Annotated in this window: 54 protein-coding genes and 1 pseudogene (2 of these 55 running past the window's edge); 44 read left to right on the forward strand and 11 right to left on the reverse strand. The window is 53.8% G+C overall.

Annotation, left to right across the window (positions count from 1 at the left end):
- Positions 1-738, reverse strand: the beginning of a protein-coding gene (aspS, locus tag ABD931_RS15020) for an aspartate--tRNA ligase (protein ID WP_345268487.1). Its footprint begins 1,044 nt before the window's first position; only the first 738 of its 1,782 coding nucleotides appear in the window; the start codon lies at positions 736-738; the stop codon falls past the left edge of the window.
- 475 nt (positions 739-1,213) lie between these two features.
- On the opposite strand from aspS, the gene ABD931_RS15025 reads away from it, so the two are divergent.
- The 7 genes from ABD931_RS15025 (at position 1,214) to ABD931_RS15055 (ending at position 10,698) form a co-directional block, all read left to right on the forward strand.
- Complete coding sequence (locus ABD931_RS15025; protein ID WP_345268489.1) at positions 1,214-4,375, forward strand: helicase-related protein; 3,162 nt, start codon at positions 1,214-1,216, stop codon at positions 4,373-4,375.
- Positions 4,376-4,397: 22 nt separating this feature from the next.
- Entirely contained in the window at positions 4,398-7,706 is a 3,309-nt protein-coding gene (locus tag ABD931_RS15030) for an Eco57I restriction-modification methylase domain-containing protein (RefSeq protein WP_345268491.1), read from the forward strand.
- A gap of 53 nt (positions 7,707-7,759) precedes the next feature.
- Positions 7,760-8,728 (forward strand): restriction endonuclease, encoded by a 969-nt coding sequence (locus ABD931_RS15035; protein ID WP_345268493.1) that lies wholly within the window; start codon positions 7,760-7,762, stop codon positions 8,726-8,728.
- A gap of 80 nt (positions 8,729-8,808) precedes the next feature.
- Complete coding sequence (locus ABD931_RS15040) at positions 8,809-9,261, forward strand: hypothetical protein (RefSeq protein WP_345268495.1); 453 nt, start codon at positions 8,809-8,811, stop codon at positions 9,259-9,261.
- Complete coding sequence (locus tag ABD931_RS15045) at positions 9,242-9,676, forward strand: hypothetical protein (protein ID WP_345268497.1); 435 nt, start codon at positions 9,242-9,244, stop codon at positions 9,674-9,676. The genes ABD931_RS15040 and ABD931_RS15045 overlap by 20 nt, the downstream gene beginning before the upstream one ends.
- Before the next feature lie 12 nt (positions 9,677-9,688).
- Positions 9,689-10,123 (forward strand): protein-export chaperone SecB, encoded by a 435-nt coding sequence (locus ABD931_RS15050; protein WP_345268499.1) that lies wholly within the window; start codon positions 9,689-9,691, stop codon positions 10,121-10,123.
- Between the two features lie 347 nt (positions 10,124-10,470).
- Positions 10,471-10,698, forward strand: a complete 228-nt coding sequence (locus ABD931_RS15055; protein ID WP_345268501.1) for a hypothetical protein — start codon at positions 10,471-10,473, stop codon at positions 10,696-10,698.
- Positions 10,699-10,812: 114 nt separating this feature from the next.
- Here ABD931_RS15055 and ABD931_RS15060 read toward each other — a convergent pair whose 3' ends face one another.
- Positions 10,813-13,320, reverse strand: coding sequence for a S9 family peptidase (locus ABD931_RS15060; RefSeq protein ID WP_345268503.1), 2,508 nt, complete (start codon positions 13,318-13,320; stop codon positions 10,813-10,815).
- Between the two features lie 168 nt (positions 13,321-13,488).
- Here ABD931_RS15060 and ABD931_RS15065 point away from each other — a divergent pair, with 168 nt between their 5' ends.
- The 3 genes from ABD931_RS15065 (at position 13,489) to ABD931_RS15075 (ending at position 17,227) form a co-directional block, all read left to right on the forward strand.
- A complete protein-coding gene (locus ABD931_RS15065; RefSeq protein WP_345268505.1) occupies positions 13,489-14,364 on the forward strand; it encodes a PE-PGRS family protein in 876 nt (291 codons plus the stop codon).
- Positions 14,365-14,452: 88 nt separating this feature from the next.
- On the forward strand, positions 14,453-15,949 hold the full coding sequence (gene crtD / locus ABD931_RS15070; RefSeq protein WP_345268507.1) for a 1-hydroxycarotenoid 3,4-desaturase CrtD: 1,497 nt from the start codon (positions 14,453-14,455) through the stop codon (positions 15,947-15,949).
- A 93-nt stretch (positions 15,950-16,042) separates the two neighbouring features.
- Complete coding sequence (locus ABD931_RS15075) at positions 16,043-17,227, forward strand: cation:proton antiporter (RefSeq protein ID WP_345268509.1); 1,185 nt, start codon at positions 16,043-16,045, stop codon at positions 17,225-17,227.
- Here the strand turns inward: ABD931_RS15075 and ABD931_RS15080 are convergent.
- Positions 17,218-17,529, reverse strand: coding sequence for a hypothetical protein (locus tag ABD931_RS15080; protein WP_345268511.1), 312 nt, complete (start codon positions 17,527-17,529; stop codon positions 17,218-17,220). The genes ABD931_RS15075 and ABD931_RS15080 overlap by 10 nt on opposite strands.
- A 101-nt stretch (positions 17,530-17,630) precedes the next feature.
- Between ABD931_RS15080 and nhaD the strand changes: the two genes are divergently transcribed.
- The 5 genes from nhaD (at position 17,631) to ABD931_RS15105 (ending at position 24,976) form a co-directional block, all read left to right on the forward strand.
- The gene (nhaD, locus tag ABD931_RS15085; protein WP_345268513.1) at positions 17,631-18,932 is read left to right on the forward strand and encodes a sodium:proton antiporter NhaD; all 1,302 of its coding nucleotides are present in this window, start codon (positions 17,631-17,633) and stop codon (positions 18,930-18,932) included.
- Positions 18,933-19,062: 130 nt separating this feature from the next.
- The gene (locus ABD931_RS15090; RefSeq protein ID WP_345268515.1) at positions 19,063-20,472 is read left to right on the forward strand and encodes a M16 family metallopeptidase; all 1,410 of its coding nucleotides are present in this window, start codon (positions 19,063-19,065) and stop codon (positions 20,470-20,472) included.
- Positions 20,473-20,507: 35 nt separating this feature from the next.
- Positions 20,508-22,595 carry an insulinase family protein gene (locus tag ABD931_RS15095; RefSeq protein ID WP_345268517.1) on the forward strand — a complete coding sequence of 696 codons (2,088 nt, stop codon included), beginning with the start codon at positions 20,508-20,510 and terminating at the stop codon, positions 22,593-22,595.
- A gap of 153 nt (positions 22,596-22,748) precedes the next feature.
- Positions 22,749-23,801, forward strand: a complete 1,053-nt coding sequence (locus ABD931_RS15100; RefSeq protein ID WP_345268519.1) for a serine hydrolase domain-containing protein — start codon at positions 22,749-22,751, stop codon at positions 23,799-23,801.
- Positions 23,802-23,839: 38 nt separating this feature from the next.
- Positions 23,840-24,976 carry a 5-(carboxyamino)imidazole ribonucleotide synthase gene (locus ABD931_RS15105; protein ID WP_345268521.1) on the forward strand — a complete coding sequence of 379 codons (1,137 nt, stop codon included), beginning with the start codon at positions 23,840-23,842 and terminating at the stop codon, positions 24,974-24,976.
- Positions 24,977-25,015: 39 nt separating this feature from the next.
- Here ABD931_RS15105 and ABD931_RS15110 read toward each other — a convergent pair whose 3' ends face one another.
- Positions 25,016-25,852, reverse strand: coding sequence for a fumarylacetoacetate hydrolase family protein (locus ABD931_RS15110; protein ID WP_345268523.1), 837 nt, complete (start codon positions 25,850-25,852; stop codon positions 25,016-25,018).
- Positions 25,853-25,996: 144 nt separating this feature from the next.
- Between ABD931_RS15110 and ABD931_RS15115 the strand changes: the two genes are divergently transcribed.
- The 8 genes and pseudogenes from ABD931_RS15115 (at position 25,997) to recO (ending at position 30,303) form a co-directional block, all read left to right on the forward strand.
- Complete coding sequence (locus ABD931_RS15115) at positions 25,997-26,323, forward strand: ArsR/SmtB family transcription factor (protein WP_345268526.1); 327 nt, start codon at positions 25,997-25,999, stop codon at positions 26,321-26,323.
- 50 nt (positions 26,324-26,373) lie between these two features.
- Complete coding sequence (gene arsN2 / locus ABD931_RS15120) at positions 26,374-26,823, forward strand: arsenic resistance N-acetyltransferase ArsN2 (RefSeq protein ID WP_345268528.1); 450 nt, start codon at positions 26,374-26,376, stop codon at positions 26,821-26,823.
- Between the two features lie 32 nt (positions 26,824-26,855).
- Positions 26,856-27,701 (forward strand): arsenite methyltransferase, encoded by an 846-nt coding sequence (locus ABD931_RS15125; protein WP_345268530.1) that lies wholly within the window; start codon positions 26,856-26,858, stop codon positions 27,699-27,701.
- Positions 27,702-27,735: 34 nt separating this feature from the next.
- Positions 27,736-28,149 carry an arsenate reductase ArsC gene (locus ABD931_RS15130; RefSeq protein WP_345268532.1) on the forward strand — a complete coding sequence of 138 codons (414 nt, stop codon included), beginning with the start codon at positions 27,736-27,738 and terminating at the stop codon, positions 28,147-28,149.
- Positions 28,146-28,307, forward strand: a complete 162-nt coding sequence (locus ABD931_RS15135; protein WP_345268534.1) for a hypothetical protein — start codon at positions 28,146-28,148, stop codon at positions 28,305-28,307. Before ABD931_RS15130 ends, ABD931_RS15135 begins: the two co-directional genes overlap by 4 nt.
- Positions 28,297-28,451: pseudogene (locus ABD931_RS15140) on the forward strand (arsenical-resistance protein); the annotation flags it as partial. The gene ABD931_RS15135 and the pseudogene ABD931_RS15140, both read left to right, overlap by 11 nt.
- Positions 28,452-28,471: 20 nt before the next feature.
- Positions 28,472-29,548: an ArsO family NAD(P)H-dependent flavin-containing monooxygenase gene (locus ABD931_RS15145; protein WP_345268536.1), complete on the forward strand. Its 1,077-nt coding sequence runs from the start codon at positions 28,472-28,474 to the stop codon at positions 29,546-29,548.
- A gap of 62 nt (positions 29,549-29,610) precedes the next feature.
- Positions 29,611-30,303 (forward strand): DNA repair protein RecO, encoded by a 693-nt coding sequence (gene recO, locus ABD931_RS15150; RefSeq protein ID WP_345268538.1) that lies wholly within the window; start codon positions 29,611-29,613, stop codon positions 30,301-30,303.
- 172 nt (positions 30,304-30,475) lie between these two features.
- Here the strand turns inward: recO and ABD931_RS15155 are convergent, their stop codons facing one another.
- The 3 genes from ABD931_RS15155 to recJ all read right to left on the reverse strand — a co-directional run bounded on the left by ABD931_RS15155 (position 30,476) and on the right by recJ (position 33,505).
- A complete protein-coding gene (locus tag ABD931_RS15155; protein ID WP_345268540.1) occupies positions 30,476-30,838 on the reverse strand; it encodes a cupin domain-containing protein in 363 nt (120 codons plus the stop codon).
- An 81-nt stretch (positions 30,839-30,919) separates the two neighbouring features.
- Positions 30,920-31,651, reverse strand: coding sequence for an LPS export ABC transporter ATP-binding protein (gene lptB / locus ABD931_RS15160; RefSeq protein WP_345268542.1), 732 nt, complete (start codon positions 31,649-31,651; stop codon positions 30,920-30,922).
- A 99-nt stretch (positions 31,652-31,750) separates the two neighbouring features.
- Positions 31,751-33,505 (reverse strand): single-stranded-DNA-specific exonuclease RecJ, encoded by a 1,755-nt coding sequence (recJ, locus tag ABD931_RS15165; protein WP_345268544.1) that lies wholly within the window; start codon positions 33,503-33,505, stop codon positions 31,751-31,753.
- 42 nt (positions 33,506-33,547) lie between these two features.
- Here recJ and ABD931_RS15170 point away from each other — a divergent pair, with 42 nt between their 5' ends.
- Together ABD931_RS15170 and guaB are read left to right on the forward strand one after the other, a co-directional pair.
- A complete protein-coding gene (locus ABD931_RS15170; RefSeq protein WP_345268546.1) occupies positions 33,548-33,967 on the forward strand; it encodes a DUF2141 domain-containing protein in 420 nt (139 codons plus the stop codon).
- 117 nt (positions 33,968-34,084) lie between these two features.
- Positions 34,085-35,557, forward strand: coding sequence for an IMP dehydrogenase (gene guaB, locus ABD931_RS15175; RefSeq protein ID WP_345268548.1), 1,473 nt, complete (start codon positions 34,085-34,087; stop codon positions 35,555-35,557).
- On the opposite strand, the gene ABD931_RS15180 is transcribed toward guaB, so the two are convergent.
- Together ABD931_RS15180 and mazG are read right to left on the reverse strand one after the other, a co-directional pair.
- On the reverse strand, positions 35,542-36,348 hold the full coding sequence (locus ABD931_RS15180) for a metallophosphoesterase family protein (protein ID WP_345268550.1): 807 nt from the start codon (positions 36,346-36,348) through the stop codon (positions 35,542-35,544). The genes guaB and ABD931_RS15180 overlap by 16 nt on opposite strands.
- Positions 36,345-37,187: a nucleoside triphosphate pyrophosphohydrolase gene (gene mazG / locus ABD931_RS15185; protein WP_345268552.1), complete on the reverse strand. Its 843-nt coding sequence runs from the start codon at positions 37,185-37,187 to the stop codon at positions 36,345-36,347. The genes ABD931_RS15180 and mazG overlap by 4 nt, the downstream gene beginning before the upstream one ends.
- 130 nt (positions 37,188-37,317) lie before the next feature.
- Here mazG and ABD931_RS15190 point away from each other — a divergent pair, with 130 nt between their 5' ends.
- From ABD931_RS15190 to ABD931_RS15215, 6 genes are all read left to right on the forward strand, one after another.
- Positions 37,318-38,598, forward strand: a complete 1,281-nt coding sequence (locus tag ABD931_RS15190) for an MFS transporter (RefSeq protein WP_345268554.1) — start codon at positions 37,318-37,320, stop codon at positions 38,596-38,598.
- A 158-nt stretch (positions 38,599-38,756) separates the two neighbouring features.
- On the forward strand, positions 38,757-39,476 hold the full coding sequence (locus ABD931_RS15195) for a DUF1361 domain-containing protein (RefSeq protein WP_345268556.1): 720 nt from the start codon (positions 38,757-38,759) through the stop codon (positions 39,474-39,476).
- Positions 39,469-39,837: a diacylglycerol kinase family protein gene (locus tag ABD931_RS15200; RefSeq protein ID WP_345268558.1), complete on the forward strand. Its 369-nt coding sequence runs from the start codon at positions 39,469-39,471 to the stop codon at positions 39,835-39,837. The genes ABD931_RS15195 and ABD931_RS15200 overlap by 8 nt, the downstream gene beginning before the upstream one ends.
- 27 nt (positions 39,838-39,864) lie before the next feature.
- Entirely contained in the window at positions 39,865-40,512 is a 648-nt protein-coding gene (locus ABD931_RS15205) for a hypothetical protein (RefSeq protein ID WP_345268560.1), read from the forward strand.
- The gene (locus ABD931_RS15210; protein WP_345268562.1) at positions 40,509-40,805 is read left to right on the forward strand and encodes a winged helix-turn-helix domain-containing protein; all 297 of its coding nucleotides are present in this window, start codon (positions 40,509-40,511) and stop codon (positions 40,803-40,805) included. The genes ABD931_RS15205 and ABD931_RS15210 overlap by 4 nt, the downstream gene beginning before the upstream one ends.
- Complete coding sequence (locus tag ABD931_RS15215; protein ID WP_345268564.1) at positions 40,805-41,344, forward strand: hypothetical protein; 540 nt, start codon at positions 40,805-40,807, stop codon at positions 41,342-41,344. The genes ABD931_RS15210 and ABD931_RS15215 overlap by 1 nt, the downstream gene beginning before the upstream one ends.
- Positions 41,345-41,396: 52 nt before the next feature.
- Here the strand turns inward: ABD931_RS15215 and ABD931_RS15220 are convergent, their stop codons facing one another.
- Complete coding sequence (locus ABD931_RS15220) at positions 41,397-41,858, reverse strand: 3-oxoacyl-ACP synthase (RefSeq protein ID WP_345268566.1); 462 nt, start codon at positions 41,856-41,858, stop codon at positions 41,397-41,399.
- Between the two features lie 85 nt (positions 41,859-41,943).
- Entirely contained in the window at positions 41,944-42,612 is a 669-nt protein-coding gene (locus ABD931_RS15225; protein WP_345268568.1) for a MarR family winged helix-turn-helix transcriptional regulator, read from the reverse strand.
- A 121-nt stretch (positions 42,613-42,733) separates the two neighbouring features.
- Between ABD931_RS15225 and ABD931_RS15230 the strand changes: the two genes are divergently transcribed.
- The 13 genes from ABD931_RS15230 to ABD931_RS15290 all read left to right on the forward strand — a co-directional run.
- Entirely contained in the window at positions 42,734-43,429 is a 696-nt protein-coding gene (locus ABD931_RS15230) for an ABC transporter ATP-binding protein (RefSeq protein ID WP_345268570.1), read from the forward strand.
- Between the two features lie 20 nt (positions 43,430-43,449).
- Positions 43,450-44,430, forward strand: a complete 981-nt coding sequence (locus ABD931_RS15235) for an HlyD family secretion protein (RefSeq protein WP_345268571.1) — start codon at positions 43,450-43,452, stop codon at positions 44,428-44,430.
- A 4-nt stretch (positions 44,431-44,434) separates the two neighbouring features.
- Positions 44,435-45,553, forward strand: coding sequence for an ABC transporter permease (locus ABD931_RS15240; RefSeq protein ID WP_345268573.1), 1,119 nt, complete (start codon positions 44,435-44,437; stop codon positions 45,551-45,553).
- Positions 45,554-45,565: 12 nt separating this feature from the next.
- The gene (locus ABD931_RS15245; RefSeq protein ID WP_345268575.1) at positions 45,566-46,906 is read left to right on the forward strand and encodes a TolC family protein; all 1,341 of its coding nucleotides are present in this window, start codon (positions 45,566-45,568) and stop codon (positions 46,904-46,906) included.
- 60 nt (positions 46,907-46,966) lie between these two features.
- Positions 46,967-48,103 carry a cysteine desulfurase family protein gene (locus tag ABD931_RS15250; protein ID WP_345268577.1) on the forward strand — a complete coding sequence of 379 codons (1,137 nt, stop codon included), beginning with the start codon at positions 46,967-46,969 and terminating at the stop codon, positions 48,101-48,103.
- Positions 48,104-48,887: 784 nt separating this feature from the next.
- Positions 48,888-49,757 (forward strand): FAD binding domain-containing protein, encoded by an 870-nt coding sequence (locus ABD931_RS15255; RefSeq protein ID WP_345268579.1) that lies wholly within the window; start codon positions 48,888-48,890, stop codon positions 49,755-49,757.
- A 104-nt stretch (positions 49,758-49,861) separates the two neighbouring features.
- On the forward strand, positions 49,862-50,365 hold the full coding sequence (locus ABD931_RS15260) for a (2Fe-2S)-binding protein (protein WP_345268581.1): 504 nt from the start codon (positions 49,862-49,864) through the stop codon (positions 50,363-50,365).
- 24 nt (positions 50,366-50,389) lie between these two features.
- Positions 50,390-52,759 carry an aerobic carbon-monoxide dehydrogenase large subunit gene (locus ABD931_RS15265; RefSeq protein ID WP_345268583.1) on the forward strand — a complete coding sequence of 790 codons (2,370 nt, stop codon included), beginning with the start codon at positions 50,390-50,392 and terminating at the stop codon, positions 52,757-52,759.
- Between the two features lie 85 nt (positions 52,760-52,844).
- Positions 52,845-53,384: an SRPBCC family protein gene (locus ABD931_RS15270; protein WP_345268585.1), complete on the forward strand. Its 540-nt coding sequence runs from the start codon at positions 52,845-52,847 to the stop codon at positions 53,382-53,384.
- The gene (locus ABD931_RS15275; protein ID WP_345268587.1) at positions 53,359-54,234 is read left to right on the forward strand and encodes an AAA family ATPase; all 876 of its coding nucleotides are present in this window, start codon (positions 53,359-53,361) and stop codon (positions 54,232-54,234) included. The genes ABD931_RS15270 and ABD931_RS15275 overlap by 26 nt, the downstream gene beginning before the upstream one ends.
- Complete coding sequence (locus ABD931_RS15280) at positions 54,206-55,345, forward strand: vWA domain-containing protein (protein ID WP_345268589.1); 1,140 nt, start codon at positions 54,206-54,208, stop codon at positions 55,343-55,345. The genes ABD931_RS15275 and ABD931_RS15280 overlap by 29 nt, the downstream gene beginning before the upstream one ends.
- Positions 55,338-56,303 carry an XdhC family protein gene (locus ABD931_RS15285; protein WP_345268591.1) on the forward strand — a complete coding sequence of 322 codons (966 nt, stop codon included), beginning with the start codon at positions 55,338-55,340 and terminating at the stop codon, positions 56,301-56,303. The genes ABD931_RS15280 and ABD931_RS15285 overlap by 8 nt, the downstream gene beginning before the upstream one ends.
- Positions 56,300-57,319 carry the 5' portion of an XdhC family protein gene (locus ABD931_RS15290; RefSeq protein ID WP_345268593.1) on the forward strand. Its footprint extends 102 nt past the window's final position, so 1,020 of the gene's 1,122 nt are visible here — the first part of the coding sequence; the start codon lies at positions 56,300-56,302; its stop codon lies beyond the right edge, outside the window. Before ABD931_RS15285 ends, ABD931_RS15290 begins: the two co-directional genes overlap by 4 nt.

Genomic DNA, 57,319 nt, shown 5'->3' on the forward strand with positions numbered 1-57,319 from the left:
GTCTTCCTGCTCCACAAACGACATCTCGCAGTCGATTTGCGTAAACTCCGGCTGCCGGTCGGCCCGCAGGTCTTCGTCGCGGAAGCACTTCACAATCTGGTAGTACCGGTCAAAGCCGGATACCATCAGCAACTGCTTAAACGTCTGGGGCGACTGCGGCAGGGCGTAAAACTCGCCGGGGTTCATCCGGCTGGGTACCACAAAGTCCCGCGCCCCCTCCGGCGTCGACTTAATGAGCACCGGCGTTTCAACCTCAATAAACTCCTGGGCATCCATGTAAATACGCGTGTGCTGCGCCATGCGGTGCCGCAGTTCCAGGTTTTTGCGAACGCTGTTCCGGCGCAGGTCCAGGTAGCGGTACTTCATCCGCAGTTCGTCACCCCCGTCGGTATCATCTTCGATCAGGAAAGGCGGCAGTTTGGCGGGGTTCAGCACCGTTAGGCTTTGGGTCTGAATCTCAATATCACCGGTCGGCAGGTTAGGGTTCTTCGACTTGCGTTCAATGACCGTTCCGGTTACCTGCACCACAAACTCGCGACCCAGCGCACGGGCAGTTTCGATGACCTCAGGCGCGGTCTGGTTCTCTTCGAGCATCAATTGGGTGATGCCGTAGCGGTCGCGCAGGTCAATCCAGATCATTCCGCCTTTGTCGCGGATGCGCTGAACCCAACCGGTCAGCGACACTTCAGTACCTACATTCTCAAGGCGGAGTTCTCCGCAGGTGTGCGTTCGCAGCATATCGGTAAGCCGGCATTGCTGCCGGAAAAAGTCGTGGTGGTCCCGGCGAACTTGCCGGTTTTGGTGCCGCAAAGCTACACCAAAACCGGAAGTTCAGCAATGTAGAGCGTGGATTACGTAGGGAGATACCGTCTGTGATAAGCCAACTTCGTCTATACAGACAGCTACCCCTGTAACCTGAAAAGTATTTACAAAAGATAATATTTTGAGTTTTGTAGTACATGCTTTAGATTGTAACCACTTTTCTGTTCCACACTACAAATTACCAATGCCTACTATTTACGATAATATTGAAAATTGGTTAACCAAGGGCTTAAACGATGTACTGGACGTTTCTAAAAGGGCGGATTTCTGTGTCGGATATTTTAATCTCCGGGGTTGGAAAGAAGTCGTCGAGAAAGTAGAAAAGCTTCCTGGCGACACTGCAATAGAAAACAATAAGCCTGTTCTTCGCTATTGTCGGTTGCTGGTGGGTATGCAGAAGCTACCTATCGATGTCTTACGGGAACACTTCAACAAACACGAAGACGAGTTAGACCAGTCAGAGATTGTCAAAATTAAACGCAGCCTGGCCCGGGAGTTTAAAGACCAGTTAACTATTGGTCTGCCAACTGCCACCGACGAAAAGTATCTGCGTCTCCTCAGTCAGCAGTTGCGCGACAAAAAGGTAGTCGTCAAACTGTTTCTTAAACACCAGCTTCACGCCAAATTATATCTGGCTTTTCGCCATGATACGATCACACCCAAAATCGGCTATCTCGGCAGTAGTAATTTAACGCTGGCCGGTTTAGCTAAGCAAGGCGAACTGAATGTTGACATTACCGATCAGGATGCCTCCAAGAAACTGGAGAAGTGGTTTAACGACCGTTGGAAAGAACGCTGGTGCTTAGATATTACCGACGATTTAGCCGACATTATTGACGAGAGTTGGGCCAGTGCTAAACTCCTCCCCCCTTACTACATCTATCTGAAAATTGCTTACCACCTCTCACAGGATGCCCGCGCAGGCTTAAGTGCTTTCAGTATTCCACCCGTTTTTGAGAAAGAGCTGCTGCCCTTCCAACAGGTAGCCGTCAAAATGGCGACTAATACGCTCAAGAAGCGGGGCGGAGTTATGATTGGCGACGTAGTTGGCTTAGGGAAAACGATTACAGCCAGTGCGGTAGCCAAAATCATAGAGATGGAAGGCTACGCCAGCACCCTTATTATCTGCCCGAAAAACCTCGTGCCTATGTGGCAAAAGTACCGGGACAAGTATAGTCTGAAAGCTGAGATTTTGTCTGTCAGCAAGGTGTTAAACCAAATGCCTAAAGGACGTCATAAGCTGGTTATTATTGACGAGAGTCATAACCTGCGTAACCGTGAGGGACGGCGTTACCAGCAAATTCGTGAATACATCCGGCACAACGACAGTCAGATTTTGCTGCTTTCTGCTACCCCCTACAACAAAACATACCTCGATTTAGCCAATCAGTTTGGTCTGTTCATCAACGATGACTCCGACTTGGGTATTAGCCCAGAAAATTACATTCGGAGGCTTGGGGGGCCACAGCAGTTTGCCTTAAGTCACGCTGATATACCACTACGTAGTATTAAGGCTTTTGAGCAAAGCGATATTGCCGAAGACTGGCAGGAATTAATGCGCCTTTATACAGTCCGGCGGACCCGAAGCTTTATTAAAAATAAGTACGGCACTATTGACCCAACAAATGGCCGGTCGTACCTGACCTTCTCCGATGGCCGACGTTCGTACTTCCCGGACAGGATACCCAAAGCTGTCCAATTTCCGTTCGACCCGACAAGCGCAACAGACCAGTACGCCAGATTGTACTCAGCCGATGTGGTCAATGTTATCAATCAACTGAATTTACCCCGATACGGCTTAGATAACTATAAGGCTGCCATACTACCGTTTCCACTCAAACCAGATGAGGAACGGATTGTACGTAATCTATCCCGTGCCGGACGCCGGCTGATGGGCTTCAGTCGCACCAATTTGTTCAAACGGCTCGAAAGCAGCGGTCAGGCATTTCTGCTTTCGCTGGCCCGGCATATTCTGCGCAACGCCGTGTTTATTCACGCCATTGACAATAATCTGCCGTTGCCTATTGGTAAGTCTATAGTGAATCAGCTTGATGGCTACCTGGAGGACACAGATACGGATGATGCCGGTAACGAATATCCGGTTATTCTGTACAGAGAGGACGGCTATAAACAAAAAGCGGCAGAGGTTTATAACCTGTATGCGTCTCCCCAATTCATTAAAAAATTCAACTGGATTCGCCCCGGTGTTTTCAAATCCAATCTCAGAACCCACCTTGTTGAAGATGTCAGGGCCTTGCTGAGCATCCTAAACAGAAGCAGCGACTGGAAAGCGGAGAATGACCGTAAGCTAAACGCCCTCTGCGATTTGTGCATCAAAACACATCCCAACGAGAAAATCCTGGTTTTTACCCAATTTGCCGATACTGCTTTTTACGTAGCCGAAGAGCTAAAAAAGCGGGGTATTAAGAACCTGATGGATGTAACAGGCCAAAGCGATAACCCTACCGAACTGGCTCACCGTTTCAGCCCGCAGAGCAATGAGCGACCTGAGATTACCTGTACCAGCCACGAATTACGCATCCTGATTTCCAGTGATGTACTGAGTGAAGGGCAGAACCTTCAGGATGCCCATATCGTAGTTAATTTCGACCTGCCGTGGGCCATTATCCGGCTTATTCAACGGGCAGGCCGGGTAGACCGAATTGGTCAGAAGGCAGAGCAAATCCTGTGCTACTCGTTTCTGCCCGAAGACGGTATCGAACAAATTATTAACCTTCGGGGGCGGCTGCGGCAGCGCATTCAGGAGAACGCTGAGGTGGTCGGTTCCGATGAGGTGTTCTTCGACGGTGACCCGGTTGCGCTGCATGACCTCTATGCCGAACGGGCCGGTGTACTCGACGATAACGAAGACGATACCGAGATTGACCTGGCCTCGTATGCCTACCAGATTTGGAGAGATGCGCTTGAGGTTAACCCTAAGCTGAACCAGATTATTCCGGACCTGCCCAACGTGGTGCATTCTACCAAGCTTTTAAATAGTAACAGAATGGACCAAACCCGCTCCGGAGCCATTGTTTACACCCGCACCGCGCAGGAAAATGATGTGCTGACGTATATTGACCAGGAGGGTAACGTTCTCACTCAGTCGCAACACCGCATTTTGAGGCTGGCAGAGTGTGAACCAAACACCCCCGCTTTGCCCCGGCCCGACAATCACTACGAATTGGTTGAACGTAGTCTCGAACAGGCCCAGGCCGCTGATGCCAGCACGGCCGGTACACTTGGCAAGAAAACGGGGGTTCGGTACCGGACCTATATGCAGCTCGACCGCTACTGCCAGGAGTACGCAGGTACGCTGTTTATCAACGATGCCTTAAAACGGGCCGTTGACGATATTTACCAGTACCCACTTACCGAGTTTGCGCGGGAAACCATAAACCGGCAGCTTCGTAACGGCATCAGCGATATGGATTTGGTCAATCTGGTCGTGTCGCTCCGCGAAGAAGCGAAATTATGCCTGACGGACGACGATGGCCCCGTCCGGAAAGACCCTTATATTGTTTGCTCAATGGGCCTTACTCAACCTTCTTAATACCCGAATCCTAACCTTCCTTATGTCAATTACTAAACAGGAGTTTACCCAATATATTCAGGCGTTTCGGTTCAAAGAGCTGTTTATCGATATAGGCTGGAACCGCGACCGTACTAACCCTTCGTCTGTCGTCATCGGCAAAGAAACCTTTGTGATTACGCCCATTACCGAGAAACAGGGCTTTAAAATTCTGCTTTGCTCACCACAGGCCGATGGCCGTATTCCTGATTATGCTACCCGCAAGCAGATTCATACGCGAGTGGTTAAGCTTTATCAGGAGCATTTTATTATTTATACCGACGCTCGCCAGCATGAGCAGCTCTGGCAGGTACCGGTGCGCCGGGCCGGGCAGCCGCTCCGGCTGGTCGAAACACGCTGGAACAAAAACCAGGCTCCCGAACTGCTCTACCAGCGGGCGGCCGGCCTGTTTATCTCCCTCGATGAAGAAGGAAACATTACCATTGTCGACATCCGCCAGCGGGTGGCGGCTAACTTTGAACAGAATGCCGAGAAGGTTACCAAGAAGTTCTACGAAGGATTTAAACGCGAACACACCGCTTTCCTGAAATTTATAGAAGGCATTGAAGACCAGGTAAACCGGGAGTGGTATGCTTCGCTTATGCTCAACCGGCTGATGTTCTGTTATTTCATCCAGAAGAAAGGCTTTCTGGATAGTGACCTCAACTACCTCAGCAGCCGCCTGAAACGCTGCCAGGAAAAGCGCGGTAAAAATAAATTTTATACCTTCTACCGGGATTTTCTGCTGGTGCTGTTTCATCACGGACTCGGTGCGCCTGACCGTACTCCGGAATTATTCGAGGAAGTTGGTCTCGTTCCGTACCTGAATGGCGGCTTCTTCGATAAACACGAATTAGAAGAAGCTTACCCCACTATTCAGATTGACGATAAAGCGTTTGAAGGCCTATTCAGTTTCTTTGACCAATGGAACTGGCACCTCGATGACCGGCATACGGCCGATGGAAAACAAATAAACCCCGATGTAATCGGCTACATCTTTGAGCGGTACATCAACGACCGCGCCGGAATGGGTGCCTATTACACCAAAGAAGACATTACCGACTACATCGGTAAAAATTGCATTATCCCGTATCTGTTTGATGAAACTCAGCGCCGGTACGCCAATTCCTTTACCGATGCGTTTGCCGAGCTTCGCCTATCAGGTGATACGTATATCTACGAAGCGGTTAAACATGGGGTTGAGCATAACTTACCGGCAAACATAGAACAGGGGCTGAACCCCAACCAGCCTGACCTGCTGGAGAAACGCCGGGAGTGGAATAAGCCGGCTCCGGCTGAGGTGGCACTGCCGACTGAAATCTGGCGCGAGGTCATTGAACGGCGTAAGCGCTACGCCGAGGTGTCGGCTCGTATTGCCAACGGCGATGTTAATTCCATCAATGACTTCATTACGTATAACCTGAACATCCGGCAGTTTGCGCAAGATGTGCTCGAAAACACGGCCGACCCTAAGCTGATTCTTCATTTTTACCGGGCGCTGGAATCCGTAACCGTACTGGACCCTACCTGCGGCTCGGGAGCGTTTCTGTTTGCGGCCCTTAACATTCTGGAGCCGCTCTACGAAACCTGTCTGATGCGAATGCAGACGTTTGTGGAGGAGGAAGACCGCCTGAATGCCGCCGACCGCCAAACGTTCCGCAACAGCTTCGATGAGTTCCGAAAAATATTGAGCTACGTGCGCAATCCGCAGCATCCTAACCTGCGGTATTTTATTTACAAAAGCATTATCCTGCAAAATCTCTACGGGGTAGACATTATGCGGGAGGCCACCGAAATTGCCAAACTCCGGCTGTTTTTGAAACTGGTAGCTACCGTAGAGCCCGACTACGAAGCAGATAACCTTGGCCTCGAACCGCTACCCGACGTTGATTTTAACATCCGCACTGGAAACACCCTTATCGGTTTTGCCACTGAAAGTGAGCTGGACCGTGGCTTGCAGTACACCATTGATGGAGTCATAGCCAAGCCAGGCATTGAGGAGAAAATGGAACTGGTCTCTATGGCTTTTGACCGCTATAAAGACATTCAGCTAACCCACGGCCAGGACGATTATGAAGACCTGCGCTACGCGAAGCACGACCTGCGTGACCGGCTGAGAGAATTGAACGAATCGTTGAATCAATTGCTGCATAAGCAGTATGCCAGTATAAAGTTTACGGAATGGTGTGCCAGCCATAAACCCTTTCACTGGCTTGCTGAGTTTTACGAGATTGTAAAAAGCCGTGGAGGGTTTGATGTAATTATTGGAAATCCACCCTATGTGGAATACAAAGACATCAAATTGTACAAGCTGTTAAATTATCAGACTATTGAATGCGGAAATCTTTACGCCTTTTGCAGTGAACGTTCATTAGCGATATTGAAAATAGGTGGTAAAAAAGGATTTATCATACCTGTAGCTTCAGTCTGTACAGAACGTTATGAATCGTTGCAATCCCTCTGGACAAACAAAGGCGAGTTAATAATAAGCTGTTTTAACGACCGGCCAGGTAAGTTATTTGAGGGTTTGGAACACATACGTCTCACTATTGTTCTTGTGCAGAAAACAGGCAAAAAGCAGCAGACTGCTTATTCAACTAACTACTTGAAGTGGCATACCGAAGTAAGACAAAACTTGTTTCCGCTCATATCGTACGAACAAGTATCTGGGTTAAGTAGAGGAGGCATGATTCCCAAGATGGGCACATTGACTGCTGTTCGTATCTATACAAAAGTCCTCAGTAACAAGCCGAAGCTAGCAAATTATATAAGTGTCTCGGGTAGCCATAAAATATATTACACCCGCAAACTTAGTGGCTTTGTACAGATTTTGGATTTCATTCCAGAGATATATGACGGCACTGGGCAACTTAGAGAACCATCCGAACTAAAAGCTATTTGCTTAAATACCGCACAACAGAAAGCAGTTTTTTTATGCCTACTTAATTCATCACTGTTCTATTGGCTATTAACTGTATGGTCAGATTGTCGGAACTTGAATCATCGAGAAGTTCAAGGTATCAATTTTGATTTTGATAGGATAAAGCAATCCCTGACAAAAAAATTTGAAGAACTGTCAACAGACTTGATGGCGAACATTAGACAAAACTCTAAAATGCAGGCTATGTCTTACCGTAACATTGGTACGCTAAATATTCAATGCATTTACCCTAAATACTCCAAAACCATAATTGACGAGATTGACAAAGTACTGGCAGAACATTACGGCTTCACGCCGGAAGAGATGGATTTTATTATCAACTACGACATAAAGTACCGCATGGGTAGAGATGCCGAAGGTGACGAAGAGTAGCCTAACCACATCCATAATCTAACTAACGGCTTATCTCCGCTATACTCCCAAATATGCCTAAAATTTACTGTCTCCGCGCCAATAGCGGCCAATACACTAATCACTTTATCAATGGAGGGTATGCCGCTATCGGTTGGCTTACCACAGACCTGTCTGCCATCACCAGCCGCGAAGAGTTGTACCCTCTCTACCGGAAGGAAAACCCAGAAGACATCAGCAACCTGGTTGTGGGCCAGCAGGTCGGCCAGATTGCCCGCTTTCTATTCGACATACAACCTGGTGACTACATTATCACCCCGGCAGCCAACAGCGAGCTGCTGCACTACGGAACCATTGAGCCAAAGCCGTATTATCTGGGAGATGCAAGCGATGGCTGCCCCTTTGTGCAGCGCAAGAAAGTTCAGTGGGCACCGCAACCCATCCGGCGCAGCACGTTATCGGTTCCGCTGCAAAGCACCCTAAAGTCATCGTTGGCGGTATTTGAAGTAAGTCAGGCTACTGAGTTCTTTGAGGCAATAAACAAACCCCAGTTGGCCCCTCCGGCCGCTGTGGCCCAGACCCAAAGCCACGACGAAGCCATTCTAAAGCGGCTGGTAGAACTTGACTTTACCGAGTTCGAGTTATTGGTAACCGAACTACTTACCGCCATTGGCTTTGAGGCCCAGCACACGGGTAAGCCCCACGACGGTGGTGTTGACATCCGGGGAGAGCTTAATATTGCCAATTTAGCCAAGATTACGCTAGTTGTGCAGGTAAAGCGCCACCAAAATCTTGAGGACCGCATCAAAGCAAATGTTCTGAAAGCACTCAGGGCAAGTATCCCCACTGGGGCGCAGGGAGCTTTCGTAACCACCTGCAACTTCCACCCTGCGGCATTAGAAGCAGCTACAGAACCCGGTTTCCCGCGCATTGGTACCGTCAACGGCCGCCAACTGGTCGATTTGCTGATTGAGCACTGGGCCTCCCTACCGCAGGAGCTAAAAGACAAACTTCAACTGAAACCAAGCCTGGTGCTGGCTTGATGCTTACGCTATTCCAAATTCTACCATATAGGAACTGGTTCATAGATATTTAGAATAGTTGTAGTACATTCGTGACCTTTATGAGCATTTTACGCGCCAAATCAGACGAAAACATCCGGGCCGCCAGCGAGTTAATCAATCAACACAAATGTTACGCTGCAAGTGTTCACTGCGCTTACTATGCTTGTTTTCAACTGGTTATCTTCTTGTTAAAAGAAAAATTTGGCATAAATGACACTCGCAAATGGCGTGCTTTGGGTAGTACTAAAGGTAGCCATGAAGAAACAACTAACCAATTTGTTGAAAAACTTAGAGAGCTTGATCAGAAACAAAAGCCAAGCACAAAATTTGCTGGCAGACTAAACCGGCATATGGAGACCTTACGGAACCTACGTCACAAAGCTGACTATCAAGAAGAAGAGATAGACGAATGGACCAGCAAATTCGTTTATGATGAAGCTCTCAAGGCACGAAATTTGCTCACAGAAGTATATAACTTAACACCAACCAACTATGGAAGCAGCAAAAAGTAAAATAATTAACCTTTTACAAAACCTGGCCTCCAGATTTCCACATATGTCCTTCATATATGGTTATGATGCGTTGGTCGATCAGCATATCGTAGAGGTTGCTCCTGCTGAATTATATGAATCAGATGAGTATTTGGAAGCAGAAGGTGATACAGTAGTTGAATTTATTAAGGAGTTCCCAGGTGAAGGTCTTTTATTTACGTGTAATAATCCTTATATCCGGACACCAACTCCCATTTTCACAGCGGTAGCAGAAACCCACGAGTTGAGTACCCCTACAATGGGTGCGGGCGATATTTATGCGTGTTTGGAGCAAAGCCAATTAGTAAGTTACGGTTTAAAAGGCTTACAAACTGTATCTAACAAAAGTAAGGATCAACTTGAGGCAGGTGACTACAAGTATGCCATGGCAGCCTAATAGTGTAAAAAAATGAGCCCTACAAAATTTAGCTTAGAAAGCATCACTACTTTAGAGAGTCATTTTAGGCGTGATGAAGTTCTGCCAGAAGCTTACGATGAAAATGGCGCTGAAGTTGACATAAAACTGTCTACCTCTCGCGATAATGATTTGTGTAAAGTCTATCTAAATACAATATTCAAGCAATCAGTTGAAAGTTCAGCCTTTATAGAAGGTAAAGTATACTTAGTGGGTGATTTTCGGGTTACCGGCGAGATTGACGAAACAATTATTCGTGACTTTTGTGATATAAATGCACCAGCTATATTATTCCCTTTTGTGAGAGAGGCCTTTGCCTCAGCCTCAGTCAAAGCAGGCTTAAGACCCGTTTTGCTACAACCAGTTAACTTTGTTGCAATGGCTAAACAGTCTCGAAAAGAAGAGCAGGCAGCCACTCAACCGGAATGATGAAATTTCTCCCTAAAAGCTTCTAGTCGTCCGGAAGCTTTTCTGTTTTAATCAGTTCTTCTCTGATTCGTTAGCCAATTGGGAACGCGAAGGTGCTATTTTCAAATTCAATGATAAGTATCGTCTCCCAACTTGGCAATACAAACTTAATATCCTTGCCCAAAACCGCTTTTCTATGCTCCCAACGGTACCCGGCTAGTGTAGTCTTACGGTCTTACGATTGGGCTATAGCGCAACGGGAAGCAGGTCGTTGCATTATCTCTGGCTTTCATAGCCAAATAGAAAAGGACGTACTGCACTATTTGCTTAAAGGTACACAACCAATCATTCTGGTATTAGCCCGTGGAATGAAAAAGCAGCTTGATCCAGATTTTCAAATGGCTTTAAATCAGGGTCGCTTGTTAATAATTTCTCCTTTTAAAGAGACTGTTACCCGAGTTACAGAACAGACTGCTCTTATTCGCAACCAACTTATGATTGAATTGGCCGATGAAGTTCTGATTGCTCATGCTAGCCCTGGTGGTAAGTTGGAAAAGCTAATTCAGGATACAGGCAAAAGAATAATCCGGTTCTGAAGCCGCTGTCCTTACTGAGACTACATCCATTTTGCTTTTTTGATTAATTTTCAAAACAAAGCGGGAGAACTCTCGCCCTCCCGCCAAAACTGCCGACTGCAAACTGCCCACTGCCTACTTACTCCCCCCTACTGTACTCGTTTTAGTGGTCGTTGAGGCATCAGCGTTCTTCACGTACTTATCCAGCCAGCCGTTCATCTCCCACAGCATGTGCAGCAGAGATTCTTTGGCCGTGTAACCGTGGCTTTCGTACGGCAGGAACACCAGCCGGGTAGTAGCCCCGAAGCCTTTTAGCGCATTGTAATACCGCTCCGACTGAATGGGGTAGGTTCCCGTATTGTTATCGGCTTCGCCGTGCACCAACAGCAGGGGCGTTTTCATCTTGTCGGCGTTCATAAACGGCGACATTCGGTTGTAGACCTCCGGCGCCTGCCAGTAGGTCCGCTGCTCGTTTTGGAAGCCAAACGGCGTCAGGGTCCGGTTATAGGCACCCGAGCGGGCGATCCCGGCCCGGAACAGGTTACTGTGGCTTAACAGATTGGCCGTCATGAACGCCCCGTACGAGTGCCCACCGACACCGACCCGGCTGGGGTCAACTACGCCGAGCCGGACGCCCTCGTCGATGGCCGCTTTGGCGCTGGCAACCAGCTGCTCTACATAGGTATCGTTGGGCTCCTTGTCACCCTCGCCTACAATGGGAATAGCCGCATTATCCAGCACGGCATACCCCATAGCCGCAAAAATGGCGGCTCCCATCGGGTACACACGGTTGAACTGGTAGGGCGAACCAGCTACCTGCCCGGCGGCATCTTTGCTCTTGAACTCGGCCGGATAGGCCCACAGGAAGGTTGGCAGCGGTCCGTTTTCTTTCTTATAGCCGGCCGGCAGATACAGCGTAGCCGTCAGATCGACACCGTCGTTGCGTTTATACCGAAGCTGCTGCTTCTGAATGCCCTTCAACTGCGGATACGGGTGCGGGAAGGAGGTGACCTGCGTGAGCGGGTTGGTCTTTTTCTTTGCGTTCAGGTTCCGGACATAGTAGTTCGGGTTTTCTTCCTGTGTTTCGCGGGTGGTCAGAATCAGGCCTTTGGCGGCATCCAGCACGGCAATTGGGCGTTCAAACACCGGGGCTTCGGAGCGCCAGAGTGGCCGTGTCTGTTTGGTGCTCAGGTTCAATACGCTCACAAATGGGCGGTCGCCGTCGGGTGAGGCACCGGTGGCGTTCACCATCAGGATCTCGTTGTTCGGCAGGATATTCAGCACCTCGCGGCCGAACTGGTTTTTGCGGGTATCAAACTGGCCGGGATTACCGTATCGGTCTTCCGAGGAGCGATCAAACAATGGGGTGGCCTGCCAGGTGGCCGGATTGACAATCCGGGTTACGGATTTGCGGGTTTGGTACCAGCGTTCGGTAGCGATGGCGGTGGTTTCGTTCCCCCACTCGAAGCCGGTAAAGCGATTAGCAGCCGCGTAGATTTCTTTGGGCTGGGCGGTAAACGGCGCTTCCAGCATATATACTTTATCGCGAACCTCTACTTTGCGCTTGGGGTCCCCCCCGTCCTGGGCTTCTACGTAGGTGATGGTAGCCGGAACATCGGCCCGCCATTCGTAGCTGCGCGGCCCAGTCTGTACGGCATCGGGTCCCCAGGGAATATTTTCCTGCAACGGGCTATTGTGCAACGTTTTTAGTAAAGTGCCGTTGATGGCATACACCTCCGACTTCAGCGGGAAGCGGTATGCCGGCACCAGGTACGAGAACGGCCGATGCGAGGTTTCGATCAGCACGAACCGGCCATCGGGCGAGGGCGCGGCATCCTGCACCATACCCGGCTGCCCAATAGCCTGTACCGTGCCGTCCAGCCCCAACCGGACCACCTGCGCCGTGGCGTAGTACTCAAATAGTTTCTCGTCGGAGGGGTTCTTCAGCATGTCCTGATAGGTAGCCGCCTGGGCTTTGGTGCCCTGGTTCTCCTGGACGGTGGGACCGGTCGGCACGCGGCTTTCGGCCGGAGCCGGGCCGCGCCTGGTCGGTACGGTTTTGGCCACGAGGCTTTTGCTGTCGGAGACCCAGCGGAAGGGTACGCCATAGGCAGCATTCAGGGCCAGATTGGTCACGCGCCGGGCGGTAGCTGAGGCTACATCGGCCACGTACAGCTCAATTTTACTGTCGGTCGACTGGGCAAACGCAATCTGGGTTTCATCGGGCGACCATTGCACGTAGCTGATACGCGGCTCGGCCGGCAGCCCCTTGATGGCCACTTCATCTTTACCCGATAATTTCTTTAGTGTCAGGCCGTTTATATAACTAACGCGGCTCGGCCCGTTATTAGCCGGATTGATGCGCAGACCAGCCAGCCGGAGTTCCGGCTGCGACAGCTCGGCGATAGTCGGATTGGCCGCCCGCTCCATAATGAGCAGGTAGTCGCCTTTGGATGTGACACTGACGGTCGGCGTCGGCGGTACATTCACCAGATCGGCCAGGGCCTTGGGGGGTGTCTGGTAGCCGGCAGCGTCCTGCGCCTGTAAAGCCGGTGCCGAAAGCAATGCCGGCAGCAGGAACCAGCCTGCCCGTTGCAGCAATAGGCGTTTCATAGAGTCGATGAAATAAGATTTACGTTGCATAGATTAGGTTCGGTAACGCTTCTGAAAGTCAAAGATACGGACTTTACGCGCTACCTTTGGATAAGAAGTCTGCCCTTCCGTTCTACTTCTGTATAAAATTCATAGGGTACGTAAACCTTTACCGGCCCAGATTACTTTATTTAGCGACTCTTTTGACATCAGCTGTTCATGCGCCTTACCCTCACGATATCCGTTTTCACCGTACTGCTCCAGTCCTGCAACCTGGTGGGTGTCCAGACGCAGGAAGCGCAGTTTTCCAGCAATCCGACTATTTCGGCGATTCAGCCCGGTCAGATCGACGAAGCATCGGGTGTTGTCGACAGCCGCAGTATGCCCGGCAATCTGTGGGTTGAGGAAGACAGCGGTAATCCAAACGACCTGGTACTTCTGGGTCACGATGGCAAGATCAAGGGCAGAGTACCCGTCCCAAACGCCCAAAACCGGGATTGGGAGGATATGGCTATGGGACCCGGCCCACAGTCGGGAGTCAACTACATTTACCTTGGCGATATTGGGGATAACAACGCTCAATATCCAACCTGCACCATCTACCGGCTGCCCGAACCCAAAAGCCTGACCGACGCCGTGACCCAGGTAGACCGGATTACGTTTCGCTACCCCGACGGTCCCCGCGATGCCGAGGCCCTGCTGCTGGACCCTAAAACCAGTGATCTATGGATTGTTACCAAACGGGAAGAAAATGTACATCTGTACCGGCTTCCCTATCCGCAAAGCACAACAGACGTGATTACCGCGCAGGCTTACGGGGCCATCCCGCTGGTATCGGGTATTACGGGCGGAGACATTTCGCCCGATGGCAGCGAGATCCTGCTGCGAACCTACCTGGGCGTTCTGTACTGGAAGCGGCAGGGCAATGAACTGCTGGCCGACGTTTTGCAAAAGCGCTCATACCGCACGCTGCCCTACCGTATTGAGCCTCAGGGAGAGGCCGTCTGCTTCGACCGGCTGGGAAGCGGCTATTTTACCCTGAGCGAACGGAACAATGCGGCCGCCGTTTCGTTGTATTACTACCCACGGAAATAATGATAAGTTATGAGTTAAAAGTTAAGAATTACCAGTCATCCAATAATTCTTAATTCTTCACGCTTAATTCATAACTCATAACTCAAAAATGAATGCTGCCATAATTGGTGCCGGGATTGCCGGCATTGCGGCTTCGATCCGGCTGGCTGTGCGAGGCTACTCGGTCGATGTCTTTGAAGCGAACACCTACCCCGGCGGTAAGCTGTCCAGCTTTGACCAGAATGGATACCGGTTTGATGCCGGCCCCTCCCTGTTTACCATGCCGCACCTGGTCGATGAACTGTTCCGGCTGGCCGGCCGCAATCCTCAGGACTATTTTTCCTATATCCGGCTTGACGAAACCTGCCGCTATTTCTGGGACGATGGTACCCACCTGACCGCCTGGGCCAATCACGACGCCTTCGGCCGGGAAGTGGCAGAAAAGCTGGGCGAGCCGGCCGAACACCTGCATGCCCACCTACAGGATAGCGCCCGCAAATTCGACGTAACCGAAAAACTTTTCCTGCATCGGTCGCTGCATAAAGCCTCCACCTGGCTCAACCGGGATGCCCTGCGGGGCTACTGGCATCTGCCCCGGTTGGGTGTGTTCGGGACCATGAATGGAGCTAACGAACGGCGATTCCGGAACCCTAAGCTGGTGCAACTCTTCAACCGATACGCCACCTACAACGGCTCCGATCCGTACCAGACCCCCGCGCTGATGAACATCATCCCGCATCTGGAGTACAACATCGGCGCTTTCTTCCCCAAAGAAGGGATGATCGGCATCACCAACAGCCTGGTTAAGCTGGCCGAAGACCTGGGCGTGCGGTTTTATTACAACACCCGCGTGACGGAGGTTATGACGGAGGGAAAACGTGTGGTGGAGCTTCGTGTGGAGCATAGAGGCCAAACAACCAGTCTCTCCCTGCCCCCTGCCCCAGGCCCCTTGCTTTTCGACGTAGTCATCTCCAACATGGACGTGGTGAATACCTTCCGGAAGCTGCTGCCAAACGCCCGGCAGCCGGAGCGGATTCTGAAACAGCCGAAGTCGAGTTCGGGCCTGATCTTCTACTGGGGTATCCGGCAGACGTTTCCGCAGCTAGGGCTGCACAACATCTTCTTCAGCAACGATTACAAAACTGAGTTCGACTACCTGTTCCGGCGGCATGAGCTATACCACGACCCGACCATTTACCTCAACATCACCTCCAAGCACAAGCCCGACGATGCTCCTCCCGGCTGCGAAAACTGGTTTATCCTGCTGAATGCCCCCAACAACACCGGTCAGGACTGGGATGCCATCATTGCCGAAGCGCGGCAGAATGTCATTCGCAAACTGAGCCATAACCTGGCCGTCGATATAGCTCCCCTGATTGAAACCGAAGCCATTCTGGACCCGCGCAGTATTGAGTTCAAAACATCCAGTTCGCAGGGTGCCCTTTACGGCAACAGCTCCAACAACCGCTTTGCGGCCTTTTTGCGCCACGCCAACTTCTCGCGGGAGTTCGATAACCTGTACTTTGTAGGCGGCAGTGTGCATCCGGGCGGAGGCATTCCGTTGTGTCTGTTATCGGCGAAGATTGCGACGGAGATAATTCCATAATGAATACATCTGTAGCAGTGAACGTTACCGGCAAGTTACCAAAAATGCCTATCTTGCGCGTATAGTTGTTTTTGTAGCCCACCGCTCAACCGCATGGATTCATCCTATTGGATTATTATTCTGAGCCTGTCGGTCCTGATTTCGTACGTGTTCGACCTGCTTAGCAGCCGATATAAAACCCCATCCGTCATTTTGCTGCTGGCGCTGGGGATGATTATACGTCAGATTACCAATTATTTCGACGTACAAATTCCGTTTATTGCCCCTACGCTGTCTATTCTGGGTACCTTAGGTCTGATTCTGATCGTTTTGGAAGGCGGGCTGGATCTGGAACTGCAGCCGGAACGATACGGCCTGATCCGACGAACGTTTCTGATGGCACTTTCATCCATCGTCATTACGTCACTTCTGATTGCCACTACACTCTACCTCCTGCTGGAAGAGTCGTTTTATAAGTGCCTGGTCAACGCTACGCCCTTTGCCGTCATCAGCAGTGCCGTGGCCATTCCGAGCATCCGTAATCTGGCCTATGGGCAACGGGAATTTGTCACCTACGAATCGTCGTTTTCCGACATTCTGGGGGTGATGCTGTTCAACTTTCTGCTGCTCAGCAACGAGTCATCGGTGTTCAATGCCTCCTTTGTGTTTGTCCGGGATACGCTGCTGATGGCCGTTATTTCCCTGATCTGCTGCTTTCTGCTGCTGTACCTGATCAGCCGGATTAGCCACCCGGTTAAGTTCCTGCCCATTATCTCGGTGCTGTTTCTGGTGTATGCCATTGCCGAAATTTACCAGCTATCATCGTTACTGCTGATCCTGGTCTTTGGCCTGTTTCTGAACAATACCGAACTGTTTATCAAGGGAAGACTGGACCTGATTTTTAAGAACGACCTGTTTGAACGGGAACTGGACCAGCTTAAAAACCTGACCACCGAAAGTGCTTTTGTGGTGCGTACGTTTTTCTTCCTGCTGTTTGGCTACACGGCCCAGGCCAGAGCGCTGCTCGACATCGACGCGCTGATCGTTAGTCTTATCTTTGTGCTGGTGGTGGTAGGAGTACGCTTCCTTACCCTGCAGGCTACGTTCCGGGGCTCTGTGTACCCCATCATCTGGATTGCACCCCGCGGGCTGATCACCATCCTGCTTTACCTGAACATACCCAGGCAATTACAGATAACCGGCTTTCGGGAAGGCATTCTGATGCTGGTGGTGATCTTTTCGGCGCTGGTGATGATGATCGGCGTGATTACCCACAAGCCTGCCTCTGATCAGATATAGTGCCGGAACGTAAACCAGGGGCGTTTCGGCAGGTAGTGCAGGTTCTTTTCGTTGGCAAACGCTTCCCGCTCGAAGCTGATGTTGCGGTAAGCGGTATAATGATCCCGGTACTGCCAGCGCCGGATCAGGTACTCAACCAGGTACCAGATGTAAAACGGCAGGATACCCAGTTCGAGCTGCTGCCGCAGGTGTACCCGCTCATGATTGATTAAGACCGGATTAGGATTCGGCCGCCGGACCAGTACCAGCGGAAACAAGGCCATACCCTCAACCCACAAGAAAGGCACCCGAACAACCAGCATCGACAATTATTTTTATTCTAATTCTACCTATTCCGTCCATCCCGGCCTAATTTTAACCCGCCATAACCAAGGTTGGTTCAACCGGCCACACCCATTTTACCATGCTTATATCCATCGTTGCTGTTTTTGTAATCGGTTACCTGCTCATTGCGCTTGAACATCCCATCCGCCTGAATAAGTCCGCTTCTGCCCTGATTACAGGTGTTGTCTGCTGGACAATTTACGCCCTTTCTACCGGAAATATCGAGCATACCGTAACTGAGTTATCCGAGCATTTGGCCGAAATTTCCGAAATCCTGTTCTTCCTGCTGGGGGCCATGACCATTGTCGAACTGGTGGACGCCCACGAGGGCTTCAACATTATTACCGACCGTATATCCAGCCGGAATACCCGCGTGCTGCTTTGGATTATCAGTATCCTTTCGTTTTTCCTGTCGGCCCTGCTCGATAACCTGACCACCTCCATCGTGATGATCTCGGTACTGCGCAAGCTGGTACGTAATGCCGAACAGCGCCGGCTGATGGCCGGCATGATTATCATTGCCGCCAACGCGGGCGGGGCCTGGTCGCCCATTGGTGACGTAACCACCACCATGCTCTGGATAGGGGGGCAGATTACCACAACCAACATCATTATAACGCTGTTGCTGCCCAGCCTGGTTTGCATGGTCGTACCGCTATCGGTACTTACCTACCGCTTTAAACCCGGTGCCCAGGGCGATGTCGGCACCGCAAAACACGGCATCAGCCGCCCGTACGTCTCTCCGCTGAAACGCCGGGACCGGGCCATCATGCTGGCCGCCGGTATTGGCGGGCTGTTGTTTGTGCCGGTTTTTAAAACGGTTACCCACCTGCCGCCCTATATGGGCATGATGCTGTCGCTGGGTGTTGTCTGGGCGATTTCGGAATTCATCCATGCCGACAAAGACGACGAGGACAAAAAACGCTTTTCGGCGGCTCATGCCCTTTCCAAGATCGATGCGCCCAGTATCCTGTTCTTTCTCGGCATTCTGCTGGCGGTGGGTGCGTTGCAGGCTATCGGGCTGCTGCGTACACTGGCCGTTTCGCTGGACAACGCCGTGGGTAATCTGGATCTGATCATCTTTCTGATCGGTATTGTCTCGGCTATTGTCGATAACGTACCCATTGTGGCGGCCGCTATGGGCATGTATGATTTGTCGACCTACCCCGTCGACTCCAAAATGTGGGAGTTTCTGGCGTACTGCGCCGGCACGGGCGGCAGTCTGCTGGTGATCGGCTCAGCCGCCGGTGTAGCCGTGATGGGTATGGAAAAGCTGGAGTTTATGTGGTATATCCGGAAGATAAGCTGGCTGGCCCTGATCGGCTACGTGGCCGGGGCCATTACCTACCTGGCGCTCTACTCCATTCTTCCGCATGGCTGAGCGTAGCTGCCACTGGTGTAGGTATAGTGCCGTTGATCCGGCAATTGGTGCGGTTCTCTACTAATCTGCCGGTTTAATCGTTAATTTTGAACAATTCTGGACTAGTAACTAACCTGTAAGTCTGCTTACTATGAGAAAAATAGTGTTATGCGTAGCGCTCAGCCAAAGCCTGTTGTGGTCGGCTGTAGCGCAAACGCCCAAAACAGCCTCGAAGTCACCGGTCAGGCCCCCGGCTACCGCGTCATCACCAGCGGAGGGCCGCATCCAGTTTACCGAATACGATCTGCCCAACGGCCTGCACGTGATCCTGCACCAGGATAACAGTACACCCCTGGTAGCCGTGACGGTGATGTACCATGTCGGCTCGAAGAACGAAAAACCGGGCCGCTCGGGTTTTGCCCACTTTTTTGAGCACCTGATGTTCGAAGGCTCGGAGAACATTAAACGGGGCCAGTACATGAAAACGGTGGAAGGGGCCGGGGGGCAGTTAAACGCCAATACCTCCAACGACCGCACGTTCTACTACGAAGTGCTGCCGTCCAACAAACTGGAGCTGGGGCTTTACCTGGAGTCGGAGCGAATGCTGCACGCCAAAATTGACGAAACCGGCGTGAACACCCAGCGCGAGGTGGTGAAGGAAGAACGCCGGCAGCGCTACGAGAACCAGCCCTACGGCTCGTTCTTTCCGGAAGTGCTGAAGCGTGCCTATAAAGTCCACCCCTACAAATGGGCACCCATCGGCTCCATGGAAGACCTGAACGCGGCTAAAATTGACGAGTTCCGCGACTTCTACCAGGAGTTTTACGTACCCAACAACGCCATTCTGTCCATTGCCGGCGATATTAATATCGATCAGACGAAGCAGTTAATCGAGAAGTATTTTGCGGAAATTCCCAAAGGCACCAAACCCATCTACCGCCCGAACGTAAAAGAACCGGAGTCGAAGCAGGAGGTGCGTGATATCGTGTACGACAACATTACGCTACCCGGCGTGTTCCAGGCGTACCATATGCCGGCCCAGGGTACGCCCGACTATTACGCCCTGAACGTGCTGACTACCCTGCTGGCCGATGGCGAGAGTTCCCGCCTGAACAAAGAGATTGTGGATAAGCAGCAGAAAGCGCTGCAAACCAGTGTGTTCCCGCTGGCGCTGGAAGACCCCGGTCTGTTTATCACCATCGGGATTGCTAATATGGGTACAAAGGCCGAAGAGCTCGAAGCCGCCATTGATGCCGAAGTGGAGCGCGTTAAGAAAGAACTGGTTTCGGATAAGGAATTCCAGAAGGTGAAGAATCAGATTGAATCCGACTTCGTAACGCGCAATGCCCGGGTTGCCGGTATTGCCGAAAACCTGGCCAACTACAAGATGTATTTCGGCGATGCCAATCTGATTAATACCGAGTTGGAACGCTACAACAAGGTCACCAAAGAAGACCTCCGCCGGGTGGCCAACAAGTACCTGACCAGGGAAAACCGCGTGGTACTGTACTACCTGCCAAAGTCGATGGAACCGAAGAAAACGGAAAGTAAAGGGGAGTAGGGTTTGAAGTCTGAAGTTTGAGGTTTGAAGAAACAATGAGAACATACATAAAGCATACCTTCATGGCGGCTTCGCTGGCGATTGTGGTTACCACAGGCTTTGCGCAGAAGCTCGACCGTACCAAACTGCCGGCCGATGCGCCGGCCCCGGTTATCCGGCTGGCTAACCCGGAATCTTTTACCCTCGCCAACGGGCTGCGGGTCTTTGTGGTGCAGAACAACAAGCTGCCCCGCGTAGCCTTTAACCTGCTGCTCGACTATGAGCCCATTCTGGAAGGCGACAAAGCGGGCTACGTCAGCATTGCCGGCGAGCTGCTGAAGACCGGCACCAAAACCCGGACGAAAGACCAGATTGACGAGGCAGTCGATTTTATGGGGGCCACCCTGAATACGTCGCCGACGGGTATCTATGCCGCTTCGCTGAAGAAGCACACCAATCAGCTGCTCGAACTGATGGCTGATGTGCTGCTAAACCCCAACTTCACGCAGGCGGAACTGGACCGGCTCAAAAAGCAGAACATTTCGGCCATCGCATCCCGCAAAGACAATCCCAACGCCATTGCCTCGCTGGTGAGCAATGCCGTGATGTACGGTAAAAATCATCCGTACGGCGAAACAGAAACAGAGGAAACCGTCGGCCGGGTGACGCTGGCAGACGCCCGGACGTTTTATACTACCTATTTCCGCCCGAATATCGGCTACCTGGCTGTGGTGGGTGATATTACGCCCGCCGAAGCCCGGACACTGGTCGAAAAGCATTTCAGCAAATGGCAGCGGGGCGATGTCCCCAAACCCACCTACGCTATGCCAAAAGCCCCGGAGAAAACCAAAATCGTGCTGGTCGACCGGCCCAGTGCCGCCCAGTCGGTGATTGCGGTGGTGTCGCCGGCGGAGCTGAAACCCGGCTCCCCCGACGCAATCCGGACCAGCCTCATGAACGATATTCTGGGAGGTGGTGCTACCGCCCGGCTGTTTATGAACCTGCGCGAAAAACACGGCTATACCTACGGTGCCAACTCTTCGCTGACCTCCGATAAGCTGATCGGTCGTTTTCGCGCCGGTGCCAGTGTGCGCACCGCCGTTACCGACAGCGCCGTGGCTGAGTTGATGCATGAACTAAAAGCAATTCGCGAAGGCGTACCGACCGACGAAGAGCTGAAGCGGACCAAAAGCATCTTCTCCGGCAACTACGTCTTTTCGCTGGAAAACCCGCAGACCATTGCCAACTACGCCATCCGGACGGCGCAGTACGGCCTGCCCGCCGACTACTACGCCAATTACCTGAAAAACGTCGAGAAAGTCACAGATGCCGAAATTAAGCAGATGGCCCAGAAGTTTATCGACCCCAGCCGGGTGTACATCGTGGTGGTCGGCAAAGGGGCCGACATTGCCGATAAGCTGAAGCGCTTCGGCGATATTGAGTACTACGATGCCCAGGGAAATAAGGTTGATGCGCCGACACCGGCTAAAGCGGCTCCGGTGGGAATGAACGCCCAGCAGGTGATCGATAAATACATTGCCGCCGTCGGTGGGAAAGACGCGCTGACGAAGGTAAAAGACATTACCGTTACGCTGAATACCGAAATTCAGGGGCAGGCCATGGAAATGGTTCGGAAGTCGATGGCCCCCAATAAATCATCGATGGTAGCGACGGCGATGGGTATGGAGGTGGTGAAGATGGTGAGCGACGGCTCTAAAGTGTCTATGATGCAGATGGGACAGGGTCAAACCCTGGAGGGCAAAGACGCGCGGCAGATTACCCTGACCAGCGGCACCTTCCCCGAACTACGGATGGCCGAGAACGGTGTAAAAGCTACCCTGGCCGGCACCGAAAAAGTAAACGGCAAAGACGCTTACAAAGTCGTGTACACCACCGATGAGGGAATCACCTGGACCGATTTCTTTGATGCCGAGTCGGGCCTGCGCGTTCAGCAGATTACGACGCAGCAGGGTCCGCAGGGTGCCATTCAGGTGCCGGTCAGCTTCAGTAATTACAAGGAAGTAAACGGTATCAAATTTCCGTACACCATTCAGCAATCGATGGGGCCGATGCAGTTGACGCTGAATGTGAAGAATATCGAGGTCAACAAAGGTCTGAAAGAGTCTGACTTTGAGGTAAAATAACCGGCAGCCATTTTTGCCGTACCGGAGCCGCACCCTGTGGATAAGGTGCGGCTTTTTTAGGTGTATACGTATCCGAATCAGCACAGTGGCTTTGGAATACGGCTTGATTTTGGCGGCTGCATCGGTTACCTTTAGTGGTAAAACAGCGCTGTTATGGTACGTCTGGTCTGCTTATTCGTATTACTGGCCGCCCTTGTTTCCTGCCGGTCTCCCAAAGACGTTACTCCCAGGGTATACAACTTTGAGCCCGTTACAGATGTCCTGCTCGACAGTATTGCCCGGTACCGGGGCAATTTGCTGGTGCTGGTAAGTCAGGCCGAAAACCCGGTTTACGAATTCGAGCTGGCAATGGGCAAACGGGAGGCCATTCCGCTGGCGTCGGCCACCAAATGGCTGTCGGGGGCCGTTATCATGGCGCTGGTCGATGAGGGAAAGCTTTCGCTGAACGATACCGTCGGCAAGTACCTGCCCAACTTTACCCGCTACGGCAAAGGCCATATTACGCTCCGGCAGTTGTTCTCGCATACGTCGGGGCTTCCCGCCAACACCCCACAGGGGTTTGAGTCGCGCCGGGTATTCACGCTGGCGCAGGCCGTCGACTCCATTGGCCGCACCACCAAACTGCTGTCCAAGCCCGGTACCGCTTTCTTCTACGGTGATCTGGGCATGCACGTGGCCGGCCGCATGGCCGAAGTAGCCTCCGGCAAAAGCTGGCATACCCTTTTCGGAGAGAAAATTGCCGACCCCTGCGAAATGCGGTATACCGTGTATACCAGCGAAACGAATCCCGGCATTGCCATTGGAGCCGCTTCGGTGGGACCCGATTACCTGAACTTCCTGGAAATGCTCGTCAACAATGGAGTATACGAAGGAAAGCGGGTGTTGAGCGAAGCCGCTATCCGGGAAATGGAAAAAGACCAGACCAATGGGGCCACAATGACCTATACCGTATATCCCCGAAACCCGTATACCCCCACCGGCATTCAGGCTCCGCTGCGGTACGGCATTGGTATCTGGCGGGACGTAACCGACCCCAATGCCAGTGTTCCTACCGAGGTTAGCTCGCCCGGCATATTCGGCGTACACCCGTGGATAAACCGCAGGCAGAAAATCGCCGGGATTATTTTTACGATGTCCTCCTTTGGCGATACCTGGCTCACCAGCCTGAAAGTGCGGGAATTAATCAGAAAGGAAGTGGCGCAATAAGGCTTATGCCTATTTTTGCGGGACGATTCAACACCCGCATGACAGCTACAACTTCTTCTATCGGTATTTTAGGCGGAGGGCAACTCGGCCTGATGCTCCTCCAGGCCGCTATCGACTGGAACCTCCGCATCCATATCATCGACCCCGATGCCGAAGCGCCCTGCCGCCATCTGGCTACCTCTTTCCGGCAAGGCTCCCTCACCGATTATGATACTGTTTACCAGTTTGGTCAGTCGGTCGATGTGCTGACGATCGAAATCGAGAAGGTAAACGTGGATGCACTGGAAGCTCTCGAACGGGAAGGCAAAAAGGTGTATCCACAGCCCGCCGTGATCCGGACGATCCAGGATAAAGGCTTACAAAAGCAGTTTTTCCGCAACCACAACCTGCCCACCGCCGATTTTATCCTGACGGATAACCGCGAGGACGTAGCCCGCTACACCGAGTTTCTGCCGGCCTTCCACAAATTAGGCAGAGATGGTTACGATGGCCGGGGGGTACAGCGCATAGCCTCCGCCGACGATGTCGGCAAGGCATTTGACGCGCCGGGGGTACTGGAAAAAGCCGTCGATTTCGCGAAAGAACTGGCCGTAATCGTCGGCCGCAACGAGCAGGGTGAGCTTATGACCTTCCCAACCGTAGAAATGGTTTTTCATCCGGAGCATAATCTGGTAGAATACCTGTTTGCCCCCGCCGAAATCAACGAGGCTATTGACCGGCAGGCGCAGGACATCGCCCGCCGGACGGCCGAAGCCTTCGGCATTGTAGGTCTGCTGGCCGTGGAGATGTTCCTGACAAAAGACGGCGAGGTACTGGTAAACGAAGTAGCGCCCCGCCCACACAACAGCGGCCACCACACCATCCGGGCCAACGTTACCTCGCAGTACGAACAGCACTGGCGGGCCATTCTGAACCTGCCTTTGGGCGATACCACGGCCTACCAACCGGCCGCAATGGTCAACCTGCTGGGCGCACCCGGCCATACCGGCCCTGCCCGCTACGAAGGCTTCGAGCAAATCCTGAGTATGCCGGGCGTCTTTCCGTTCCTGTACGGCAAAGCCGTCACCAAACCCTTCCGCAAAATGGGCCACGTCACCGTCATGGATACCGACCTGGAGCGGCTGCGGCAGAAGGTGGCGGAGGTGAAGCAGCGGGTTCGGGTGGTTTCTAATTAGTTTCAGGTTCCAGCGGGACGGCCCCGCTGGAACCTGAAATCATTGAACCCTATTCTCCAGCGTTCCCACCCCATCAATCGCAATCCGCACCACATCGCCGGCCTGCAAGGAGAAATGATCGGGCGGAACAATGCCGGTGCCGGTCATCAGGTAGCAGCCGTAGGGGAACGATAGCTCCCGAAACAGGTACGAAGCCAGTTCGTCGTGCTTGCGCTTCATGCGGTCGATGCGGATGCTTTCGTCGAAGGCGGACTGACCGTCGCGCAGAATCTCCAGCCGGATCGTGGTGTCCGAGGAAATAGGTTCCTGGGGTACATACAGGCAGGGGCCGATGGCAGCACTGCCGTCGTAGGTCTTGGCCTGGGGCAGATACAGCGGGTTCTCCCCTTCAATGTCACGCGAACTCATATCATTGCCGCAGGTATAGCCCACAATCTTCCCTGAGCTGGTAATAAACAGGGTCAGTTCCGGCTCCGGCACATTCCATTGAGAATCCTTCCGAATCCGGACGGCATCGCCCGGACCAACGGCCCGCGCTGCGGTGGATTTAAAGAACAACTCCGGCCGGTCGGCATCATACACCCGCTCGTAAAAATCCCCTCCCCCGGCATCTTTCGATTCTTCTATCCGGGCGTTGCGGCTACGGAGGTACGTCACCCCCGAAGCCCAGATTTCCTGCTGGCCGATGGGCGGCAACAATTCCTGCTCCGTCCAGCGCCGGTACTCGTCGGAGGCAGCCGTAGAAAGGACCTCGCGTTGCAGAAAGTCGTGGAGGTTGTCTTCGTTGACCAGGTAATCCCAATCGTCGGAGGGGGCACGGAAGTAACGGGAATCGTGTTCGACCACAATTCCGGAGCGGGTTTTGTAAAGCTTCATACCAGGGTAAAGAAATTTTTTCGGCAATATACTTGACATTGCAAAACTATTCATCGTAATATTGCGATATATTTATAACGAACACCGCTACTCTGGTGCTCGCAGAAACGAAGATCGCCGGCAGAGGGGCCGGTAAGGAAAAGAATGGGCGTCACGAAAACAGAAGTATTTACAGCGGAGCAGAACCGCATTGCCGAACTGGCTAAAGCGCTGGCACATCCGGCGCGGGTAGCTATTATACAGTATCTGATCGTCACCAGGAGCTGTGTGTGCGGAGACCTGGTCGATGAATTGCCCATTGCGCAGGCGACCGTATCGCAGCACCTGAAGGAGTTGAGCCGGGTGGGGCTGATCAAAGGAAGCGTAAATCCGCCACGGGTTTGCTATTGCATCAACGAAGATGTCTGGGAAGAAGCCAAAACCACGCTGGGGCAGTTTCTGGAGGCTTTTACCGGCAGTACGTGCTGCTAAATTTTTTTGCCCAAATCAATCGCAATATTACGATAGTACAATTTTAAACAATGACCATTTTTATGAACATCGACATCCGCACTGCCGAACCGGCCAACCAGCACCAGGTGGCCGTCCTGCTTCAACACGTTAATCTTCCCACCGACGACCTGCCCACCGGCCTGCCGGGCTTTGTTCTGGCCTTCGACGGCGACCGGCTCGTCGGCTCCGCCGGAGTTGAGTCTTACGACCGCGTTGGGCTGCTCCGCTCCGTAGCCGTTGACCCCGACTATCGCGACCACAAACTGGGCCGCCGGCTGGTCGATGCCGTCCTGGAAAATGCCCGTCAGCAGGGCATCCGCGAAGCCTATTTGATTACCACCACCGCCGACCAGTATTTTGAGCGGTACGGCTTCACCTGCGTCGAGCGTAGCACCGTTCCGACCCCGGTTGCCACTACGCAGCAGTTTAGCCAGTTGTGCCCGGCCTCGGCGGTCGTCATGAAAAAGTCTTTAGTTTAATCGTTTCTATCCACCCCAAAACAACCTTCATTATGGCAACGTCCACTGAACTCAAAGAAATCGTTAAGCAGAAGTACAGCGACATCGCGCAAAGCGAACCCGCTTCCGGCACAGTCAGCAATTGCGGCTGCGGCTGTAACTCCCAGGCCAGCGTTCCAACTTCCTGTTGCAGTCCATCTACCGACCTGCTGGAGGGGATACAGATGGCCGAGAGTTACGAAAAACTCGACGGATACGTAGCTAATGCCGATTTAGGGCTCGGCTGCGGCTTACCCACGCAGTTCGCCCAGATTAAACCCGGCGACCTTGTGGTTGACCTGGGCTCCGGTGCCGGCAACGACTGCTTTGTGGCCCGCGCCGAAACAGGCGAAAACGGCCGGGTAATTGGCCTGGACTTTACCGAAACAATGGTGAATCGGGCCCGCCAAAATGCCGACGCCCTTGGCTACACTAACGTGGAATTCCTATTGGGCGACATCGAAACCATGCCCCTGCCCGATAACCTGGCCGATGTGGTGGTCAGCAACTGCGTGATGAACCTGGTACCCAACAAGCAAAAAGCGTTTGCGGAAACGTACCGGATTCTGAAGCCGGGTGGTCACTTCAGCATCTCAGACATTGTGCTGGAAGGCGAACTGCCGGAGGGGCTGCAACGCGATGCCGAATTGTATGCCGGCTGCGTATCGGGGGCCATTCAACTGGTCGATTATCTGTCGGTGGTTGACGAAGCCGGATTCTTAAACATCCGCTTACAAAAAAAGCGGGAGATTCACCTGCCGAAAGAGGTGCTGCGAAACTACCTGAGCGACGCCGACATACAGGCCTATCGGGAGCAGGGAAAGGGAATTTTCAGCGTCACGGTCTACGCCGAAAAGTAGCCCTTAATCGATCTTATACCCAAGTCAACCACGCATGAATATTCTGGTCCTTTGTACAGGCAACTCCTGCCGCAGCCAAATCGCTCACGGCTATCTGCAACACTTCGCCGGCGACCGCGCTACCGTATACAGCGCCGGCGTGGAGACCCACGGTCTGAACCCAAAGGCGGTGCAGGTCATGGCGGAAGACGGTATCGACATCTCGCATCATACGTCAAACCACGTGGACGAGTACCAGCAGGTGAATTTTGATTTTGTGATTACCGTCTGCGACAACGCCAGAGAGCGCTGCCCATATTTTCCCACTACGGCTCAGAACTTTCATTACAATTTTCCGGACCCGGCAAAGGCAACCGGCACACCGGAGGAGGTAATCACCCAGTTCCGCGCTGTACGGGACCAGATTAAACAATATAGCCACCAATTCGTAAACGAGCACCTCGCATGAGCACCGTCGCGGCTGCCCTAAAACCCAGATCGTCGTTTCTGGACCGGAACCTGACGCTATGGATCTTTCTGGCCATGGCCCTGGGTGATCAGGAATACATAGCGGGTCTGAAGAGCGTTCAACAGCGTGTTCCAGGTACTGTTCTACGCCGGCAATAACTTTAAATCGGGTATTGCGGTTGCTATTGCGGGGTTCGGCATTAAGTCTCAGGCGCGGCATTTGCCGCCGTTATCGGGCCACTTATTGAAGTGCCGGTGCTGATTCTGCTGGTGAATGTCGCCCTAAAACAGCGATCCGGGTTTACCAACTCTGTTCAGGCAAAATGCGTCGACAACGGGTTTTCGATACCATCATTATTGGCGGTGGTCAGTCCGGACTGGCCATCGCCTACCACTTGCGTCGGTATACAGACAACTATGTTATTCTAGACAATCAGGCTCAGCCGGGTGGTGCCTGGCAACACGGCTGGGACTCTCTCCGTCTGTTTTCACCCGCTGAGGCCAGTTCGCTACCGGGCTGGCTGATGCCTTCGGCCGGGGCTGGCTATCCTACCCGCGACGAGGTAATCAGCTACCTGAATCAGTACGAACAGCGCTACAAGCTACCCATTCAGCGGCCGGTGCAGGTGGAAACAGTAGAACAACAGAACGGCCACTTTGTCCTGCACACCGACCAGGGCGAGTACGTTACCCAGACGCTGATTTGCGCTACGGGTACATGGAGTTATCCCTACTGGCCCTACTATCCTGGTCAGGAGCTATTCAGCGGCACGCAACTGCACTCTGCTCAGTATCGCTCACCCGATGAGTTACAGGGCAAAAAGGTGCTGATTGTCGGCGCCGGCAATTCTGCCGCCCAGATTCTGGCCGAAGTGTCCCGCGTAGCCACTGCCCAATGGGTCACCCTGGAGGAGCCCTTGTTTCTGCCCGACGAAATCGATGGTCGCCATTTGTTTCAGGCGGCCACGGCTAAATACAATGCTTCACAGGAAGGAACAGCTATTCCACCATTAACGGGTCTGGGAAGTATTGTGATGGTCGATAGCGTCAAAGAAGCCCGCCGGCGCGATGTGCTGCACGCCCGCCGTCCCTTTACCAGCTTAACGCCTGATGGCGTAGTATGGCCGGACGGTTCTCAAGAGACGATTGACGCCATTATCTGGTGTACAGGGTTTCGTCCGGCACTTCGCTTCCTGAGATCATTGGGCATAGTGGAAGAAAATGGCAAGGTAGCAACCGAGGGCACGCGTGCCATTCACCAGCCCGGCTTGTGGCTGGTAGGCTATGGTGGCTGGACCGGCTTTGCCTCCGCCACCCTGATTGGTGTTAACCGGTCGGCGCGGCAAACGGCTCTGGACGTTAGCAAATATCTAAAGGAAACTTCTCTAAAAACTGTGTAGTTTAGCACCTGGCGCATTTCAGTACCCCATGCCTTATGCCATAACGACGGACCGCCACGCCTATGCTACAAAAAACCAGAGGAATTGCCCTAAGCTATATTCGCTACCGCGAAACATCCATTATTGCCCGCGTCTACACGGAAGAATATGGCCTGCAAAGTTACATTATCAATGGGGTGCGCTCGGCCAAAAGCAAGACCAACAAGATCGCCCTGTTTCAGCCGCTGACCCTGCTTGATATGGTCGTTTACTACAAAGACGACCGTGACCTGCACCGGCTGTCGGAGGTGAAAACTATCCACCCGTTCCAGAGCATTCCGTTTGAAGTGGCCAAATCGAGTATGGCGCTGTTCGTGACGGAGATTCTGACAAAATCGCTGAAAGAAGAAGCGGGCAATCCAGTGCTGTTCCGGTTTCTGGAGGATTCGGTAATGTATCTGGAAGAAGCGCAGAACAACTACGAAAACTTTCACCTGGCTTTTCTGCTGAAGCTATCTTTTTTTCTGGGATTCGGACCCGAAAGCGCCCGCGAGTTTGAAGGGCAGCTCCAGGAGCACTCCTACCCGTTTCTGGGCAACGAATCGACCACGGCAGCCCTCAACACTTTTCTGCGTCTGCCCCTCGGCACCCCGGTACGCCTGACCCGCGCCGACCGCGCCGATCTGCTGGACGCCCTGGTTGCCTACTACCGTCTCCACATCGACAGCGTTGGCGAAGTTAAATCCCTGCCGGTGTTGCGGGAGGTGCTGGGGTAAAGAGAATTTCAATCTGACCTTGAAGTATTTGTAGTCAGATAAGTCAACGTTATAGTTATACTTCTATGTCTGGAGAGCAGCTTATAGCCCTCCATAATCAGGGGGAGGCCTTAAAGATTGTTGCGTAGGCCTAACCCTGTCTAACTTATTCTTGCGCTGAGGGCCACCCAGCCTACGCGTCGCGATGCACCGTATCGGGGGAGAAGGCAGGCAGGCAAACGGCCACGTATTCGGCCCCTTCGGGCTCGGGGCTGCTGTAGCGTATCCACTCGCCGGGGTGCGCCACCACGGCCTGTCCGGCCCGTACATCCAAATGGCCGCCTTCGTATTCCACTCGCACCATGCCTTTCAGCACGATGGTGATTTCTTCAAACTCGGGTCGCTGACCCGGCTCTTCCCAACCAGCGGGCGACACCATCCGGGCCACACTAACGTGGCTGTGGTTACTATTCACCCGGCCGGCGTATTCTTCAATCCGCTTCGGCTTATTGCCGGCCGCTTCAATGATCGTAGGTTGTGCAAGTAAGGTAGGCATCTTTGGAGTGATGAGTTAAGAGTGATGAGTTAAGAATTACCAGTCGTCGACAATTCTTAACTCATCACTCTTAACTCTTAATTAAATTTTTCGTTTCAGTTCAAAGTGCTGGCCGAGGTAGAGTCGGCGGACCTGCTCGTCGTTGGCGAGGTCTTCGGCGCTGCCCTGCTTCAGAATCTGGCCCTCAAACAGCAGATAGGCCCGATCGGTGATCGACAGGGTTTCGTTTACGTTATGGTCGGTAATCAGAATGCCGATGTTCTTGTGCTTGAGCTTAGCCACAATGCTTTGAATATCCTCCACCGCAATGGGGTCTACGCCGGCAAACGGCTCATCCAGTAGAATGAATTTTGGGTCGACAGCCAGCGCCCGGGCAATTTCGGTACGTCGGCGTTCTCCGCCGGAGAGGACTTTACCCTTATTTTTCCGGACGTGCGTCAGGTGGAATTCTTCAAGCAGGCTTTCTACCTTCTCCCGCTGCTCGGCTTTGGGGAGGCTGGTCATTTCCAGCACCGCCTGAATGTTTTCTTCTACCGATAAGTCCCGGAAGACGGATGCTTCCTGTGCCAGATATCCCAGCCCCAGCCGCGCCCGCTTGTACATGGGCAGGGCGGTGATGTCGATATCGTCGATGAACACCTTACCGCTGTTAGGCTTAATCAGGCCCACAGCCATGTAAAAGGAGGTCGTTTTACCCGCTCCGTTTGGCCCCAGCAGCCCCACAATTTCGCCCTGCGCCACCTGGTACGATACGTTATTGTTGACCAGCCGGGAGCCGTACTTTTTAACTAAACTTTCGGTTCTTAAAATCATAGGTGATTTAGTCGATAGTCGATAGTCAATAGTGTTGTTGCGGGATCGGCTAATGACCGCCGGTTGGCCCCGTATTGACTACTGACTAACAACTAAACGCTATTGACTACATTTTATATCCTTCAGGTGCAGTTGTAGCGTCGAATTACCGTTGTAGTTGTTCTCCTCAACCTGATAGCAGATAGAAAAGGGCTGCCCGTGCCGCAGACATTGCACCAGCGGCTCGTGCCAGCCGGACAAATTGAAACCGACTGCTGTCATCACATGCCCGGACCGCCCCTGCCGCACATTAATCCGGATGTGCTTTTCTTTCATCAGCATTGGCGGACCAGCCAGATACACATCCTCGGTCATAAACACGGGCTGAAGGTTATGCGGACCAAAAGGCGACATCTGCCGGACGATATTGTAAAACTTCCGGTCAATGGCGGCAAAGTCGAGCGGGAGGTCAATCTCGATCATGGGCGTCAGTTGCTCCTCGCGGATGCGGCCGGCAACAACCTCCTCGAACTTCTTCTGAAACGCCGGAATGTTGTCGATGGTCAACGTGAGACCGGCCGCGAAGGTATGGCCCCCGAACTGTTCCAGTAAATCGGCGCATTCTTCAATGGCTTCGTAGACATCGAAGCCCGGCACCGACCGCGCCGACCCAGCGGCTTTCTCTTCGTTCGATTTGGTCAGAATGATCGTGGGACGGTGAAAACGCTCGATGCAGCGGGAAGCGACAATACCAATAACGCCTTTATGCCAGCCCTGGTTAAACAGCACAGTACTTTTGGCGCTCAGCAACATCTCATCACCCAGGATCATGGCCAGCGCCTGATCGGTAATATCTTTGTCGAAGCCCTGACGGCTTTTGTTATGCTCGTTGATTTTAAGCGCAAAATTGTCGGCCTCTATATCGTTTTGGGCCAGCAGGAGCTGCACGGCCGCTTTGGCGTGTTCGATGCGCCCGGCGGCATTGATGCGGGGCCCTAAACCAAACACCACGCTGTTGATGTCCAGCTCCCGGCTGATAGCGGCAATCCTGATCAGGGCCTTCAGACCGGGACGCGGTGACGAATTCAGTTGCTTAAGCCCATAATAGGCCAGCACCCGATTTTCGCCGTTGATCGGTACGATGTCCGAGGCAATGCTGACCACGACCAGATCCAGGTACGCGTACAAGTCATCCAGCGGAAATTCCCTGAAAACGCAAAAGGCATGAAGCAATTTAAAACCAACCCCGCAGCCGGTTAGTTCTTTGAACGGATAGGAACAATCGTTGCGTTTAGGGTCTAGCACGGCCACCGCAGGCGGCAACTCCGCACCCGGCCGGTGGTGATCGCAGATGATGAAGTCGATACCCAGTTGGGAAGCTTCGGTGACGCGGTCGATGGATTTGATGCCGCAATCGAGGCTGACGATGAGCGTAAAGCCGTTTTCCGACGCCCACTGAATACCCTGTTTCGAAATACCGTAGCCTTCTTTGTAACGATCCGGAATGTAATAGTCGATGTTTGGATAAATCTGTTTGAGAAAGCCGTAAAACAAAGCCACTGAGGTAGTACCGTCGACGTCGTAATCGCCGTACACCAGGATTTTCTCCTGGCGGATCATGGCAAACTGCAGGCGTTCAACCGCTTTATCCATATCCTTCATCAGGAACGGATCGTGCAGATGCGTAATTTCGGGGCGGAAAAACGTCCGGGCTTCATCGAAGGTATGTACCCCCCGTTGCACGAGCAGACTGGCCAGAAACGGATTCACCCCCAGTGACCGGGTTAGCTCCTCAATGGCGCTCCGTTGAGCGGGTGCATCCGGAAAGGGTTTCAGAATCCAGCGTTTGGATTTTGGCTCGGGCTGTGCAATCATAAATGCTAAGATAAATTCGTTTTACGAAAAACCGCCTGTCTCATGTTCTTTTTCGTTGCGCTCCTCAGTACACTGTTACCCACCAGAATACCGGCATCTCAAAAAATCGCGTTTACGGTCGAAGTACAGAATATCCGGCAACTCGCTGGCAGTGTTCATATTGGCGTTTTCAAACCCTGTAAGGATTTTCCCGGCAGTTGTACCCCCACCGAAAACCAGGTTGTTTCGGCGAACCAGAAAAATATTCGCGTCACGTTTATGGTTGAGCCCGGCGACTATGCCGTGGCCGTCTTCCACGATGTGAACGCTAACGGAAAGCTGGACAAAAAAGCGTTTGGTATTCCGAAAGAGCCGTACGGCTTCAGCAACAACTTCAAACCCCTCTTTTCCGGCCCCTCTTTCGCCGACTGCCGGGTAAACATTGGCGATACCGGGAAACAGATCTCGATCAATCTTCTTTAAGACGCCAACTCAGGAGAGAAGGAACGAAAAATCCTGTAAATCTGAAAAATCCAACTAAATCCAGTTTAGAATTTTTCGTATCTTTGACCGGCAAATAAGACAACCTGATTATTTGCCATGAGCTTAGACTCCGCCAAGTTTCTCTACGAGGCACTCACGTACGACGACGTTCTTCTTTTACCTGCCTACTCGGAGGTTCTCCCGCGCGATACGCAAACCACTACCCAGCTTACCCGTAACATTCAGCTGAACATCCCGCTGCTGTCGGCCGCTATGGATACTGTTACGGAGTATGAACTGGCCATTGCTATGGCTCAGGAAGGCGGTATCGGTATCATTCATAAAAACATGTCGGTTGAAGCGCAGGCCGAGCAGGTCCGCAAAGTGAAGCGCTCCGAAAGCGGCATGATCATCGACCCGATTACCCTCAGCGAGGGCGCCACCCTGGCCGATGCGCACCAGATCATGCGCGAGTTCAAAATCGGCGGTATCCCGGTCGTTGACGCTTCCAACAAGCTGATTGGTATTCTGACCAACCGTGACCTGCGCTTTCAGCGGGAAATGGGCAAGCCGGTCACGGAGATCATGACCCGCGACAACCTGATTACGGCGCGGGAAGGCCTGACCCTGGACGAAGCGGAAAGTATTCTCCAGCAATATAAAATTGAAAAACTGCCCATCGTAAACGACCAGAACCACCTGGTCGGCCTGATTACCTACAAAGACATTCTGAAGAAGCGCAGCCACCCCAACGCCTGCAAAGACGAACTGGGTCGCCTGCGCGTAGGCGCGGCCGTCGGCGTAACGCCCGACCTGACCCGGCGCATCGAAGCGCTGGTGAAGGCGGGGGTAGACGTTATCAGCGTCGATACCGCCCACGGGCACTCCAAAGGCGTTATGGATGCCGTACGCGGCATTAAAGAGCGTTTTCCGAAACTGGATGTGATTGCCGGTAACGTAGCCACCGGTGAAGGAGCCAGAGCGCTGGCCGATGCCGGTGCCGATGGGGTGAAAGTAGGCGTAGGGCCGGGCAGTATCTGTACCACCCGCATTATTGCCGGTATTGGTATGCCGCAGTTGACGGCCGTATACGAAGCCGCCAAGGCGCTCGAAGGCACCGGCGTTCCGGTGATTGCCGACGGCGGTATCCGTTTCTCCGGCGATATTACCAAAGCTATTGCCGGCGGTGCCAGCACAGTGATGATCGGCTCGCTGCTGGCCGGTACCGAAGAAGCACCCGGCGAAGTGGTGCTGTACGAAGGCCGCCGGTTCAAGACCTACCGGGGCATGGGTTCGGTAGAAGCGATGGAAGAAGGCTCCAAAGACCGCTACTTCCAGGATGCCGAAGATGATATTAAGAAGCTGGTGCCTGAAGGTATCGTCGGCCGGGTCCCGTACAAAGGCCGCGTGTCGGAGATCGTGTATCAGCTGGTCGGCGGTCTGAAAGCCGGTATGGGCTACTGCGGGGCCAGGGACATCGACGCCCTGAAGCAGGCTAAGTTTGTAAAGATCACGACGGCCGGCTCCCGCGAAAGCCACCCGCACGATATTTCCATTCAGAAGGAAGCGCCGAATTATTCGGCTCGATGAGTGAAAGAGCGAAAGAGTGGCTTCGCAGTTTTTCGCTCTTTCACTCCTTTCACTCTTTCGCCCATTAGATAATGCACCGTACTCGTCACCCCGTCCGGGGAGAGGTTGATCTCGCGAATGGCAATGCGATAGTGGTCGATAACCATTTTTTCGGGATCATGCTTCATCTGGAAGAACAGCGAGGGGGTTATGAGCACTGATAGATTATCTTGAAGAATAGTTTTCTCCACATGGTAATGTCCGCAGGCAACGGTGATGCGTCCGGAAAGGGAGTTGAAAATAGATTTGATTTCATCGCGCTGCTGGAAGGCATAGTGGGCATCCATATGCCCCACCCCGGCCAACACCGGCGGATGATGCATGAACAGTAAAATATTACGGCCGATGGCGTGCAGATGCTCCTGTAGCCAGGTCATCTGCCCCGGCGAACAGTATCCCTTTGCCGTATCCAGGAAAACCACCGGATAACCGTTCAGCGGAAACGCAAAGTATAATTCGTCACCCCAGACATCGTGCGCCAACTCCAGTTCTTCAGCCATCATCACAGGATCATCGTGGTTGCCGGCGATGGCGTAAACCGGATAAGGCAGCGGGTCCAGTTGCGTCTTTATCCATTGGTAAACAGCCCGCTCGCCGGTCTGGTAGCACAGATCTCCGCCGAGAACGATACAGTCTGGTTTGATTTCCGGCAGAAAGGCTAACGCGTTCAGAAAGTTCTGGCGCACATCAACGCCCTGCGGTTTTTCTCCTTCTGCGCCGATATGCAGGTCCGTCAGAAAGGCAATTCTCATAAGACTCGTTTGGCCTCCTCCCAGTACACATCCATTTCGGCCAGGGTCATGTCTTTCAAATTTTTGCCGGACGCCTTTGCCTGCTCTTCCAGGTACTGAAAGCGTTTGATAAACTTTTTATTGGTGCGCTCCAGCGCCGTTTCGGGATTGATATCAATGAAGCGGGCGTAGTTAACCAGCGAGAACAGCAGGTCACCAAACTCACCTTCGGCTTTCTGACGATCAATTGCTTCGGTATCATCTGCCGGTCCTCCGTTGAGGTTGAACTCCTGCTTGAACTCCTGCATCTCCTCCTCAACCTTCTCCCACACCTGTTGTTTCTCTTCCCAGTCGAAGCCGGCACCCCGCGCTTTTTCCTGGATACGCATGGCCTTCACCAGCGCCGGCAGCGACTGCGGTACACCACCCAATACGGAGCGATTGCCCTCCTTTAGTTTGAGCTGCTCCCAATTCTGTTTGACCTTCTCTTCAGTCTCAGCTACCACATCGCCGTAGATGTGCGGGTGCCGGGCAATCAGCTTTTCACAGATGCCGTTGAGCACGTCGGCAATGTCGAAGCTGTTGGTTTCGGAGGCAATGCGGGCGTAGAAAACCATGTGCAGGATCAGATCACCCAATTCCTTTTTTACCTCGTTGAGATCCTTCTCCAGAATGGCGTCGGAAAGTTCGTAGGTCTCTTCAATAGTGAGGTGGCGGAGGGTGTCCATCGTCTGCTTGCGATCCCAGGGGCATTGCTCCCGCAGTTCGTCCATAATAGTCAGCAGCCGGTCAAAGGCCAGCAACTGCTCCTGCCGACGGGGCGGCATCGTATCTATTTGTTGTTTCAGGTTGTTCGTCATAAGGCACAAAGTTGCCGATTTTTCAGAAAAATAGTTTATAGTGGATAGTCAATAGTGCTGACGCCAGTTACTATCGACCGCCGGGCGGACCCGTATTGACTATCCACTATCGACTCCAAACCCTGAACAGATGCGTAACGGGAATTCAGCGCGCCGGCTTTCGCTGACGACCATATTTTTTACGGTCTTTCTGGACCTGGTTGGCGTGGGGATTGCTATTCCAATTATCACCCCACTTATGATCCGGCCCGAATCAGGCATTTTACCCGCTACCTATTCGGAGGAGCAGCGGACAATTTTGCTGGGATTTCTAATTGCCTCGTTTTCCATAGCCGGCTTTTTTGGGGGGCCGTTGCTGGGTGCCTTATCAGACCGGTACGGTCGCCGGCCATTGCTACAGTTCTCGCTGGTGCTGACGCTGGCCGGGTATCTGATTTTTGCACTCGGCATTCACCAGCGCAACATTGCCATTCTGTTTCTGAGCCGGATTATCTACGGCCTCGGCGGGGGCAACGTGTCCATCATCCAATCGGCCATTGCCGACCGCAGTGATGAGCAGACCCGAACCAAAAATTTTGGCTTAATTGGTGTAGCCTTCGGTCTGGGCTTTATCATCGGGCCGTTTCTGGGGGGTGTGCTGTCCAATTCCGATATTGTCTCCTGGTTCAGCTTTGAAACGCCTTTTCTGGCGGCTGCTCTGCTGTCGTTCATCAACATCATTCTGGTTTATCTTAATTTCCACGAAACTCTGCCAGAGCCGGTTTATCGTCCGGTCACCGCACTTACAGGCTTCCGAAACCTGCGGGAAGCCTTTGCCAACGACAGGCTGCGCATCCTGTTCCTGGGCGTGTTTTTCTATTCGCTGGGCTTCAACTTTTACACGCAGTTTTTTCAGGTATTTCTGGTCAAGCGCTTCGACTTCAACCAGGTGCAGATCGGGAATTATTTTGCCTTTGTCGGGCTGTCGGTCGCCTTTATGCAGGGGGCGGTAGTCCGGCGGGTAGCCAGGGTGTACAGTCCACAGCAGATTTTGCGGGTAAGTGTGCTGGGGCTGGGCTTTGCGCTGTGGCTGTTTTTATTACCCCAGAAGAGTTGGCAGTTGTTTCTGATTGTGCCGGTGCTCGCTGTTTTTCAGGGCCTAACTTCGCCCAATTCAACCTCGCTGGTTTCCATGAGTGCCACTACGCAGGAACAGGGGAAAATCATGGGCATTAATCAGTCGGTTTTATCGGCCGCCTTTGCCGTGCCGCCCATCATTGCGGCTTATATCGATACCATCAGTATATATCTGCCCATCACTGTAGCGGGTTTTATGGTGCTTGTCGGCTGGTATTTCTTTCGCCGATTTATCCAATCACCGGCTAGTCCACCCACCGATCCGGAAGAACTTGCTGAGGAGGCTAATCTGTGAGACAGGCTTTTTTGACATGCTGCCGAAGAAAGTATCTTACGGGTAAACGATGCATGGGATGCATCCTTCGTCAGCATATCAAAAAAGCGCACCCTAAAAAAGAATTGACAAAAACTTTTTTTATTCCTTTACTTTGCAAAACAAAGTTCTTTTAAGATATGAAGAATATCCCATGTGCTTCCTTTCAGCGCTCCTCCGGCGAGGGGCTTACGGCATTAGCCCTGCTTACGGTTACAGGTTTGGGCATGGTCACGGCACGGGGGCTCATCACCGGCAACTGGTGGTTCTTCACGATGCTGACATGGAATCTGGCGCTGGCGTGGTTTCCGTTAGGCATTATGCTGGTGTTGCGTGATCTGACGAAGGCACAGGTGGCTAACCGGTGGCTGGTTGGCTCGGCGCTGGCCGGATGGCTGGTATTTCTGCCGAATGCACCCTACATCATCACCGACCTGTTCCATATCCGGAGCGTCGGCGAATCGCTGCTGTGGTTTGATACGCTGACCTTGTTTCTGTTTGCGCTGACGGGTCTGCTGGCTGGCCTGTATGCTACCCTGCTGGTTCACCGGCTACTGAACGATATGACCCAGCCGGCGCTGGCGTGGCTGGTGGTACTGACCGCGCAGGGATTAGCAGGCTTTGGTATATATTTGGGCCGGTATGGCCGGTGGAATAGCTGGGATGTGCTAACCCATCCGGGTTCGTTGCTGAAAGCCATTGGCTACGCCATGCGTGATCCGATGGTACTGACGCTGACGCTGACGTATGGCGTTACGCTGGCGTGTCTGTACGTAGCCTTTTATCTGTATGGCTTACGTACTCACGCGACCGGTCGCCCGATGCGTCATTGGTTCGACAATACCCCCCTGCATGATTAATATTCGTAAGGTCTTTCGCAGTTTTCGCTTTGCCATGCGGGGCATTGCTGCCCTCTTTTTATACGAAAACAACGCCAAAGTACATCTGGTAGCCGCCGTTGCGGTAGTGGTGTTAGGTCTCTGGCTGGGATTATCCTCGCTGGAGTGGGCCATAATACTTTCGCAGATAGGACTGGTCTGGATGGCCGAAGCCTTTAACACCGCCCTCGAAAAGCTGGCCGATGTGGTATCGCCGGAACGCCATCCGGGTATCGGAGCGGCCAAAGACATGGCCGCCGGTGGTGTGCTGATGGTGGTTATTATGGCGGTACTGGTGGGGCTTATTGTTTTCGGCGGACGCCTTTACGCATTATTCTTTTAAACCTGTTATTGCTATTTCTGGACCACTATGTACGAAAACCGGGAGCATCTGCAAACCCTGACCGAGATCCGGAGCCTGATGGAGCGCTCCTCCAAATTCCTGTCCCTGAGCGGACTGTCCGGTGTATCGGCCGGTGTTATTGCGCTGATCGGGGCGGGTATCGCCTATGTGCGGCTACAAACCGACTGGCTCAGTTTGTTAGCCCCCGATGCCGAATCGAGCCTGAGTAGTTCGTCGCGCCGGGAACTATTGATATTTCTGCTGGCCGATGGACTCATTGTGCTAGTGTTAGCACTGGCAACCGGCATCTTTTTCACCGTTCGCAAGGCCCGGCAGCACGGGCAAACGGTCTGGAACGCAACTTCTCAACGACTGCTGTGGGCGCTGGCCGTGCCGCTGGTTGCTGGTGGGGTCTTCTGCATCGGCATGGTGTATCACAACCTGATCTGGCTCATCTTTCCGGCTACGCTTATCTTTTACGGGCTGGCCCTGCTCAATGCCGGCAAGCATACGCACCGGGATGTAGAGTACCTGGGTATGTCGGAGATAGCGCTGGGGCTGGTGGCCTTGTTTCTGACCGGATACAGCCTGCTGACATGGGCTATCGGCTTCGGCCTGCTGAATATTGCCTACGGAACGGTCATGTATTACAAATACGAAAAACCGGCTTCATGAAAGAACTGCTCATTGGATTTAATAAAGCATTTGAGAGTAAAGCGAGGCTCGGCATTATGTCGGTGCTGATGGTGAATGAGTCCTTGAGCTTCAACACGCTCAAGGAGTTGCTCAGCCTCACCGACGGCAACCTGGCTACGCACTTGCGGGCGCTGGAAGAACAGGGCTTTCTGGAAGTGCAGAAACAGTTTATCGGCCGCAAACCCAACACCACCTATACAGCCACCGAAGTGGGCAAAAAAGCATTTTCCGACCATCTGAATGCCCTGGAGGAGTTTATAAAAGCGTTGTAATGACGGGCCTGATCACCTTCAACACCCTCAAGCACTACCTGCCGGCTATTAAGGCATTGATTGCCGAGAATCAATTGACCGATTCAGACCACCTGCGAAGTGCCCTGTTGCCACTGGGTGCTTCGCAGATGGATATTTACACCGGTGCGCTGGACATAGAACAGATTGTTGATGAAGTAGAGCGCTGGCTGCGGGCAAACGGCTTATCAGATCAGCCGGCCTTTGCAGCGTGGCTGACCAGGCAGAACGGCTACGGAGCCGTTACGCTGTCGGACGGCAGTTGCTGGGTCCTCCGCCTGAGTCTGCCACCAGCCTTTGTGCATTTGCATCCCGGCCGGTACTCACCCCATACCTTCCGGGCCAAAGCCAACCAACTAAAAACAGCCATCGCAGCCCTCATCATCTCCCGCCAGCAAAACCAGCCAATTAGCCTGCCTGAAGTCAACAACGTCCGTACGCAAATACTCGGCCTGTCCCCCATAAAAGCCTTAACCGACCACGGCGAAATCAGGAAACTCCTCTCGCTACTGACGGCATAAAATTCTCTGTGTAGCGCTGTGCTTCTCTGTGTAGCGCTGTGTAATAACGCCTTTATCCCACCTCCATAATCCGATACCACCGGTTATTAACCCGAACCTCCTCTCCTGCCTTGCGGTTAATCAACCCATTTCCTAGCGGTGAAGCCAACGAAACCGCAAAATAATCGACACCCTCCAGCGTAATCTTCCCCGCACTGATGCTGATAAAGAAGTTCCCCTGGTCGGTCATGACCAGGCTACCCCGCTGCACCGTTTCATAACTCGCATCGGCAGTAATCTGCTCCAGCTCTTTTTTCAGCTTCAGCGATTCGGCCAGTTGGGCGGCACTCATGTCGCGCTCCCGCTGGGCCATAGCGCGGCCAGTTTCATACTTATCACCGGCGCTGCTTTTGGTTTCGGAGTTGGCAGCCTCCTGCGCAGCCTCCATAGCCGTCCGGGCCGTTTCGATACGCTGATCTACATACGCCAGGCAGCGGGCGTAGAGTTGGGACTTTATGGCTTTGACGTTCATCATGTGTAAAAATAAACGGTGAAAGAGTCAAAGAGTGGGTGCGTTGCCTGAATGAGTGACAATGATGCGAAGCCACTCTTTCACTCTTTCACTCTTTCGCTCTTTCGCTAAGCCGCTCCTGAATCTCCTCTATGCTCAGGTTCCGGATGGCCGGGTGGTGCTCCGAATGGAACCGGTCGACTTTCAGCAGGATATGCACGGCCAGCTTTTTTTCTTCTTCCGTCAAAACGCCGTCCAGCAACAAATCGCTAACCTTGGCCATATCCGGCAGCGAATGCATGAGCCGCTCCACACCTTTTGGCGTGATCTTCACCTGCTTCGACCGGGCATCGTCGGGATCGTTGTATTCATCGATCAAGTGCTGCTTCAACAACCGGTTGATGACGTTGGTACCGGAGGTAAACTCTGAGATGTTGCGGTGAATCAGCTCGCTTTTTCGCATCGGGCCGTGAAAGTGCAGGGTAGCCAGGTACGCAAAATCTTCGCCGTTATCCACCGGCAGCTTTTGCATTACCTTGCGGGAATAAAAATTGGAATGTTTTACCACCCGCGCCATTGTCACCACCAGCGCATCCGATACACGCATGCCGGGTATGTCAGCCACGTCCTGATGGCTGATTCTCTCCTCTGTGTTACCCGTTTGATGCCGCATTAGGTAATCCTGGCAAAACTCCGCTACCGTACCGGTAGGGTGGCTGTCTTCAAATACCTCCCAGGCTTTTACCAGGGCTACAACCGGGTTCTCTCGCTTTTTCATTCAGTGTCTGTCAGTACATTCGTACTTAATAGTAGCAAATATAAAATAAAAATTACCAAAAAGTTGTAATTATTACTAAACCATAATAGATTTGCCCTGTTAACTACTAAAAAGTAGTAAAATGATTGCACAGTTAGAGAAGGCTAACAAGCTATACCAAGTGGGCGACCAGACGATTACTGCCCTAGACAAGACGACCCTGTCGCTGAACGAGGGCGAACTCCTGCTGATTATCGGGCCTTCCGGTTCCGGAAAAACCACCCTGCTCTCCCTAATCGGTTGCCTGATCAATCCAACTGAAGGCCGGCTCTTCATCGACAACCAGGAGGTCAACCAGCTTTCGGCCAATGAAATGGCCGCCATCCGGCTCAACACCATCGGCTTTGTGTTCCAACAGTTTAACCTGCTGGCCCCGCTGACCGCCGAAAAGAACGTGGCTTTTCCGCTGCTGATGCAGAAACGACCAGCGGCAGAAGTCAGGCGGCTGACCAACGAAGCGCTCGAAAAAGTGCAGATGACCCACCGCCGGAAAAACCTGCCCAAAACGCTGTCGGGTGGAGAGCAGCAGCGGATTGCCATTGCCCGCGCCCTGGTAGCCGACCCTAAAATTGTGCTGTGCGACGAACCTACGGCTGCGCTCGATAAAGATTCGTTGTCGGTGGTGATGGAAGAACTGCAAATGCTGGCCCGCAACGGCAAGGCTGTAGCCGTGGTCACCCACGACCCGCGCCTGCAAAAATACGCCGACCGGGCGGTAGAAGTAAAAAACGGAATTGTCTCTCCCCTCGACCTGCATTCCATTGATTTTGGCGAATAAGCACAAACGATCTGATCACCATGCAAACTACCATCCCCAAAAAAACAGGTCTGCTTGGATGGACCACCGGGTTTTGGCTCAGCCTTTTAGCGGCCGGGCTGATTGCCTGTAACAAAGATGCGGATAAAGCCGACGCAGCCACAGCCGATTCTCTACAAACACCCACTACCAGCAAGCGCATTCTGGGCGTAGCGCGTATTGAGCCCGAAGAAGGAATTCTGAACATCACCGCCGGTACTACGGGTAACATTGTCCGCGTGCTGATGAACGAGAACCAGCCGGTGCAGAAAGGGCAGTCGCTCCTGACGGTTGAAGTAGCCGTTGAAACGGCGCAACTGGCGCAGGCCCAGAGCAAGTTAGCCGCACAGCAGGCGGCTATCCGGTCCAACGCGGCCAACCTGGAAGCCATGCGCGTCCAGTTGCGAAACGCCCGCGATACCTATGCGCGCAACATCAAGCTGTACGAGGCTAAAGCCCAGACCAAACAGGCGCTGGAGGATAGCAAAGCCGAAGTAGACCGGCTGGAAAAAGAAGTAGAAGCAGCCAGGGCAACGCTGGCGCAGTCGCAAAGCCGGTTAGGCGAATTAAAGGCAGATATTAACTACTACCAGACCCTGGTCCGCCAGAAAAAAGTGACGGCTCCCGAAGCCGGCAAAATCCTGAATGTGCTGGTCGACCCCGGTGATTACGTTACCAGCGACACCAAAATTGCCGAACTGGCGGCCGGAAGTACCCTTATCGCCAAAACCGAAATAGACGAACTATACGCCGAACGGGTGCAGGTAGGCCAGCCCGCCGTCATTATCTCGCAGACGACCGGCGACACCCTGGCGCGGGGTACGGTCAGCTTTGCGGCCGATTACCTGAAGCAGAAATCGCTCTTCAAGGACCAGTCAACCGAACTGGAAGACCGCCGGGTGCGCGAAGTTCACGTCCGGCTCGAAAAAGGAAAAATGCCACTCATCGGCAGCCGCGTCGATTGTTTAATCCTAGTCCAGTAACGCCATGCTATCCGAAGCATTCCGGTTCTTATGGTACGACAAACCCAAGATGTTCGGTATCCTGTTCGGTATCGTGCTGTCGGTTTTCCTGATCGGGCAACAATTAGGGATCTGTTTCAGCCTGCTGGAAGGCATCCTGTCGCTGGCGAAAAACAATACCGAATACATCTGGGTGGTGAGTGACAAAACACAGCAGGTCAACGATCTGCCCCAGCTCGATATGCGCATAGCCCGTGAACTGTATACCGTTCGGGGAGTAACGCGGGTAAACCCGATAGTAGTTGCGCCGGGGAATGTTAAATTCAGCAATGGCACCAAAGCGACGGTCACGCTGATTGGCACCAAACCCCCAACATTTGCCGGAGGCCCCTGGAAACTGGTTGAAGGCAACCGCTTTGATCTGTTGCAGCCCGGAGCCGTGATTACCGACGAATACGACGCGCCGACGCTCAACAACATTCGGATTGGCGACTATTTTGAAATTAATGGTCAACGGTCGGTGCTGGTTGGGCAGACGCGGGGCGCACGAGGGCTGGGTATTGCCTATGGCTTCACCACCATCGACCGCGCCCGCAGCCTCGGCGGCATATCGACCACCAAAGCCTCGGCTTTTCTGGTCGAATGGCAGCCCGGTATGGAGGCTAAGCAGGTAGTCGACGCCATCAACCACGAAATACCCGGCGTGAGGGCCTGGGAGGGTCAGGAATTCACCAACGAAACCTTCCGCTACACGGCTAAAACCAGCGGTATTGTGGCCTCATTTGGGCTACTGGTCATTTTTGCCATCATCACCGGTCTGGCTATTGTGGGGCTGACCATGTACTCGGCCGTGAACGACCGCATCCGCGACTACGGCACCATCAAGGCCATTGGCGGCAACAATGCCATTATTCGGAAAATGATTCTGATGCAGGCCATTATCTACTCCGTAGTGGGCTTTGTCATCGCCTTTGCCCTGCTCTATTTTTTTGTACAGGCAACGAAAAAGGCGCTGGATATTCAACTGACACCGGGGCTACTGACCTTTCTGGTGGGCGTTACGCTGTTCATCTCCATCATCAGCAGCCTGTTTGCCATGCGCAAAATCACCAAACTCGAACCGGTTCAAATCTTCAGGATGTAAGCGCTTATTCGGATGAAAGCTACCCTCGTTTTTGTATCCCTGCTTTTCGGTTCAGTCCCTGCCGTCGTTCACGCCCAAACCCCTGGTGCGCAACCGCTGCGGCTATCGCTGCCGGAGGCTATTGACCTGGGGCTAAAAAACCGGCTGGAACTACAAAATCAGCGGCTGACGGTTCAGGTCGCCGAAAATAACGTCCGGAAAAACCGCGATCAGTGGCTGCCGGCGGTCAACGGCTCAGCTAATTTTCGGCTGAATACGCAACTACCTACAACGGTACTGCCGAGCGATTTTTTCCCAAGCGGAACGTCGGCCCCGCAGCGGATTCGGTTTGGTACGCGATTCAACCACGTGCTGGCGGTGGATGCCACGCAGAATATCTACAACCCGGCGCTCCGGCAGGAGGTGAAGATTGCCGAGAAGAACGTAGCCCTGGAACAGGAAAGTCTGCGCCAGGTCGAAGCCGACGTCAAACTGAACATCGCCGAAGTCTACTATGCCGCCTTGCTGAAACAGGAAGAGCTTGCCCTGGCCGAGCGGTCTGTTAACCGGGCGCAGCAGTACGTCGACGTATCAAAAGCCAAACTACAGTTGGGCACCATTCAGGAGAACGACCTGAAGCGCATTCAGCTTGACTACCAGAACGCCGACATCCGGCGGAAACGCGTCCGGCAGGAACTGCAACTCCGCCTGCAACAACTCGCTAACGCCCTCTTTATCGACCCCAGGCAACCGCTGGCCCTCGCCGACAGCCTGACCGCTGAGCCGCTGGTCAACGACTTACCCACGGATGTATCGGCGCTGGTGGAAAACCGCTCCGAAATCCGTCAGTCCGCGCTGAACAACGAACTCACCCGGCTGCGTGTTGACCGGGCTGCGTTGGGTCTCCGCCCGACGCTGCAGGCGTATGGCAACTACTCAGCGCAATACCAGAGCAACAAACTCAACCTGTTCAGCGACCGTGGCTGGTCACCGTTCAACTACGTGGGTGTCCAGCTCACTGTCCCTGTTTTCGACCGCAACGCCACCCGGCGCGAGCGGCTGGAGTACCAGCTTCGGCAGCAGATTGCCCAGAACGACCTCAGCCGCCAGAGCCGCGCCGTACTGGACGAACTCGAAACCGTCCGTACCGAACTCATCAACGCCCGGCTAAACCTGCAATACGCCCGCGAGAACTACCAGCTTGCCGAAGAGGTATACCAGGTCAGCCAGGCCAAATACGAGCTTGGCTCACTGCTGTACAGTGAGCTGTTGGATACCGAAAAATCATTGAACGAAGCGGAAACCAACCTGCTCAACAGCCTGTACGACCTGCTGGTCGCCCGCGTGAGGTGGCAAAAGGCGAAGGGGGAGTAGAAACCCAGAGCGAATTATTTTCGTTTTTACATTGCCCATCGACCGTAACCTAGCTCTGCCATGAATTACCCCGCCTACTTCGATTATAACGCGACGACGCCCGTGGACCCGGCGGTGCTGGAGGTGATGCTGCCCTATTTCAGTATGCACTTCGGCAATGCGGCTTCGCGTACGCATGTATTTGGGTCCAAAGCCGAAGAAGCGGTTAGCACCGCCCGAAAGCAGCTTGCCCGCCTGCTGGACGCCGACCCGAAAGACGTGGTGTTTACCAGCGGAGCCACGGAGTCAATCAATCTGGCGCTGAAGGGCGTCTGGGAAGCCAACCGCCACCGGGGCAATCACCTCATCACCGTCAGCACGGAGCACAAAGCGGTGCTGGATACCTGCGAACACCTGGCCCATCTGGGTGCGGAGATCACCTATCTGACCCCTGATTCGGAAGGACTTATCAGAGCAGAGCAGGTGGAAGCCGCCATCCGGCCCGATACGCTGCTGGTATCGGTGATGGTCGCCAACAACGAAACGGGCGTACTGCAACCTATTCAGGCTATTGGGGCGGTGGCGCACAAACAGGGTGTGCTTTTCCATACCGATGCGACACAGGCTGTCGGAAAAATTCCGCTTTCGTGGGCCGGCAGTCCGATTGATCTACTGAGTCTGTCGGGTCATAAATTCTACGGCCCCAAAGGCATTGGGGCTTTGCTGGCCCGCAAATCCGTTGCGCTGACGGCCCAGCAGGACGGCGGCCGGCACGAGCGGGGCCGACGGTCGGGTACGCTTAACGTGCCGGGCATTGTCGGCCTGGGCGAAGCGGCTCGACTGGCGCAAAACCTTCTGCCTACCGAAAAAGACCGTATCGCTGCCCTCCGCAATAAACTGGAAGCCGGTATTCTGGGCCAAATACCACAGGCGACCGTTAACGGCAGTCGGCAGTACCGGTTACCCAATACTACGAATATCACCTTTGCGGGAGTTGATGGCGAATTGTTGTTGCTATCCCTGAATGAGATTGCCGTTTCCAACGGCTCGGCCTGTACATCGGCTACCACCCTCCCCTCGCACGTATTAAAAGCGATGGGCCTATCCGATGACTTAGCTTATAGCTCCGTGCGATTCAGCCTGGGCCGGTTCACGTCGGAGGAAGACGTGAACACCGCCATCCGGCATGTCGTTACTGTCGTTAACCGCCTTGCCTAGCCGGGAAACACCTCTGTAAGTAAACATATTAAAGGCAAACCGTTTATATCCCCTGGCCTACTGGTGAACAGGCAATCAGCCGGCCCGTGAAAAAAATTTGAATAATTCTAGAGAAAACATAAACAATCAGCTATTTTTAGTGGTTTCTCAGGCAGCTTGACCCCTACCGTCTACCTACGTAACTTGATGAAACCTTTAACTGAACCCTCATGCAACGCATGCGGTAAGGCTGCTTCAACGCACAGCAAGCCTCCCAGCCGCTGGTCTCCCACATCGTCGGGGCTCCTCATCCTGTTTTTACCCAAGTGCCCATTCTGCGTAGTAGCCTATACCAGTTCCATAGCCATCTGCGGAGCGCCGTCTGCGTTGCAGCATCACACTGACTGGGGTGCGTGGCTGGCGGTGGCGTTGGCGCTTATTTGTCTGTATACTATTACCCGAAACTACCGGGGCAGAGGAACGCGAACCGCCATCCTCACTGCGCTTTTGGGGTTATCTCTTCTGCTTTTTGGCCTTCTTACACCCAACGCTATGGGGTGGTACTACACAGGAGCAATCCTCCTGCTTTTGAGCAGTATCTACAATGGTCCCGGCTATCGATGGCTGAACCATACACGTCTGGCACGCCGATTCCCCCTGTCAACAAACCAATAAACCCTAACCCCGAAGCCTATGCTATAAAACCTATCCATTGCAACCGCTGTCGGTTGCCTTATTATATGTAGCTGCATTAATTGTAAATACCCGTATTTAACCAGAACCTCTAATTATTCCTACCTACCACATGATTGCTGCAGAATTTAATTACGAAGCCCCCACCACACTCGATGAGGCCATTGCGCTGCTTCAGAAGTATGGCGACGAGGCCAAAATTCTCTCAGGCGGGCACAGCCTGATTCCCATGATGAAACTCCGGTTTGCTTCGCCGGAACACATCATCGACATCAACGGAATTCCCGGACTGGCCGACATCAACATCGAGGATGAGACGCTCAAAATCGGAGCCCTCACCCGCGAAGCCCAGTTGGAGCACTCCGACCTGCTCAAACAGCACTTCCCGATTTTTGGCGACGTAACCAAACTCATTGCCGACCCGCAGGTGCGCAACATGGGAACCATCGGCGGTAACCTGGCCCACGGCGACGCAGCCAACGATCACCCGGCCGTGATGATGGCCCTCAACGCCACCGTAGTAGCCACCGGCCCGGAAGGCAATCGCGAAATTCCCATCGACGAGTTTTTCTACGGCTTTTACACCACCGCTCTCCAGCCCGACGAGATCCTGACCGAAATCCGGATTCCGCTGCCGGGTCCCGGTACGGGTAGCGCTTACCACAAACTGGAGCGCAAAGTGGGTGATTACGCCACCGCCGGCGTAGCCGTGCAACTCACGCTCGACAGCAACGGAGTCTGTACCTATGCCGGTATCGGCCTGACCAACGTCAACCCCGTGCCCTTGCGGGCCACCCGCTCTGAAGAAGCGCTGCGGGGCAAAACCCTCACCGACGAGGTCATTGCCGAAGCCGCCCGGTATGCCTCGGAAGACTGCAATCCATCAGCCGACCTGCGGGGCGACGAAGAATACAAACGCGCCATGGTGGGTGTGCTGGTGAAACGTATGATTCACAAAGCCGCCGAACGCGCCATGGCCTAGTACGGCTGAGTGATGCGCCAGATTCGACCATTCACTCTTTCGCTGGGCCGCCAGCCCGGTCTTTCACTCTTTCGCTCATTCGTTCATTCACTCATTACATACCCATGAAACAAATCACCGTCACTGTCAACGGACAACCCCACACGGCCGAGGTAGAGCCGCGGTTGCTGCTGGTACACTTCATCCGGGAAAACCTGAACCTGACGGGCACCCACATCGGCTGCGACACCAGCAGTTGCGGAGCCTGCACTATTCTGCTCGACGGCAAGTCGGTTAAATCCTGCACCGTACTGGCGGTACAGGCCAACGGCAAATCCGTGGCAACCGTCGAGGGCCTTTGCGCCCCCGGTGCGGCCCTGCATCCCATTCAGGAGGGCTTTAAGGAAAACCACGGCCTGCACTGCGGCTACTGCACGCCCGGCATGATGATGCGGGCCATTGAACTGCTGGAGCAGAATCCCAACCCGACGGAAGAAGAAATCCGCTGGGGTATTTCGGGCAATCTGTGCCGCTGCACGGGCTACAACAATATCGTGAAAGCGATCCAGTATGCAGGTGCCAAAATCCGGGGTGAAGAAACGCCTTCCACCGAACCCCAGTTTGTCTAACCCTAAAATCGACCCCAAATAAAGATGACACAACAGTGTAAAACCTCAAAGGCGATTGGCGGGATGGGACATTCCATCAAGCGCAAAGAAGACATACGATTTGTGCAGGGCAAGGGCCATTACGTTGACGACATCAAGCTCGACGGAATGCTCTACATGGACATTGTCCGCAGCCCGTATGCCTACGCCAAAATCAAGAAAATAGACACCGAAGCGGCCCTGAAAGTGCCAGGGGTAGTGGCCGTGGTGACCGGCAAGGACCTGGAGCAGTATAACCTCCACTGGATGCCGACCCTGATGTCGGATACCCAGATGGTGCTGCCGACCGATACCGTCATGTACCAGGCGCAGGAAGTAGCCGCCGTGATTGCCACCAGCCGCTATGCCGCCCGCGACGGGCGCGAAGCCGTGCGCGTGGACTATGAGCCGATGAAGCCGGTGATTGACCCTTTCAAGGCGCTGGACCCGGAGGCCCCCGTGCTGCGGACCGACAAACCCGGCAAAACCGACAACCATATCTGGCACTGGGAAGTAGGCGACAAAGCCAAAACCGACGATGTATTCTCGAAAGCCGAAGTGGTGGTGAAGGAGCAGATGCACATCCCGCGCATTCACGTAGCCTCCATTGAGACCTGCGGCTGCGTGGCCGATTACGACAAGGTGAACAACCACCTCACCATGTACATGACTACGCAGGCTCCGCACGCTATTCGCACGGTGATTGCCCTGGTGGCCGGTCACGTGGGCCTGACGGAAGAAAAAGTGCGGGTGATTTCGCCGGATATTGGCGGTGGCTTCGGCGGTAAAGTGCCGGTGTATCCGGGCTACGTCATTGCCATTGCCGTCTCGTTCCTGGTGGGTAAACCGGTGAAGTGGATTGAAGACCGCAGCGAGAACCTGCAGGCCGACTCCTTCGCCCGTGATTACCACATCACCGCCGAAATGGCCGGCACCAAAGAAGGCAAGATTCTGGCGACGCGCTTCAAAGTCCTGGCCGACCACGGCTATACCGATGCCTCGGCCAACCCGTCGAAATTCCCGACCGGTATGTTCTCCATCGCGACGGGTTCGTATGATTATGATACCGCCTACATGGAGGCCGATGCCATTTACACCAACAAACCGCCGGGAGGAGTTGCGTATCGCTGCTCGTTCCGCGTGACAGAAGCGGTTCACGCCATCGAGCGGATGACCGACCGCTTTGCGCTGGAAATCGGTAAAGATCCGGCTGAGTTGCGGTTCCAGAATTTTATTAAGAAAGAAGATTTTCCGTGGCCTTCGCCAACGGGTTGGGTGTACGATAGCGGTGACTATGAAGCGGGTCTGCGCAAGGCGATGGATGTTATCGGCTACGACGAACTGCGCAAGGAGCAGGCCGGGAAACGCGCCAAAGGTGAACTGATGGGTATTGGTATCTCCACTTTTACCGAAGTGGTCGGTGCCGGTCCGTCGAAAGACTTCGATATTCTGGGCATCAAGATGTTCGATAGCGCCGAGATTCGAGTACACCCCACCGGCAAAGCCATTGCCCGCTTCGGGACCAAATCGCAGGGACAGGGGCACGAAACCACCTACGCCCAGATTATTGCCGAGGAACTGGGTATCCCCGCCGAGAACATTCAGGTCGAAGAAGGCGATACCGACACGGCTCCCTACGGCCTCGGTACCTACGCCAGCCGGAGTACACCGACCGCCGGTGCGGCAGCCGCCATAGCCGCCCGCAAACTGCGCGACAAAGCCCGCAAGATTGCCGCCTACCTGCTGGAAGTAAGCGAAGACGACCTGGAGTGGGAGCCGGGCAAATTCTTCGTGAAGGGAGCACCCGAAAAGGCCAAAACCATTCAGGAACTGGTGTTTGCGGCCTACACCAACCACCCGCAGGGGATGGAAGCCGGCTTTGAAGCCACCCACTACTACGACCCCCCGAACCTGACCTTCCCTTCCGGCGCGTATATCTGCGTGGTCGACATCGACAAGGAGACGGGCGGTATCCATGTACGCCGGTTCGTGGCCATCGACGACTGCGGCAACATCATCAACCCGATGATTGTGCAGGGACAGGTACACGGCGGCCTCACGCAGGGCATCGCCCCTGCCATGTACGAAGCCCTGGTGTACGACGAAGCCGGCAATATCCTGAACGGTACGTTGATGGATTACCTTGTACCCACGGCCGTTGAGTCGCCGAATTGGGAGACCGGCCACGTGATTACGCCCTCACCCCACCACCCCATCGGAGCCAAAGGTGTGGGCGAGTCGCCAACGGTAGGCGCACCACCCGCCATTGCCAACGCCATCGTCGATGCCCTGTCACCCTACGGCATCACCCACCTGGACATTCCGATTACGCCGTATAAGGTGTGGAAGGCGTTGAAGGAGAAAGGAGCGATTTAAAATTTCGGATTTCGGATTGGGGATTTCGGATTGTCAGGACCTGCACCGTAAATCCCCAATCCGAAATCCTCAATCCGAAATCATTATGACAACTAATCTCACAAAATCATTCGATGTCGAGCAGCCGATAGATCTGGTTTGGGCAACGCTGACTGATCCACCGCAGATTGTGGATTGCGTGCCGGGCGCGTCGCTGACCGAGCAGGTCGACGCCGACAATTATAAAGGCTATGTCGGGCTGAAGTTTGGCCCGGTCAAGGCGGGGTATGATGGCCTGGTTACCTTCGTGGAACGCGATGCGGTGAACAGGAAGATGACCCTGAAAGGCATGGGCATCGACAGCAAAGGAAAAGGCAATGCCGAAATGCTGATGAATGCCCACCTGACCGAAGTCAACGGCATGACGCATGTGGAGGCCACCATGGACATCAGCATCACGGGTATGCTGGCGCAGTTCGGTTCCCGGCTGGTCAACGACGTATCGAACCAGGTATTCGACCAGTTTGTTAACAATTTCAGGAAGAAGTTGGCTACTGCGGGTACCGAACCGGGCGAAGCGGCCGCCGACGATGCTGCGGACGAATCAAAATCCGGTATTGGTGGATTCATTAAAAAATTATTCTGAGATACTCGCGGCTTTAGACCAGCATCAGTACGTGGCCGATGAAGAACTGGCGACGGCCCTGTTTCTGATGCTCCGGCTTCGTAAACCGCTGCTGCTGGAAGGCCCGCCGGGTGTCGGTAAAACCGAGGTGGCCCTGGTACTGAGCGACCTGTTGCAGACCCCGCTTATCCGGCTGCAATGCTACGAGGGTCTGGACGTCAACGCGGCCGTGTACGAATGGAATTATCAGAAACAACTGCTGGGTATCCGGTTGCAGGAAGGCAGCGGGTTGTCGGTGGCCGAAAAAGAAAAGCATATTTTCGGCACCGACTACCTGCTCAAACGCCCGCTTCTGCAGTCCATTACCCACGAGGGTGGGTCGCCGGTGCTGCTGATCGACGAACTGGATCGCTCCGACGAAGAGTTTGAAGCCTTTCTGCTCGAACTGCTCTCGGCGTTTCAGATCAGCATTCCGGAAATCGGGACGATTAAGGCCACGCACAAGCCCTACATCATTCTGACCTCCAACCGCACCCGCGAACTGAGCGACGCGCTGAAACGACGGTGTTTGTACCACTGGATTGACTACCCGTCGCTCGACAAGGAGATGGCGATCATCCGCAAGCGCCTGCCGGACATTGAAAACGAGCTGCTGACGCAGGTAGTTGACTTTGTGCAGGAGTTGCGGCAACGGAAACTGGCCAAAACGCCGGGTATTTCGGAGACCATCGACTGGGCCGAGTCGCTGATGGCGCTGGGCTACCGCGAACTGAACCGGAAGGCCATTGAGCAATCGCTGGGCAGCCTGCTAAAATCGGTAGATGACATCAGACTGGTGAAAGATGAAGTTGCAAGCATTCGCCACGAATAGCCTCACGGAGTCCCTTGTTGCCTTTGCGCAGTTTGCGCGGAGTCACGGCCTCAACGTGGGTATTCAGGAAACGCAGGACGCGCTGGAAGCCGCCGGTCAGTCGCTGCTGACCACCCGGCAGAGCCTGAAGTACTCGCTCAAAGCCCTGTTCTGCACTTCGCCCGAAGAGCGAAAGGTATTCGACCGGCTGTTCAGCCTGTTCTGGGATACCAACCCGATTGACCTGCGCGAGGAAAAGAACAAGACCACGGTGCAGGGATCGGTCAGGAAAAAGACCAACCACACGCTGGTGCTGATGGGCGCGGGCAAAACCGCCGATTCCCTGGAAGATGCCAAAACCGTGTCGGGAGCCAATGAGGTAGAGCGCCTGCGGAAAACCGATTTTGCCAAAGTAAGCGAGGTAGACGCGCAGCAACTGGACGACATTGCCCGGAAGCTGTTCAAAGAAATTGCTCTGCGGCTGCGCCGTCGAATGAAGGAAAGCCAGACGGACGGTCGGGTAAACCTGCGCCGGACCATCCGGCGGAGCATCGGCTACGGGGGCGAACCGCTGGAACTGTACCGACGGGCCAGAAAACCAAAAAAACAACGCCTGATTGTGCTGCTCGACGTGAGCGGCTCGATGGACAAATACAGTTTTTTTCTACTGCGGTTCATTGTCGCCCTGCGCGAACACTTCCGGCAACTGGAAGCCTTTGTGTTCAGCACGACGCTCATCCGCATCAGCAAAGCCATTCAGCGCAACCGCCTGGAAACGGTACTGGCGCTGCTGCATCAACAGGCCGATAACTGGTCGGGCGGAACCAAAATCGGGGCCTGTCTGGAGACCTTTTGCGATACGTACGGAAACCGATTTCTGAACGGCTCTCCTACCGTCATTATCCTGAGCGACGGGCTGGAAACCGGGAGTGTCGAGAAACTGGCCGGGCAGATGCAGCGCATTCACCGCCGGGCCAAACGCGTAGTGTGGCTCAACCCCCTGAAAGGGATGCCCGGTTACGAACCCACTGCGCGGGGAATGGCGGCTGCGCTGCCGATGGTGGATACGTTCAAATCGGCGCACAACCTGAACAGTTTGGTAGAACTTGAAACCATTTTAGCCCATGCTTGACGAATTCTTAGACCAATATACGCGCCGTCGCCGGCAGAACGAGCTGTTTGCCACGGCAACGGTTGTCTGGCGCGAAGCGCCCAGTTCGGGGCAGGTTGGCAACCGGGCCATCATCAGCAGCAACGGTGAAATCTGGGGCTGGGTTGGTGGCGGCTGCAGCAAAGGGATTGTGCTGAAAGAAGCCGCTGCCGCCATGCAAGACGGAACGGCCCGGCTGGTGCGGATCCGCCCCGATGCCGAAGAAACGCAGCAGGCAGGCGTTATCGACTATAAAATGACCTGCCAGAGTGGCGGCAGCATCGATATTTTCATTGAACCGGTTATGCCCCAAACGCACCTGGTCATCATGGGTAAATCGGCCATTGCCAAAGCGCTGGCCACTATGGCCAAACTCCTCGACTACCGGGTTACGGTGATGGCAATGGGCGTCAACGAAGCCGACTTTGTCGGGGTCGACGATGTTAAAATGGCGTTCAGTTTCGGGAAAATACCCGTTAACCGGCATACGTTTGTGGTGGTAGCCACCCAGGGCGAGCAGGACGAAATGGCCCTGAAAGCCGCGCTGAAAGTCTCCTTGCCGTATCTCGCGTTTGTGGCCAGTCGCCGGAAGCGCGACTCCGTGTTTGCCTACCTGCGGGCAGCGGGGGTATCGGACAGCGAACTGGACACCGTTAAAGCTCCCGCCGGGTTCGACATTAAAGCCAGGACGCCCGCCGAAGTGGCCATCAGCATTCTGGCGGAGGTAATCCAGACCGTCCGGACCGAACAGACGCAGCCCGCTCCCCCGCAGAACCTGCCGGCCGAGGAGCGGTTTTACAACAACCCGGTTTGCGGTGTGCCGGTCGACAAAACCGCGCCCAAACACATTGTTACGTATAAGGGTGAAAACGTGTATTTTTGCTGCGACGGCTGCAAAGTGAAATTTGAGGCCGAACCCGAAAAGTATCTGCAGGCATGAAAGAGATAAAAGCCATCATCGACGGCTACGACCAGATTGACCGCCAGACGACGCAGGCGGCTTTAGCCACTGTAGTGCGGGTAGAGGGGTCGTCGTACCGGCGTACGGGTGCCCGGATGCTGGTTATGAGCGACGGCGTCTGGATTGGCGGCATCAGTGGCGGGTGTCTGGAAGGCGACGCCCTCAAACGCGCCCGGCTGGCCATTGCCAAAGCGTCGGCCTCTAAAATCACGTATGATACCACCACCGACGACGAGCACCAGATTGGCGTGGGGCTGGGTTGCAACGGCATCATCGACGTGCTGTTTACCCCCCTCGATTTTGCCGATTCGAATAATCCCGTTGAAATACTGAAACGCTGCATGAACGAACGTCGCCAAACGCACGTACTCATTACCATTACCGGCCTGGAAGGCGACTGGGCGTCCGTCAAAGAAGGCGATGTTATCCGCTACCAGGACGCCGGCAGCCTTGACGTGCTGGACAACGCCACCATTCAGGCAGCCCTGGAGGAGAAAATTCAGGCCCGCCTTGAAAAAGGGGTATCGGCTCCTTACCGGTTCGACAGTCCGGAGGGGCAGGTGCTGGAGGCTTTTATTGAGATATTAGCGCCCGAAACGCATCTGGTGCTGTGGGGGCATCAGTACGATGTGTATCCGCTCACGCGCCTGGTGAAGGAACTAGGCTGGCGGGTTACCATCGTAGCCAATCCGCTAAAGGTAAACCGGAAAATTGCCGCCCTCGCCGACGCCATCGTCCCCCCCGAAAACTACACCGACATTCTCTTCGACGAACACACCGCCGTAGTGCTGATGTCGCATGATTACAAAACCGACAAAGCGAACCTGCCCAAAGTGCTGGCAACCGGAGTTCCCTACGTTGGTATGCTGGGGCCACGCGTCCGTTCCGAACGCATCTGGTCCGAACTGGCCGAAGAGGGTTACGCCATAACCGAAGACGAATATGAGCGCATCCACGCACCGGTAGGCCTGGACATCGGCGCCGTCTCCCCGGAA

This window comes from Nibrella viscosa, assembly GCF_039541875.1.
In the GTDB taxonomy this organism is placed as follows: domain Bacteria; phylum Bacteroidota; class Bacteroidia; order Cytophagales; family Spirosomataceae; genus Nibrella; species Nibrella viscosa.

Bases quoted from the DNA above. Each gene is read 5' to 3' on its own strand.
- ABD931_RS15180 (WP_345268550.1), bottom strand. From the start codon at position 36,348: ATGAGAATTGCCTTTCTGACGGACCTGCATATCGGCGCAGAAGGAGAA.
- ABD931_RS15130 (WP_345268532.1), top strand. From the start codon at position 27,736: ATGAATATTCTGGTCCTTTGTACAGGCAACTCCTGCCGCAGCCAAATC.
- ABD931_RS15250 (WP_345268577.1), top strand. From the start codon at position 46,967: ATGAATTACCCCGCCTACTTCGATTATAACGCGACGACGCCCGTGGAC.
- ABD931_RS15270 (WP_345268585.1), top strand. From the start codon at position 52,845: ATGACAACTAATCTCACAAAATCATTCGATGTCGAGCAGCCGATAGAT.
- ABD931_RS15135 (WP_345268534.1), top strand. From the start codon at position 28,146: ATGAGCACCGTCGCGGCTGCCCTAAAACCCAGATCGTCGTTTCTGGAC.
- ABD931_RS15145 (WP_345268536.1), top strand. From the start codon at position 28,472: ATGCGTCGACAACGGGTTTTCGATACCATCATTATTGGCGGTGGTCAG.
- ABD931_RS15105 (WP_345268521.1), top strand. From the start codon at position 23,840: ATGACAGCTACAACTTCTTCTATCGGTATTTTAGGCGGAGGGCAACTC.
- ABD931_RS15065 (WP_345268505.1), top strand. From the start codon at position 13,489: ATGCGCCTTACCCTCACGATATCCGTTTTCACCGTACTGCTCCAGTCC.
- ABD931_RS15025 (WP_345268489.1), top strand. From the start codon at position 1,214: ATGCAGAAGCTACCTATCGATGTCTTACGGGAACACTTCAACAAACAC.
- ABD931_RS15285 (WP_345268591.1), top strand. From the start codon at position 55,338: ATGCTTGACGAATTCTTAGACCAATATACGCGCCGTCGCCGGCAGAAC.
- ABD931_RS15280 (WP_345268589.1), top strand. From the start codon at position 54,206: ATGAAGTTGCAAGCATTCGCCACGAATAGCCTCACGGAGTCCCTTGTT.
- ABD931_RS15040 (WP_345268495.1), top strand. From the start codon at position 8,809: ATGAGCATTTTACGCGCCAAATCAGACGAAAACATCCGGGCCGCCAGC.
- ABD931_RS15110 (WP_345268523.1), bottom strand. From the start codon at position 25,852: ATGAAGCTTTACAAAACCCGCTCCGGAATTGTGGTCGAACACGATTCC.
- ABD931_RS15215 (WP_345268564.1), top strand. From the start codon at position 40,805: ATGACGGGCCTGATCACCTTCAACACCCTCAAGCACTACCTGCCGGCT.
- ABD931_RS15035 (WP_345268493.1), top strand. From the start codon at position 7,760: ATGCCTAAAATTTACTGTCTCCGCGCCAATAGCGGCCAATACACTAAT.
- ABD931_RS15245 (WP_345268575.1), top strand. From the start codon at position 45,566: ATGAAAGCTACCCTCGTTTTTGTATCCCTGCTTTTCGGTTCAGTCCCT.
- ABD931_RS15230 (WP_345268570.1), top strand. From the start codon at position 42,734: ATGATTGCACAGTTAGAGAAGGCTAACAAGCTATACCAAGTGGGCGAC.
- ABD931_RS15260 (WP_345268581.1), top strand. From the start codon at position 49,862: ATGAAACAAATCACCGTCACTGTCAACGGACAACCCCACACGGCCGAG.
- ABD931_RS15055 (WP_345268501.1), top strand. From the start codon at position 10,471: ATGAAAAAGCAGCTTGATCCAGATTTTCAAATGGCTTTAAATCAGGGT.
- ABD931_RS15155 (WP_345268540.1), bottom strand. From the start codon at position 30,838: ATGCCTACCTTACTTGCACAACCTACGATCATTGAAGCGGCCGGCAAT.
- ABD931_RS15225 (WP_345268568.1), bottom strand. From the start codon at position 42,612: ATGAAAAAGCGAGAGAACCCGGTTGTAGCCCTGGTAAAAGCCTGGGAG.
- ABD931_RS15125 (WP_345268530.1), top strand. From the start codon at position 26,856: ATGGCAACGTCCACTGAACTCAAAGAAATCGTTAAGCAGAAGTACAGC.
- ABD931_RS15200 (WP_345268558.1), top strand. From the start codon at position 39,469: ATGATTAATATTCGTAAGGTCTTTCGCAGTTTTCGCTTTGCCATGCGG.
- crtD (WP_345268507.1), top strand. From the start codon at position 14,453: ATGAATGCTGCCATAATTGGTGCCGGGATTGCCGGCATTGCGGCTTCG.
- mazG (WP_345268552.1), bottom strand. From the start codon at position 37,187: ATGACGAACAACCTGAAACAACAAATAGATACGATGCCGCCCCGTCGG.
- ABD931_RS15255 (WP_345268579.1), top strand. From the start codon at position 48,888: ATGATTGCTGCAGAATTTAATTACGAAGCCCCCACCACACTCGATGAG.
- ABD931_RS15170 (WP_345268546.1), top strand. From the start codon at position 33,548: ATGTTCTTTTTCGTTGCGCTCCTCAGTACACTGTTACCCACCAGAATA.
- ABD931_RS15205 (WP_345268560.1), top strand. From the start codon at position 39,865: ATGTACGAAAACCGGGAGCATCTGCAAACCCTGACCGAGATCCGGAGC.
- ABD931_RS15220 (WP_345268566.1), bottom strand. From the start codon at position 41,858: ATGATGAACGTCAAAGCCATAAAGTCCCAACTCTACGCCCGCTGCCTG.
- ABD931_RS15190 (WP_345268554.1), top strand. From the start codon at position 37,318: ATGCGTAACGGGAATTCAGCGCGCCGGCTTTCGCTGACGACCATATTT.
- ABD931_RS15080 (WP_345268511.1), bottom strand. From the start codon at position 17,529: ATGCTGGTTGTTCGGGTGCCTTTCTTGTGGGTTGAGGGTATGGCCTTG.
- ABD931_RS15100 (WP_345268519.1), top strand. From the start codon at position 22,749: ATGGTACGTCTGGTCTGCTTATTCGTATTACTGGCCGCCCTTGTTTCC.
- nhaD (WP_345268513.1), top strand. From the start codon at position 17,631: ATGCTTATATCCATCGTTGCTGTTTTTGTAATCGGTTACCTGCTCATT.
- ABD931_RS15235 (WP_345268571.1), top strand. From the start codon at position 43,450: ATGCAAACTACCATCCCCAAAAAAACAGGTCTGCTTGGATGGACCACC.
- recJ (WP_345268544.1), bottom strand. From the start codon at position 33,505: ATGATTGCACAGCCCGAGCCAAAATCCAAACGCTGGATTCTGAAACCC.
- ABD931_RS15045 (WP_345268497.1), top strand. From the start codon at position 9,242: ATGGAAGCAGCAAAAAGTAAAATAATTAACCTTTTACAAAACCTGGCC.
- ABD931_RS15060 (WP_345268503.1), bottom strand. From the start codon at position 13,320: ATGCAACGTAAATCTTATTTCATCGACTCTATGAAACGCCTATTGCTG.
- guaB (WP_345268548.1), top strand. From the start codon at position 34,085: ATGAGCTTAGACTCCGCCAAGTTTCTCTACGAGGCACTCACGTACGAC.
- lptB (WP_345268542.1), bottom strand. From the start codon at position 31,651: ATGATTTTAAGAACCGAAAGTTTAGTTAAAAAGTACGGCTCCCGGCTG.
- ABD931_RS15030 (WP_345268491.1), top strand. From the start codon at position 4,398: ATGTCAATTACTAAACAGGAGTTTACCCAATATATTCAGGCGTTTCGG.
- ABD931_RS15265 (WP_345268583.1), top strand. From the start codon at position 50,390: ATGACACAACAGTGTAAAACCTCAAAGGCGATTGGCGGGATGGGACAT.
- ABD931_RS15115 (WP_345268526.1), top strand. From the start codon at position 25,997: ATGGGCGTCACGAAAACAGAAGTATTTACAGCGGAGCAGAACCGCATT.
- ABD931_RS15210 (WP_345268562.1), top strand. From the start codon at position 40,509: ATGAAAGAACTGCTCATTGGATTTAATAAAGCATTTGAGAGTAAAGCG.
- ABD931_RS15090 (WP_345268515.1), top strand. From the start codon at position 19,063: ATGAGAAAAATAGTGTTATGCGTAGCGCTCAGCCAAAGCCTGTTGTGG.
- ABD931_RS15075 (WP_345268509.1), top strand. From the start codon at position 16,043: ATGGATTCATCCTATTGGATTATTATTCTGAGCCTGTCGGTCCTGATT.
- ABD931_RS15050 (WP_345268499.1), top strand. From the start codon at position 9,689: ATGAGCCCTACAAAATTTAGCTTAGAAAGCATCACTACTTTAGAGAGT.
- recO (WP_345268538.1), top strand. From the start codon at position 29,611: ATGCTACAAAAAACCAGAGGAATTGCCCTAAGCTATATTCGCTACCGC.
- ABD931_RS15095 (WP_345268517.1), top strand. From the start codon at position 20,508: ATGAGAACATACATAAAGCATACCTTCATGGCGGCTTCGCTGGCGATT.
- arsN2 (WP_345268528.1), top strand. From the start codon at position 26,374: ATGACCATTTTTATGAACATCGACATCCGCACTGCCGAACCGGCCAAC.
- ABD931_RS15195 (WP_345268556.1), top strand. From the start codon at position 38,757: ATGAAGAATATCCCATGTGCTTCCTTTCAGCGCTCCTCCGGCGAGGGG.
- ABD931_RS15240 (WP_345268573.1), top strand. From the start codon at position 44,435: ATGCTATCCGAAGCATTCCGGTTCTTATGGTACGACAAACCCAAGATG.